Below are 57671 nucleotides of genomic sequence, written 5' to 3'. Positions count from 1 at the left end.
TGCGGAGAATCAGATAGTTGGTAAAGCTAAAATGAGAGTCTTGCCTACTCGTGACATGAAATATGGTTTTAGTTCTAAATCGTTCGATGAAGTTAATGAACATTGATTCAATGATGTATAAATCACATCTCTATTAACTTGTTTGTTAATTATGCTAAAATTTATTTGAGTAAACGTTAATATTAAAGAATAGAGGTAAGTTGATGGCTTTTAACATTGAGATTTTAGATGAAGAGAAAAATATAGATTTAATTACGATTTATGATGAGAACTCAGAAATTAAATTTACGAATTTTGGTATGAGAATTGTAGATTGGAAAGTTCATAATAGGTCTGTCATTCTAGGTCCTAATGAAAATGAAGACGTGATTCGATATTATGAAGAAAATCCATATTTCTTTGGCGCTACAGTTGGAAGATATGGCGGTAGAATTGAAAATGCAACGTTTGAATTGAATGGTCAAACTTATAAGTTAGAGCAAAATGATGCTCAACACAATTTACATGGTGGATCAAATGGATTAAATACAAGCGTGAGTGATTATGAAATAATAAATGAAGATGAAGTTGTCACGGTTATTTATACTGTAGATATGCAATCTGATGATGATTATTTCCCAGGTGATATCCAAATTAAAGTGGCTCACCGTTATGATTTAACTCAAATGATGTGGACGATTCATTATGAAGCTACGAGTACAGAAGATACGTTATTCAACCCAATGAATCATGTGTATTTTAATTTGAATCGTACAAATGAAACTATTGAAAATCATACTATTCATAATCAAATTGAATTTTATCCTTTAAAAGAAAATCAAATCGTCAAATCATTGAATACAGTTAATATTAATGATGAATTAAATAAAGATATACTCACTTTTAAAGATATATTTGATAGTGGTTTGGAACAAATAGAGCAATTCAATGGTATTGACCATCCAGTTAAATTAGAAAATACATCATTTAATATATCAAACGATGAACTAGAAATTGAAATGCAAACGGATCAAGATCACGTAGTTCTCTTTACTTTAAACGATGTAGATTGGAATGACGAAGCTAACACGATTCACGAACACGGTGGATTTACATTAGAAGCACAAGCCATACCAGATGACATACATTTGTTAGGTGATAAGGCACCTTCTATATTAAGAAGCGGTAAGACATATAGTAGTGAAACAAGTTATCAAATTAAGCGTAAAAAATAAGGAAAAGTTGGATGATATATCCAACTTTTCCTTATTTCAGATTGTGGACAAACCAAACGTGTATAACCGTTTGGTTTGTTTTTTTTGGTTCAGTACAGTTATGGCCTAAGTCGTGAGTTAAGTCCGAAGTTAATCCAAGAAAATGCCCAAGTCGTGAGTTAAGTCCGAAGTTAATCCAAGACATGGCCTAAGTCGTGAGTTAAGTCTGAAGTTAATCCAAGAAAATGCCCAAGTCGTGAGTTAAGTCCGAAGTTAATCCAAGAAAATGCCCAAGTCGTGAGTTAAGTCTGAAGTTAATCCAAGAAAATGCCTAAGTCGTGAGTTAAGTCCAAAGTTAATCCAAGACATAGCCTAAGTCGTGAGTTAAGTCCGAAGTTAATCCAAGAAAATGCCTAAGTCGTGAGTTAAGTCTGAAGTTAATCCAAGAAAATGCCCAAGTCGTGAGTTAATTCCGAAGTTAATCCAAGACATCGCCCAAGTCGTGAGTTAAGTCTGGAGTTAATCCAAGACATCGCCTAAGTCGTGAGTTAAGTCTGGAGTTAATCCAAGACATAGCCTAAGTCGTGAGTTAAGTCAGAAGTTAATCCAAGACATTTTTGTACATACTTAAACAGTCAAAAGTGTAGATTATTTAATTATCATTTCCAGTTAATCCAAGACATAGCCTAACGCATAGATTTATTTGAATTGCTTATTTTACCTTTATTCATAAATGATTTCTTTTAATTTTAATATTGCAGGTTCGATGTCTTCTAGTTCTATTTTCGCAAATCCAATAATCAGCGTTTTGACTTTTGAATTCGCAGGTTCATCGACCATAAATCTCCTTAATGTATAGAGTTCTATACTATTATCATGTGCTTTTTGTTCTATTTCTTGATAGGTGAGTGATGTTTTGATACTTAATAAAAAGTGTAATCCAGCTTCCATGTCGTATATAGAAATATCTTCTTTAAATTCTTTGTTTAATACTTTTAAAAATAGCTCTCTTTTTTCAGTATATATGTGGTGCATTTTTCTAATATATTTCTCGTAGTTTCCTGATTTTATAAATAGATGTAGTGTATAAGCGTTAATTAAGCTTAAATCTGTAATTGCTGTGTCTGTTGCTAAATCAAATTTATAAAGTAGAGGATATGGCAGCACCATATAGCTCACTCTTAAACTTGGCATTAACGTCTTTGAGAATGTCCCTAAGTATATGACGCGATCATTTTTATCTAAACTATATAAGGAAGGAATATTATCTGTTCCATATTTATATTCGCTATCATAATCATCTTCTATGATGTATTTATTGTGCTCTGTTACCCAATTCAATAATTCTATTCTTCGAGAAATCGGCATAATTGTCCCTGTTGGAAATTGGTGGGAAGGTGTCGTCACAACAAAATCTGGTTGCTCTGATTTTACACGATTAACAGATAGTCCTTTTTGATCGAGTGGAATGTTCACGACATCTTGTCCCATATCTATAAAAAGTTTTCTCATACGTGAATAACCTGGATTTTCCATGGCGATTTTTTGGTTGTTTGAAAATGTATTGAACAAGGCGCTTAATAAGTTTGCAGTGCCTGAACTGACAATGATTTGATCTGGATAACATGTCACGCCTCTTTTGTACGAGATGAGTTGTGCGATAGATTTCCTGAGTTCTATAGGTCCTTTATAAATTGGTATTTCTGACATTTCATTTTGGAAAAGTCGAAATGCTTCTTTAGTATGCTTAGACCATAAATCAATTGGAAACTGAGATATATCTGTTGTCATATGAGAAAAAGAGTAACGATATGAAGATTTAATTTTAGTCGGATTATTGTGTATAGGCTGTGGTATACGATGATCTTGAATGATTAGTTTATTTAAAGCTTCAACAAAATATCCCTGTCTTTCTTTTGTATATATGTAACCTTCTGCAAAAAGTTGTTCATACGCATTTTTTACAGTGTTTATGCTGACATTTTGGTCGTTTGCTAGTTGTCTTTTTGATGGTAACTTTTCATGACTATTATATTGTTGTGAGAGAATATCTTGTTTTGTTTTGAGATAAATCTCTCTATATTTGTAAGTTTGTGCCATACTTTTCACCCCTCTGGTACCATATAAAAATCAAAACTGGTACTTTTCATTATACCAATATTTTTTTAATATGTACTAAATAAACAATAGGAGGGATTTTAGATGGGTAAGACTCAAGAACAATTAGTATCTTTACGTAACGAATATGTAGCAAGAGGTGTCAGTAATGGTAATACACATATTGCTGATTTTGCTAAAGGGGCAACTGTTACAGATAATGAAGGTAAAGAATGGATCGACTTTGCAGGGGCAATTGGAACATTAAATGTTGGTCATTCACATCCGAAAATTACTGAACATCTAAAAAAAGAATTAGAACGATTTATATTACCTGGATTTAATGTCATTATGTATGAAAGCTATATTAAGCTAGCTGAAAAATTAGCTGAAATTACACCAGGTGATCATAAAAAGAAAACAGTACTCTTAAATTCAGGAGCTGAAGCAGTAGAAAATGCTGTGAAAATAGCCCGAAAATATACAGGTAGACAACAAGTTGTATCTTTCATTAGAGGTTTCCACGGAAGAACAAATTTAACGATGTCTATGACAAGTAAAGTAAAACCATATAAATTTGGATTTGGACCATTTGCACCAGAAGTATATCAAGCACCGTATCCATATTTAGCTGATAAACCAGAAGGATTGAGTGATGAGGCGTATATTGATAGCGTGATCAAAGATTTGAAGAACTTCTTTATCGCAACTGTAGATCCTTCAGAAGTTGCATGTGTCGTTATTGAACCAGTACAAGGTGAAGGTGGATTTATTATACCTGACAAAAAGTTTGTGCGTGCTTTAAAAGATATTTGTGAAGAACATGGTATTGTATTTATTGCAGATGAAATACAAACTGGATTTGCTCGAACTGGAAAGATGTTTGCGATTGAGCACTTTGATGTGATACCAGATTTAATGACGGTATCTAAATCGCTTGCAGCAGGTTTCCCATTGAGTGGTGTTGTAGGAAGAAGTGAAATTGTAGATAGTCCAAACCCAGGTGAAATTGGTGGTACATATGCAGGTAATCCACTAGCTTGTGAAGCGGCGCTTAAAGTAATCGAAATTATAGAAGAAGAAAATTTAAATGCTAAAGCTGAGCAACTTGGTGCGACTATAGAAGCAACGTTAGAATCATATAAACTAGAACATAATTTTGTTGGAGACATTCGTAGATTAGGTGCAATGGTCGCAATGGAAATTGTAGACCCAGAAACAAAAGCACCAGATAAACTCAAAACATCACAAATTGTGAAAACAGCTAATGATAATGGGTTATTATTATTATCAGCTGGTATTAACGGTAACGTGATTAGATTTCTAGCACCTTTAGTCATTACAGATCAAGAATTAAACAAAGGATTTACGATTTTAGAATCTAGTCTTTAAGATTTATGACTAATAAAAATGGGGTATGAATATGAGTTCTCAATTTAATAAAACAATGAATATGGCAGATATATTATTTCTCGCGATTGGCGCTATGCTTGGATGGGGCTGGGTTGTACTTTCGGGAGAATGGATTTCTGAAGCAGGATTTTTAGGAAGTATTATAGCTTTTGCAATAGGTGGCTTATTAGTTATTTTCATAGGATTGACTTATGCTGAATTAGCCTCTGCAATACCTGAAACAGGTGGAGGATTTGTCTTTGTTAAGAAAGCATTTAGTCCAGGAATAGCTTTTATTTCAGGTTGGTCAGTATTATTTGGCTATGTATCTGTTATCACTTTTGAAGCAGTAGCATTGCCGACAGTTATTGATTACGTTATACCATTTGAACATACAGGTTTTCTTTGGAATCTAGCAGGTTGGGATGTTTACTTAACTTGGGTTCTAATCGGTTCTATCGGTAGTGTAGTCTTAACGTCATTGAATTATTTTGGTGTAAAGCCTGCTGCGATTATGCAAACGGTGTTTACAATATTTATTGTAGGCGTAGGATTATTACTATTTTTTGGAGCGGGATTTAATGGTGAATTCACACAACTAAAACCATTGTTCAGTAATGGTGTAGGTGGGACGATGTCAGTACTCATCATGATTCCATTCCTATTTGTAGGATTTGATGTGATTCCTCAAATTGCAGAAGAAGTTAAAGCACCTGCTAAAATGATAGGTCGCATACTCGTTATTTCAATAATCGCTTCGGTTATTTTCTATTTACTTATTGTATTTGGTGTTGCAACAGGATTAACACCTAGCCAATTACAAACGAGTGAATTAGCTACTGCAGATGCTATGGTGAATTTATTTGGCTCTAGTGGATTTGGTATCTTACTTGTATTAGGTGGCGTTGCCGGTATTATAACAAGTTGGAATGCCTTTATTATTGGTGGTAGTCGTATTCTATATGCGATGTCTAAAAATAATATGATTCCTAAGTGGTTTGGATTTATTCACCCTAAATATAAGACACCGACACACGGCATTATATTCCTTGGTATATTAGCATTTGTTGCGCCTTTATTAGGACGTCCAGCACTCGTGTGGATCGTTGATGCAGGTGGTATAGGTGTCGTATTAGGTTACTTGCTCGTTGCTTTTTCTTTCTTGAAATTAAGAAAAAGTGAACCGGATTTAGAAAGACCATATCGTATTAAAGGTGGTAAATTTGTCGGTTGGGTAGCAGTTATTTTAAGTATTGGATTTATCGCTATTTATTTACCTGGAATGCCTTCATCACTTATTTGGCCACATGAATGGATTATCGTATTTGTTTGGTATGGCATTGCAGCAATTCTATATTTAACTAAACCTAAGGGGGATGAAGTATTTGAAAGAACTCAAAGTATACAATCCAGCAACGAATGAAGTCGTTAAGACAATCCAGTACACTTCTGAAGAAGAAGCAAATCAACAGATCAATAAAGCACAAGTAGCATTTGAATCTTGGCGTGAAAGAGATGCACATGATCGTTCTGCACTTTTATTGAAATGGTATCAACTCATTGAAGAACATAAAGAAGAATTAGCAGAACTGATTACGTTAGAAAATGGAAAGCCTTATAAAGAAGCGTTGGGTGAAGTTGCCTATGCTAATAGTTATATACAATGGTATCAAGAAGAAGCAAAGCGTATTTATGGCAAAACAATACCAGCGAATCAAAAAGGTAAAAAGATTATTACAGATCCGTTCCCAGTTGGCATTGTAGGTGCGATTACACCTTGGAACTTCCCAGCAGCCATGATTGCTAGAAAAATGGCACCAGCATTAGCTGCAGGTTGTACCATCGTATGTAAGCCAGCCTTGGAAACACCTTTAACAACGATTCGAATGGTTGAATTAGCACATGAAGCGGGTATACCTGAAGATGCTATACAATATGTCGTTTTAAGTGGTCGAGATGCTGGAAGAATTTTTACAGAAAGTCCAATCATTCAAAAAATTACTTTTACAGGGTCAACACCAGTTGGGAAACAATTGATTAAATCTTCAGCTGATAGTGTTAAAAATGTGACGATGGAATTAGGTGGATTAGCACCAGTAATCGTACATAAAGATGCAGATATCGAATTAGCTGTTAATCAAACAATTGCTACTAAATTTAGAAATTCTGGTCAAACGTGTATCAGTGCAAATAGAATTTTTGTACATAAAGATATTGAACAAGACTATACAGCATTACTAACTGAAAAAGTGAACGCTTTAAATGTAGGAAATGGTATAGAAAAAGATACAGATATGGGACCACTTATTAATCAACAAGCGGTAGAAAAAGTAATAGATCAAATAGAAGATGCAGTCGAACATGGTGGCGAACTGTCATTATCAATAGAACAACTGAAATTAGGAGGCAACTTCTTAAAACCAGTAGTGATTCGTCATGCTAATCTAGAAATGAAAGTGATGCATGAAGAAACTTTCGGACCAATTGCAGCTGTTATGACATATGATGATTTAGATGAAATCTTAAAAGTAGCAAATGATACTGAATATGGATTAGCAGCTTACTTCTTTACGAACGATTATAGAACAGGCTTCGATATTTATAAAAAGCTTGATTATGGCGTGATTGGGTGGAACGATGGCGCACCATCAGCAGCCCATGCACCATTCGGCGGATATAAAGAAAGTGGTTACGGTCGTGAAGGCGGTATAGAAGGTATAGAACCATATTTAGAAACGAAATATTTATCAATAGGTAATATGTAGTATATAAACAAAGGTTCGGGGACAAAGATATCCGATCTCAAAATAAATCTCTTCATTAGGTGATAGCCTAGTGAAGAGATTTATTTTTGTGTTTAGAGTGTTGCGATTTTGAAAGTGCATGCTTGCCTGGGGGTATGGCTCGAGCCTGTAGTCGCGCGCGGCATACTATTCCCCCGGGCGTCAGCACTTTGCAAAATCGTGGAGAAAGATTATAAAGAATTTTTGCTATTGTTTCGTTTGTTCTTTTAAGTACATGCTGTATGTTGCAAGACTCACCAAACAAGCAACATAGAAGGCTCGTATGTTGCAAGACTTACGAAACAAGCAACATAGAAGCTCCGAATGTTGCAAGACTTGCCAAACAAGCAACATAGAAGCTCCGAATGTTGCAAGACTTGCCAAACAAGCAACATAGCACGCCCGTATGTTGCAAGACTGACCAAACAAGCAACATAGAAGCTCCGAATGTTGCAAGACTTACTAAACAAGCAACATAGAAGCTCCGAATGTTGCAAGACTTACTAAACAAGCAACATAGAAATCCTGTATGTTGCAAGACTTACGAAACAAGCAACATAGCACGCCCGTATGTTGCAAGACTTACTAAACAAGCAACATAGCACGCCCGTATGTTGCAAGACTGACCAAACAAGCAACATAGAAGCAATGTATGTTTTAAAATCTTACGATTTTGAAAGTGCATGCTTGCCTGGGGGTATGGCTCGAGCCTGTAGTCTCTCGCGCATACTATTCCCCCGGGCGTCCGCACTTTGCAAAATCGTGGAGGAAGATTATAAAGATTGGTTGCTATTTATCAAGTGGGCCCTGACATGATAATATCAACGGCTCTATTTATCAAGTGAAGCCTGACATGATAAAATCAAAGGTTCTATTTATCAAGTGAAGCCTGACATGATAATATCAGGGTCTCTATTTATCATGTGAAGCCTGACTTGATAATATCAGGGTCTCTATTTATCATGTGGAGTCTGACATGATAAAATCACGGGTTCTATTTATCAAGTGGAGCCTGACATGATAAAATCACGGTCAAATCGCACCAAGACTTGGAAGATATCGTGCGATTTTGGTAAAATATGGATAAAACGCACGAAGACTCAAAAGATATTGTGCGATTCAAGTGAAATCTAGCCAAAACGCACGAAGACTCACTAAATAAAATAAAAGCGCGTAAATTCCTCGAGAATAGGAATTTACGCGCTCTCATATTTAAGAAAGGATGTCTATTTATCTAATGTCTTTTACGATTTTACCGTCTATTGATACGACTTTAATTTTTTGAGGGTCTCTTAAGACGGCAATGTCTTTTAATGGGTTTTGGTCTAGCAATATAAAGTCTGCTTTTTTACCTACTTCGATAGTACCGAGTTCGTCATCGTAACCTAAGCATTCTGCTGCTGTTTTAGTTGATGCAATGATGGCTTCCATTTCTGTCATACCGTGTTCAACCATGAGTTCTAATTCTCTTAAGTTAGTACCGTGTTTAAATACGCCGGCATCTGTACCCATTGCGATTTTTACGCCTGCTTGATGTGCTTTTTTGAAGCTTTCGATATGATCTTGCATGACTTGTTTTGATTTGTTTATAGAGTTCTCACTCATGCCTAATTCAGCAGCAAATTCTATCACTGAAAGGGGAGCGAGCAGTGTTGGTACTAAATACATTTCTTTTTCTTTCATTAATTTGACTGCTTCATCATCTAAATATATGCCGTGTTCGATTGAATGGATACCCGCTTCTATACACTGTTTGACGCCTTGTAAACCTTGTGCGTGTGCCATTACTTTACGATTGTTTCTAAACTGGGCTTCTTCTACAATGACTTTTAATTCTTCTAATGAAAATTGTGTGTAGTCTGGGTGATCAGTAGCACTTGTAACGCCGCCAGTTGCATGAACTTTTAATACATCTGCTCCGGCTCTTAACATTTCACGCGCTTTTTTACGTACTTCATTCACACCGTCACACAATCCATTCGGCATACCTGGATAATCATCTTGTAAAAGTGGTAAGTGTATACTTGATTTTGTGTAACTATCACCATGTCCGCCAGTGATCGTTAATGCATTCACACTGATTTGTAAACGTGGTCCTAATATGATGCCATCATTTACAGCTTCTTTTATACCTAAATCTGCACCTAAAGCATCTCTAACAGTTGTCACGCCAGCATCTACTGTTCTCTTTAAATGATCTATCGCTTTATAAAAATTATATGAAAATGGTGTAGATAAGCGATTTTCTAATGGCTCCATTTCCAACATGACATGTACATGGCTATCAATCATGCCAGGTAGTAAATATTGTCCATTTCCTTCTATAATATTGTCTCCTGTTAAATTTTTCCCGATTTCAGCAATAACGTTATGATCAATTTTAATATCTACGCCTTGTTGTACTTCTTTACCTGTTCCATCTATTAAGTTGATGTTTTTTAAAATCATGATAAATGCCTCCTAGTTATTAAAGAAAATTCATTAATATAGATGTTAAAATAACCGACGCTACTGTTACAGTTGTAAATCCGCCGATAATCATTGGACTGAGTAGCTCATTAAATACATCTTCTCTATCTTCATCATTGTCTGTGACAGAACGGCTAACTTCTTCACATAAAATAAAATCACCTGGAAAACCGTATAGTGCTGTTAGAGCAACTGGTAAAGCTTTTGTAGGTCTCCAACCAATTAATTTGGCACCGATCAATCCACCAATTAAAATGCCGATTGTACCGATAATGAGGATAGATAATATTGCTGGTAAGAATGCCCATAAATCATGAGGTTTAATGCCACCCATAGAACCGATAACGATAAGGATGATGATAACCATCATAATCGTAAACGATTGATTTCGTTCGAGTTCTTTTTGTTCGAATAAACCAATCTTTAGTCCAATTACACCAAATAGTAAACTGAGCAGTGTGTAGTGGATACCTGTAAATTCTCCGATTATAAAAGCAATACTTGCTAAGAAGAACATGATAAATAGTCTAATAACATTGTTCTGTAACAATGGATTTCTATTGAAAATTGTTTCTTTTTTGACTTTGTTTTTATTAGAAATGTTAGCAACATTTTTATCATGTTCTCTATTTGCAAGATAATACTTAGAATAACGTTTCATAAGTATTGAACTTAGTGGCATACCGATGACACCTTGTAATGCTTGAACAATAGCAGGTAATACAATTAAGTTAGCTAATCCTAAATCTTGAAGTTTCTCCACAGTGATGAGTAGTGCAACGATACCGCCTGCAATTGGACCAACTCCTGAAGCTGCTGTACGGAAATCAAAGAGGAGTGTAACGAAAATTAAAATTAAAGTAGTCGAACCAATAATTCCAAAGACTGAAATCACAACTGCTTTCCATTGAGACTTCAATATATGAAGGGGCATCATCGTCCCCATGTGCATAATAACAGGTGCAATAATAAGTGCGCCAAGCGATGGCAATATTGCGTGATCTAATATCTTTTCAGGTAGTACGCCTGCCCATGATAAAAGTAAATAACTGACCATAGCTGTTAATAACATTGGTACACGTGCTTTTGTAAGATAAGAAATCACTTCACCGAGAACAATTAATGAAAATAATATAGTGGCTGAAATAAGTGGTTCACTAACCATTAGCGTTCACTCCTTTTTAAGTTAATAAGCAAACTTTAGCACATAAAAATATATTAGTTAATAGTATTTTCTAAATATTTTGAAAATAAAGAAAATATTGCACGAATAATTTTTAATCATATATTTATTGAATATTAATATCACTTAATAATATAAAAAAGACTGTAAACATGTCGAATGACATAGTTTACAGTCTAAAGATATTAATGCTTATTGGCTTGTTTACGTTGATTGACGTAATAAACGACTAACAACATGATTATCCATAGAGGTGAATATAATAACGCTGTACGTGTATCTTCTGCAAAGAATAAAATAACGAGTACAAACGCGAAAAATAGTAATGAAAGGTAAGAACCAATCACACCAAATGGATTTTTGAATTTAGATTTTTCATGTAAATCTGCATCTTCTTTTCTAAATTTAATATAACAAATTAAAATAATTGACCAGATAAATATAAAAAATATTGTTGCCAGTGTTGTTACGAGTGTGAACACATCATCAGGTATGAAATAGTTTAATATTGCTGCTAAGAATAATACAACGCCTGAAAAAATTAAAGCTGGGTATGGTACACCGCGTCTGTTCGTTTTGCTCAAGGTTTTAGGTGCATGACCTGTTTGACCTAAACCATAAACCATTCGACTATTACTGAATAAGCCACTATTAGCAGCACTTGCAGCAGACGTTAATACAACAAAGTTTACGATGCCCGCAGCAGCAGGAATCCCTGCTAACACAAATAAACTAACGAATGGACTTTCATCTGGATCGATTTTATTCCAAGGTGTAATGCTCATGATAATTAATAAACTTAAAACATAAAATATGAGTATACGAATTCCGATAGAATTGACCGCTTTAGGTAAGTTCTTTTCAGGATTTTTCGTTTCACGAGCTGTTACGCCAACAAGTTCAATTCCGACAAAGCTAAATACCGCCATTTGGAAAGCGAGTAAGAAGCCCATCGCACCATTCGGGAACACACCACCATGTGAATATAAATTGTGGAAACCGGATTGAATGCCTGTACTTGATTTGAAACCATTTAAAATCATCCATAAACCAATCGCAATTAATAATACGATGGCGATAATTTTTATAAGTGCAAACCAAAATTCTACTTCACCAAATAGTTTCACTGTCATTAAATTTAAACCTAATAAAATAACAACGGTTGCTATGGCTGAAACGTAAGATGGAACATCTGGATACCAAAATTGAATATATTTTGCTACAGCTGTAATATCAGCTATTCCCGTTGCTACCCAACAAAACCAATATGTCCATCCTGTTAAAAACCCAAATAAAGGACCTAAATAATGTTCTGCAATATCAATAAAAGAGTTATAATCACTATTTGAAAGTAATAATTCTCCTAATGCTCTCATCATAATAAATAAGAAAAAACCGATAATAATATAAACTAATAAAATTGATGGGCCAGCTAATGAAATACTCTTACCAGCACCTAGAAAAAGACCGGTACCAATCGCGCCACCAATAGCAATTAATTGTATATGTCTATTGGACATACTCCGTTTTAATTCATGATCTTCCATTTTTTTCGCTCTCCTTAATCTCAATAACACATATGTTAAAAATATGCTTAAAAAAACAATATAAAAAGCATTATACTACTATTATTTGTATTATGCATAATAATAATTACCATATTTACATTCCACTAGTAGAGGAAAATGATTATATCGATATGTAAGCGCATTCAAAATATAATGTAAATATAGTCGAAAGGGGAAAATAATATGAAAAATATTTTGTTAGCATGCTCAGCGGGAATGTCTACGAGTTTATTAGTAACAAAAATGAAAGAAGCAGCAGAAACACAAGATATACAAGTTAATATAAAAGCGATGTCGAGTGACAATGCTTTTCAAGCTTTAGATGAGTATGATGTTCTATTAATCGGTCCACAAATGAGATTCATGAAGAAAAAATTTGTAAAGGCAGCCGAAGAACAAGGAATCGAAATGCCAATTGAAACAATAGATTCAGTAAGCTATGGAAGAATAGACGGGGATGGCGTACTAAAACAAGCTTTATCATTATTAGGGGAATAGGTGATAAAAATGCAAAGCACTTTTATGGATAAGTTAGAAGATGTATTACTGCCAATAGCGGATAAATTAAATAACAATAAATATTTAGCATCTTTACGTGACGGTTTTATGATTGCTTTACCATTGATTATATTTGGTTCTATCTTTGTCGTAATTGCAAACTTTCCATTTTTAGATAAGTTATTATCAGAAAGTCAGTTTACAGCATGGCAAAATGCAGTTGGACCAGCTTCAGCAGCAACACTCTCTATTATGGGACTATTTGTAATTATCGGGATTGGGTATAAATTGACCGAACGGAATGGTTTGGAAGGGATTTATGGAGCGGTAACAGCACTAAGTGCAGTTTTAATTTTAACGCCGCAAGTAGTAGGCAAGACTGAAGGAGTTATACCTACAGAAATACTAGGTGCAAAAGGGATGTTCCTTGGTATTATCGTTTCTATTATTACTTCAGAGTTATACAGTTTCTTTACGAAAAAAGATATTACGATAAAAATGCCTAAAGGTGTACCAGATCAAGTTTCTAAGTCATTTAGTGCCTTGCTTCCGGTAGCATTTACTTTAACGATATTTTTAATCATTAGAATCTTAATTGCGTTTACACCATTTAATACGTTACAAGATTTAATCTATACAATTGTACAAGAACCTTTAACGGCTTTAGGAAAAGGATTACCAGCTACTATTGTTGCTGTATTATTCATTCAAATATTTTGGTTCTTTGGATTGCATGGACAAATTATCGTCAATACAGTGTTTGACCCAATCTGGTATTCATTAAACAATGAAAACTTTGAAGCGTTTCAAAAAGGATTAGAGTTACCAAATATTATTACTAAACAATTTATAGATACATTTTTAGTTGGTATGGGCGGAACTGGTGGAACAATAGCAGTAGTTATTGGAATATATTTACTTTGTAGAAGTAAGCAAAATAAAGAAATAGCGAAACTTGGAACCCCAGCCTCCATATTTAATGTGAACGAACCTATCTTATTTGGATTGCCAATCATCATGAATCCATTGGTGGTTATACCGTGGATTGTTTCACCGGTAATCATTACAATTGTAAGTTATTCAGCTATGTACATTGGATTTGTACCGAAGCCTTCAGGTGTCATTGTGCCATGGACGACACCTATATTTATAAGTGGTTTTTTAGCGACAGGAAATGCATGGCAAGGCGCAGCGTTACAACTCGTCAATTTATGTATCACATTTGTCATTTGGTGGCCATTTTTAAAAGTATTAGACAAAAACTATTTAAAACAAGAATTAGAAAAGTAATATAGGATGGAGGAATTTACGATGGCAACCTCAATTAATGAGATAGCATTTCAAATTATATTATACGGTGGCAACGGCCGTTCAAGCGCTATGGAAGCTATACAATGTGCAAAAAAAAGAAACTTTGAAGAAGCTGAAGCGCTCATTAAAGAAGCGGAACAAGAAATCAATAAAGCACATAAATATCAAACTGAATTGTTACAAAATGAAGCACAAGGTGAGGAAAGTGAATTGAATTTATTGCTCATCCATTCTCAAGATCATTTAATGAATGCAATCACAGTTAAAGATTTAGCAAATGAAATGGTAGTTTTATATAAGGAGATGAAATCATGACTAAGTATGTATTTCCAGAAGGTTTCTGGTGGGGAAGTGCTGCCAGTGCCACACAAACGGAAGGTACAAAACTATTCAAGGATGAAACGATATGGGACAAGTGGTTTGAAGAAGAACCTAATCGATTTTTCGATGGTGTAGGACCTTATCAAACTTCAGACTTTTATCATAAATTTGAAGAAGATATTAAATTAATGAAGGAAACAGGTCATAATTCATTTAGATTATCTATCTCTTGGGCTAGATTAATGGATCAAGATACGAATGAAGTAAATGACGAAGCAGTCCAATTTTATAATCGTGTTATCAATGGCTTGAAAGAAAATCATATTGAACCTTTCGTGAATTTATATCATTTTGATATGCCGTTTAAAAAGCAACAACAAGGTGGTTTTGAGTCTTTAGAAGTTGTTGATCGATATGTGGATTATGCAATGACATGTTTCGAATTATTTGGTGACCGTGTTAAATATTGGTTTACATTTAATGAACCAATTGTACCGGTTGAAGGCGGCTATTTATATGACTTCCATTACCCAAATATAATTGATGCGAAAAGAGGCTTCCAGGTAGCGTTTAATACTGTACTTGCGAACGCTCAAGTGATCAAAGCTTATAAAGAAAATGGTTATGATGGAAAAATTGGTATTATATTAAATTTATCACCATCTTATCCACGTAGTGAAAATGAAGCGGATGTTAAAGCTGCAGAAATCGCGGATTTATTCTTTAATAGAAGTTTCTTAGATCCTGTAACAAAAGGTCAATATCCGCAAGATTTAGTAGATATTTTGAAGAAGCATGAATTGGTACCGACTTATACAGAAGAACATTTAAACACCATTAATCAATATACAGTAGATTTATTAGGTGTTAACTACTATCAACCTAGACGTGTTAAAGCGAGAGATACTGTTCCTAATCCAAATTCACCATTCTTCCCTGAGTATTATTTTGATAACTATGAAATGCCAGGTAGAAAAATGAATCCATATCGTGGTTGGGAAATTTATCCTAAAGGGATATACGATATTATGATTAATTTAAAAGAAAATTATCACAACATAGAAAGTTTCATTTCTGAAAATGGTATGGGCGTTGAAAATGAAGCACGATTCATCGAAGACGGCCAAATTAATGATACTTACAGAATAGATTTTGTAAAATCACACTTAATATGGTTGAATAAAGCTATAGAAGAAGGTGCGAATTGTACAGGGTATCATATGTGGACGTTTATGGATAACTGGTCATGGATGAATGCATATAAGAATCGATATGGTTTTGTTTCGGTGGATATTGATACAATGAAAAGAACAATCAAACAAAGTAGAAAATGGTTTAAAGAAGTTTCTGCAAGCAACAGTTTAAATGACTAATATGAAATACAAAGAGAAATATTAGGAGAGAGCGTGATGGAAACCAGAGACCTTAACATTGTTAAAATATTATACCAGCATCAACACGAATATATGAACAGTGATGCAATTGCCAAATTATTGGGACTATCTTCAAAAACGATTCGCTCACATATAAAAATTATTAATGAAGCGAGCAATGAATATGGTTTCACTATTTTAATCAAAAAGTCAAAAGGTTATCAGCTCCAAATAATGGATGAAGGTTTATTTAATTACTTTTTGAATGAACGGTTTTTAAAAGATGAAAATTTAAATTTCAACAATCAAGATAGTAGAATTCGTTATATTATGAAAAAATTATTGCTGGATAACCATTATACAAAACTAGAATCTTTGAGTGAAAGTATGTTTGTAAGTGTAGGTACTTTAAAAAACGACATGAATGAAATGAGAAAAATACTCTCTCAATATGAAATTGAAATCGTAAGCCGTCCAAATTACGGCATGAAAATAATTGGCAATGAATTTCAAATTAGGTATGCCATTGCTCAATTTTTATTAAATAATCAACATGTTAATATAGGTTTTACAGAAGATGATATTAAAAGCGTTAAATCATATCTGATTAAACTGTTAAGCAAGTATAAAATTGAAATTCCTGAAGTGAAACTTGATAATCTTGTAACACATATTAATATTGAGATCGTTAGAATGAGAAATCAACTTATGATAGAACAACAATTTCAAATTGAAGAGCAACCGTTACCTAAAGAATTAAAGGCATTCTTTCAAGAAATGATTCAATTTATAGAGCGTCGTTTTGCTTTGAATTTACCTAAAAAAGAAATGGATTATTTGTATATTCATTTTGTGACGACAGGTATTATGAATGAAGTCACAAATGTACCTAGAAATAATATGATTGAGACGATGATTAAACATATGTTAGATCATATTAAACGCATTTTTTATTTAGATTTAACGACAGACAATGCACTTAAGAAAAACTTATATTTACATTTATGTACATCCATTCATCGATATAAATATAAAATGAATATTAGAAATCCAATGTTAAATGAAATTAAACAAAACTACCCATTTGCTTTTGATATTGCTTTAGTGGCGAGTAAAATGATTGAAAAAGATTTAAAAGTACAAATATCGGAAAGTGAAATAGGGTATTTAGCGCTTCACTTTGAGATGGCATTAAACCGAATAGAGACAGATAAAGGAAAGTTGAACGTCATACTTGTCTGCAATTCAGGATTAACAAGCTCTCAATTAATAAAGTATAAATTGATGTAGAACTTTGGAAATCAAATTCAAATTTCTGAAATTATAGAGTTATATAATATTCATAAAGCAAACCTCGAACAGTCAGATTTGATTATTTCAACAGTACCGATTAATGATACTGTAGATTTACCTGTGTTATATGTTAATCCAATTATGTCGCAGCAAGATTTAGATAAGATACAAAGGTATATTGATTTAAAGGATTCTCATCATTAAGAAGCATTAATAGAAATAATCGAACTAAAAACAAAGTTGAACAATAAAGATGATTTATTAAAATTTTTAAATACTCAATTGAAAAAGCGAGATTTAATTCATAGTGGATTTATAGACAGCGTAGAAGAAAGGGAACAACATGCTTCTACAGCTTATGGAAATTTAGTAGCGATACCACATCCAGTAATGCCTTTAGCAAAGCAAACATTCATATATATGATAACGATGGAAAAACCAATCGCATGGGATGATAAAGAAGTACAAATTGTATTTTGTCTCGGTTTAAAAAAGAATACAACAATCAATCTAGAAAAATGTATCAAAACTTAACCGATATTATTAATGATTACACTAAAGTCTTAAAGTTAATAGAAGCGGATACCGAAGAACAATTTCATAAAGTCTTTTCACCTTAGTAGAGTCTGGGACATAAATACCTAAACTCAAAATAAAAGATCTCTTCATTAGGCTATTGCCTAGTGAAGAGATCTTTATATTTTACGATTTTGAAAGTACATGCTTGCTTCTTACTTTATATATCGATCAATTCTATCTATCCCAATATCTTGCTCTTTCAAATGCTTTGACTATTGTGTCTGGTTCGTCTGAAATGAAGACACCAGACCCGTATAAGTCTAGTTTGGCATTTTTAAGTTTTTCAGCTGCGTGTTGATTAAAGACTAACGGTTTGTTGTGTTTATAAGAAAGTTCTGCAAATTCTTCTATTGATGGGTTAATATCGCTATCGTCTGATAATACGATGAGACTATCAAATAATGTTGGATGTGCTGTATTAAATGTTTCTGTTATACCGTAGTCTTCTGATATGCTTTTTGGATGTTTTCCTACGAATGCATAATTTAATTTGTTTGCTGTAAATACTTTGGCGTATGATTTTAAAGTTTCAGCGCTAATATCACCGTTTATTAATACGGCTACTGAATGTCCTGGTAATGGGATGTTGAATTTTTCCATTGTGAGTTGACTATCTTTAGATTCTGATTGCACTTCCTCATTTGTTTCAGGTACTGTAACACCTATGTTTTGTGCCACTTCTTCAGCTAATTTACGATCAACTTTGTTTAGTTGATTTACTGCATTTTGTTTCACCATAATAGATTTGCACATACCAATCTCGAAAGAAAAGCCTTGTACCATATGATTGTATTCGTCTTCATTAAGACTATTTAAATACAATTTTGGTTGGCTATAATAATCTTTAAAGCTTTCACTTCTTTTTTGAATTTTATGGCCATCTACTTTTTCCTGGTAATGTTCATAGCCACCTTCTTCTTTAGGTGTTGTATGTGGGTCATTATTGTTGAGTGCGTTCTTATGATAAGCGACTTGCCCTTTATGAACATTCATTTGATGCATGGCATCTCTTTGGTTATTGTGAACTTCATTTACCGGTCGATTGATTGGTATTTGATTGAAGTTTGGTCCGCCTAATCTGGAGATTTGTGTGTCGGTATATGAGAACAGTCGTCCTTGCAATAAAGGATCATTTGTAAAATCTATACCCGGTACGATATGTCCAGGGTGAAATGTAGCTTGTTCAGTTTCATCAAATACGTTGCTTACATTTCTGTTCAGCGTCATTTTACCTACTTTTTGGACGGGTACTTGATCTTCCGGCCAAATTTTTGTTGGATCTAATATGTCGAAATCAAAATCGAATTCTTGTTCTGGTCGAATAATTTGCAGAGCTAACTCCCATTCTGGGAAATCACCTTTTTCAATAGATTCATATAAATCTTTGCGGTGGAAATCGATATCTTTACCAGATAAAATTTGTGCTTCATCCCAAACGAGTGATTCTAATCCTTGCACTGGTTTCCAATGAAATTTTACAAAGTGAGCCTGACCTTCACGATTAACAAGTCGGAATGTATGAACACCAAACCCTTCGACTTGTCTAAAGTTCTTAGGAATACCACGATCACTCATTACCCACATTGTCGTATGAGTCGATTCAGGATTTTGTGCAAAGAAGTCCCAAAATGTGTCGTGTGCCGAACCACCTTGAGGCATTTCGTTGTGAGGTTCAGGTTTAACTGCATGAATTAAGTCTGGGAATTTAATCGCATCTTGTATGAAGAATACGGGAATGTCATTTCCAACTAAGTCAAAGATACCTTCGTCTGTATAGAATTTCGTCGCAAACCCTCGAACATCTCTCACAGTGTCAGGAGAACCTTTAGAACCTTGTACAGTTGAAAATCTTACGAATACGGGGGTCGTTTTATTGGGTTGAGTTAAAAAGTCAGCAGATGTATATTCTGATAAATCTTCATAAACTTGAAATTCACCGTGTGCACCAAAACCTCTTGCATGCACAATACGTTCAGGTATACGCTCATGATCAAAATGCATGATTTTTTCTCTGAAATGGAAATCTTCTAATAAGCTCGGTCCGCGTTCTCCAACAGTTAAAGTATTTTCATCTTCACTTACTTTAACGCCATTATTCGTCGTTAATGCTTTACCGTCATTATCCTTTTTCATGTCATTTAATTGATCTTGCTTTTTATTACTCAATTTCATCCCTCCAATTATAGTGTACGTTTTCCCTTTAAAGATAATTAGAAACGTCATTTTGGAAAAAGATTGAAATAGACTAATCATTTTGGGTATAAGTATATTAATGAGCTTTAAATGTAAAGACATTTCATAAAAGGAGGTGTACCAATATGACGCATTTACCGAAAATTGGACAGCCTGCTACGAACGCGTTAAACAACATCAACGTGACAACTTTAGAGCAAGTATCGAAACTAGATGAACACAATTTGTCGAAATTACATGGTCTAGGACCAAAAGCGATAAGTATTTTGAAAAAGTCTTTGGAAGATGAAGGATTGTCATTTAGTAAATTGGATGATGATTTACGTCATTTAAAGTTTACCGTACTCGGTGATTTAAAATGTGATAATGCACCTAAAAGAAGGATAGTACGAGATTTTGTAATTGCATCAACTATAGGAGATGAAAAATATCTTAGTAATTGGTTAACGGATGATTTTGTATGGAATGTCCCAGGAGAATTTGAATTGAACGGTAAAGAGGCCTTTATAGATGAAGTTAAAGAACACTTACAAAAAGTATCGAGTCTTGAAATAAAATCTATGCTCACACATGGCAAAGAAGCTTCTACACATGGAACAATCATCAGTCATTCAGGCGAAGAAATACATTTTGCTGAGATGTATGAATTTGAAAATCATAAAAAAGACGCCAAAATTAAAAAAGCCACTTCTTATATTGTGATGAGACCTTAATATTATTTGAAATATAATGGTAGAAACATTATCTATATTAGTGAAATTATGGTAAATTATATAGATTATTATAAACTCTCGGAGGTTGAAAAATGGAAGCTACATTACCAAATTGCCCTAAATGTGATTCAGAATACACTTATGAAGATGGTGTATCATACATTTGTCCAATGTGTAACTACGAATGGACAGCTAATGGAGAAGAAACAGCAAATGCCGATAATACAGTAATTAAAGATGTAAACGGTGTTGAATTAAATGATGGAGATACTGTTACAGTAGTCAAAGATTTAAAAGTAAAAGGATCTTCTAATGCAATCAAACAAGGTACTAAAGTAAAAGGTATTAAATTAGTAGACCCTGAAGACGGTCACGATATCGATTGTAAAATACCAGGATTTGGTCAAATTGGATTGAAATCATCTGTAGTTAAAAAAATAAATAAATAAGGCATATAACCTGACAAACCGTTGGATAGCATCCAATGGTTTGTTTTTTTATGGATTTTTCAACATGTAAAATGTTCAAAATAATAATAAAAGATTGAGTTTTTAAATTTTTTGGAAAATTAATATATTATGTACATATAATGAATTTTGTGGTAAACATGGTATAGAGATTCCGTTTTTAACAACTATATAAGGGGAGAAAAATATGAAGGCTTATATGCAAAAATTTGCACAGTCTCTAATGCTACCGATTTCAATTTTACCGGTTGCAGGGTTATTGTTAGGTATTGCGTCTTTTATCGATTCTGGCGCAATTAACGGGGAAGGAAACAGTGTTGCTAACTTCTTAGCAAATGGTGGATTAGCAGTTATTAATAATTTACCAATTCTGTTCGCAGTCGGGTTAGCTTTTGGTATGTCTAAAGATAAAAATGGTGCAGCTGCACTTAGTGGACTTGTATCATTTTTAGTTGTCACAGAAGTTTTAAAGCCAGAATCAATGGCGAAAGTTCTACACGTTGCTGAAGATAAAGTAGATTTGGCATTCACAGGTATAAGTAATGTGTTTATCGGGATTATTTGTGGATTAGTAACAGCAGCAATTTACAATAGATTTAAAGATACGAAATTACCAACAGCGTTTGCTTTCTTTAGTGGTAAACGTTTAGTACCAATATTATCAGCTGCGGCTATGTTGGTTATTTCAATCGCACTTATGTTTATATGGCCACCGGTCTATAATGGATTAGTTACATTTGGTGAAATGATTTCTAAACTTGGTCCATTAGGTGCAGGTTTATACGGTTTCTTTAACCGTTTATTATTACCATTCGGCTTACATCATGCATTAAACCAAGTATTCTGGTTTGATATCGCGGGCATTAATGATATTGCTAACTTCTGGTCTAGCAATGGGGAAAAAGGTATAACAGGTCGTTATCAAGCTGGTTTATTCCCAATTATGATGTTCGGTTTACCAGCAGCAGCATTAGCAATTTGGAAAAATGCTGAAAAACGCAATAAAAAAGTCGTAGGTTCTTTAATGGTAACAGCGGCTATCGCTTCATTCGTTACGGGTATTACTGAACCATTAGAATTTTCATTCTTAGTAGCAGCACCAATGTTATTTGGTATACACGCTGTACTTACAGGTGTGTCACTGTTCATAGCAGCAACATTCCAATGGACAGCAGGGTTTACATTTAGTGCCGGTTTAATTGATTACTTACTAAGCTTAAGTATTCCAATTGCCAATAAACCATTCATGTTATTGCTGCTTGGTCTCGTAATGGCTGTTGTGTACTTCGTAATATTTGATTTTGCTATACGTAAATTCAACTTAAAGACACCAGGTAGAGATGGATTGATGGAAGAAGCAGTTAAACAAGATCCTAGCCTTGAAGAAGACAGTGATGGTCAAACAACGGGTAATAGTGACGCAAAAGTTTCTTATAAGACAAAACTTATTTACGAAGCTATTGGCGGTAATGACAATATCGAAGTGATTGATCATTGTGCTACGAGATTGCGTTTAACTTTAAAAGATACAGGTATAGTTGATCAAGAAAAAATTAAACAATCAGGCGCATTAGGAAATAAAGTAATCAGTGATAAAAACATCCAAATCATTATAGGAACAGACGTCCAATTTACAGCTGATGAACTCATGCAAATGCAACAAAATAAATAGATTGTGCTTTCTAATATGAAACGATTGAATGATAAAGGGGAACGATTCAATTGTTATCAAAGAAGCTCAGCCCGAAAGAAAAGGGGCTGAGCTTCTTTTATGTTGCTTATGCATTCACTACAAAGTCTGGTTGATCTCCTTGTAGTTTTTTAATGGTATTGTGTGCTACGATTCTTGCCATTTCATCTCTAGCTTCAAATGTTGCGTTACCGATATGTGGTGTAAGTACAACGTTATCCATTGATTTGAGTGCTTCTGTTATTTTCGGCTCGAATTCAAATACGTCTAATGCTGCGCCTTCGATAGTGTTTGCTTTTAATGCTTCTACTAATGCATTTTCGTCTACGATTGGTCCGCGTGATGCATTGATAATATATGCAGTTTCTTTCATTTTTTCAAAAGCGTCTTTATCGAATAAATGGTGTAACGCATCTGAGTATGCAGCATTGATTGTAATGAAATCTGCTTGTGCTAACATCTCATCTAGACTGACATAAGTAGCCCCTAAAGAAGCTTCTTGTTCTGGCTTTCTGTTTGGCCCTGTGTATAGGATGTTCATATCAAATCCTTTGGCACGTCTCGCTACTGCTGAACCTATTTCACCTAGACCAACTATGCCGACAGTCTTACCGGAGACTTCCCTACCTCTAAAGAATAACGGTGCCCATCCATTGAAACCAGTCGTTCTACATAGTTTATCTCCTTCTGCGATTCTTCTAGAAGCAGCGAGCAATATGCCAATTGTTAAATCTGCTGTTGCGTTAGTTGATGCTTTTGGCGTATTTGTCACATCAATACCTTTTTCTCTAGCATATTTAATATCTATATTATTAAATCCAGCGCCATAGTTCGCGATAATTTTTAAGTTAGGGGCTTGATCGATAATTTCTTTATCTATATTTGTAGATAGTGGACTGATGATAGCATCTACATCGTTTACTTTTTGAAGTAATATTTCTTTCGTGATTAACTTCTCCCCTTCAAAGACATCAACTTCAAAATGTTCCTTTAATAAATTTAAGCCTTCAGTTGGTATTTCTCCTGTTATGAATACTTTTTTCATAATGTAACCTCCTATAATTCTTAATAAAAATATATTTATTGTAGCTTTACCTAGTGTGAAAGTTTCCATTCACTGAATTTGCGCACGATGACTTCGAAAGCAATGTGATAAGGTAAAAAACTTGAATATGATATTTGGTTGAACAGTTCTATAGGTGAACTGTTTACGTATATATTATAACGTGCATTTTGAGCTAAGTAGTTATCTTTTAACGTTGTAATTGAAATATAACTTATGTTGCGAGTATGCATAATTTCAATATTTTCTTTAAGATGAGGTGTTTCTCCTGATAAAGAAATGATGAAGATTAAATCGTCTTCTTTCATTTGATTCATTGAAATTTTAAGTTCACTTTCATCGTTTATGACCATTACTCTTTTATTTATAGAAAGGAAGTGTCGTTGTGCATCTCTCGCGACGTTTAATTGTGCAACGCCGGTTCCATATATATAAATGTATGGAGAGTTATCTATTTGTTCACTTATATAATCATAATCAATCATTTTTAAGTGTTTCAATGTTTGTTGTAAATCTTGTTCTAAACTTTCAATAATATCAGTAGAAGGCTTAGAAACTTGTCTGTTTAATTTAATGTAAGCTTTAAAGTCACTATAACCATCAAATCCGAGCTTGCGGGCTAGACGGTGGATAGAAGAGATAGAAGTGTGTGAAATATCAGCTATTTCTTGAATTTTTAAGCGATGAATCAGATGAATATTTTGATTAATCATTTGTATTATATGTATATCATTATCGTTAAGTCGTTGATAATGCTCATTAATCAGTTTATCCAATATCATTATAACCCTCCATTATTCATAGTGAAAAGATTTTCATGTTATGAAAATATAATCTAAGTTTACTATGTCATTTCTATTTATGTCAAACCTATTGGATAATGTAAGCGTTTCCTTTAAAGTGGAGTTAAATCGATGTTGAAAAGGGGTTAGAATATGAATGCAATTAAACGATTTGGTAGTGCCATGATTGTTCCAGTTCTGCTGTTCGCATTTTTTGGTATTGTTGTAGGTTTTGCAACGTTATTTAAAAATCCGAATATAATGGGCGACATAGCAAATGAAGGCACAATGTGGTTTAAAATTTGGAGCTTAATTGAAGCTGGTGGTTGGACGATATTCGACCATATGGAATTAGCGTTTGTTATTGGCTTACCAATTTCTCTTGCTAAAAAAGCACAAGGTAGAGCAACGTTAGCTGCCTTAATGATTTATTTAGTATTTAACAATTTTATCAATGCTATATTGACACTTTGGCCAAAAACTTTTGGCGTAGATTTATCAAAAGGTATCGAGAACTTAACGGGTGTTAAAGAAATAGCTGGAATTGAAACGTTAGATACAAGTATTATCGGTGCGATTTTCATATCAGCTATTGTTATTTGGATACATAACCGTTTCTATGATAAAAAGCTTCCTGAAATGGTTGGTATTTTCCAAGGGTTACCATACGTAGTGATCATCGGATTCTTTGTGATGATCCCAATTGCATTTATCGTTTGCGCGGTTTGGCCAACAATTCAAACTGGCATTGCATCGTTACAAGGTGTGATGTTGCATTCAGGGTTTGTAGGGGTTTGGTTATTCCATTTCTTAGAACGAATTCTTATACCAACTGGTTTACATCATTTCATTTATACACCGTTTGAATATGGACCAGCTGTTGTAAATGGCGGTTTAAAACCATACTGGATTGAGCATTTAACGGATTTCTCGAATTCTACTAAATCACTTAAAGAATTGTACCCTTATGGATTCTTGTTACAAGGTAACATTAAAATGTTCGGTTGTTTAGGTATCGCATTAGCAATGTATGCTTCAACACCTAAAGAAAATAAGAAAAAAGTATTAGCACTTGTATTACCAGCAGGTTTAACAGCAGTTTTTGCTGGCATTACTGAACCATTAGAATTCACGTTCTTATTCATAGCACCATATTTATTCTTAATTCATGCTTTATTAGGCGCAACGATGGTAACAATCATGTATCTCTTTGGCGTAGTAGGTATTCAAGGAGGCGGTGCAATAGAACTCGCAGCAATCAACTGGATTCCATTGTTCTCTAATCATGGAAGTACGTATATAGCTCAGTTCATTATTGGAATCATCTTTGTCGGCATTTACTTCTTCGTCTTCAAAATTATTATAGAGAAGTTCAATGTGCCATTACCAGGACGCATTCCAGATAATGGTGATGCCAAACTTTATACAAAAGAAGATTATAAATCTAAAGATCATGCAGATACGCAACTTGATGCCAATGCATCTGAATATGATACGAAAGCGATTTATTACTTAGAAGGTTTAGGTGGTAAAGACAACATTAAAGATGTGACAAACTGTGCGACTAGATTAAGAGTAACAGTCTATGATGCAAACTTAGTAAAAGATAATGATTACTTTACACATAATCAAATGGCACACGGTGTAGCGAAAAGTGGTACGAATGTACAAGTTATCGTTGGACTTAGTGTTCCACAAGTAAGAGATTCTTTTGAAACAATGATTTAAACAAATATATGGAGGTTATGAATAATGAAGAAATTTAATATTACAATAGCAGGTGGTGGAAGTACGTTTACACCAGGGATTATATTAATGTTATTAGATCATTTAGAAGATTTTCCAATTGGTACCATTAAATTATATGATAATGATAAAGAGCGACAACAAACTATAGCAGATGCTTGTGAAATACTTTTAAATGAAAGAGCGCCAGGCGTTAAATTACAAGCAAGTACAGATCCAAAAACAGCTTTTGAAAATGTAGATTTTGTAATGGCACATATCCGTGTCGGTAAATATGCAATGCGAGAACAAGATGAAAAGATTCCTTTAAAACATGGTGTTGTTGGTCAAGAAACGTGTGGGCCAGGCGGTTTGTCATATGGTATGCGCTCAATAACAGGTGTACTTGAAATCGTTGATTATATGGAAAAATATTCTCCTCAAGCATGGATGTTAAACTATTCAAATCCAGCTGCAATAGTAGCAGAAGCAACTAGAAAGTTAAGACCAAATTCAAGAATATTAAATATTTGTGATATGCCAATAGGAATAGAAGAACTAATGGCTACAAATATTGGCTTAAAATCTAGAAAAGAAATGGTCGTTAAATATTACGGATTAAATCATTTTGGTTGGTGGACAGATATTAGAGACAAATCAGGTAAAGATTTAATGCCAAGCATCATTCAACACGTAGAGAAATTTGGATATTCAACGGATACAGGTAGTGATATGGAACAAGAAGCAAGCTGGAACGATACATTTAAAAAAGCGCGCGACGTCCAAGCATTAGATAAACATACATTGCCTAACACATATTTAAAATACTACTTCTTCCCAGACTATGTAGTAGAACATTCAAACAAAGATTACACAAGAGCAAATGAAGTCATGGCAGGAAGAGAAAAGTTCGTATTTGGAGAATGCCAAAACATTATCGATAAAGGCACTGCAGAAGGAACTGAGCTCACAATAGATGAGCACGCTTCTTATATCGTAGACTTAGCAAGAGCAATCGCATTCAATACGAAAGAAAGAATGTTAATGATCGTTGAAAATAAAGGCGCAATTTCAAACTTTGAACCAACAGCAATGGTTGAAATACCATGTTTAGTCGGTAGTGAAGGACAGGAGCCATTATCAGTAGGAGAAATACCAAGATTCCAAAAAAGCTTAATGGAACAACAAGTAGGCGTAGAAAAATTAACCGTCGAAGCTTATGAAGAACAATCTTACCAGAAATTATGGCAAGCACTTACACTATCTCGAACAGTACCAAGCGCATCCGTCGCAAAAAACATACTAGATGATCTAATAGAAGCTAATAAAGACTATTGGCCAGAGCTGAAGTAGTAGGAAAAGGAACCTGACAAAGATCAGGTTCCTTTTTTGATGAGTTTGAGTAAGATGGCATGGAATAATTGAGGAGATGAGATTAAATTAGATGAAATTAGGACGTTTTATAAAAAATGAGTGAAGTCGTGAGTTAAGTCAGGAGTTAATCCAAGATATTGCCGAAGTCGTGAGTTAAGTCCGAAGTTAATCCAAGACAAAGCCAAAGTCGTGAGTTAAGTCCGAAGTTAATCCAAGAATTACTTCAAATTCGATGTCCAATACCATCACCCATCCCAACCAATCCTGCCCCCGACACCTCTCCTACACCATATATATTAAATCAATCGAATTCTAATTTTCTCTCTTTCATAAAATTATAAAATGCTCTAACGACGTTATTTGATAAGTATTGTTCTTTTAATATCATATCGGTATTTCTGATCATGGCATTTCCATTTTGATCTAGGCAAGGTATTTTATGTAAGTCTTGATTATTTTTGAGTAATATATCTGGCAAAATAGAAAATCCTAAGCCGTGTTGTACGAATTCTTTACTTGTTTCCATATTGTCTACTTTTATTGCAATTGATGATGGTTCTACAAATCTTCCTATCCACCAATCGTCGATCAATTTATTTAGTGAAGTGTCAGTATTATAATAAATTCTTGGTAAATGTGGTAAGTCATCTATCGATATTGGATGTTTAGATACGATATAAATTTTTTCTGTCATAAGTCTTATTTTTTCTGATGAAAAGCTATAATCACCTCTTAAAATGCCGACTTGCGAGTAATCGTTATGGACTGACTTAAATACTTCTTCACTCCAACCGGTGTTGACATCAAATTCTACTAAAGGATATTTTTGACTGAATTCTGATAATATTTTAGGTAATTGATATCTTGAAAAAATACTAGACGCGCTTAATCTCAATGTACCTTGTACTTTGTTTTCTTGGTTGATTAATTCTTCTTTTAGTTTTTGACTATCTTTTATCATTGAGAGCGCATATTTTACAATGATTTCTCCTGGTGAAGTAAAGACTACGCCTTTTTGATTTCTATTAATAATATCCACGTTAAATTCTTCTTCAAGCTTATTGATTCTATAAGTTACTGCTGGTTGTGATATTCTCAAAATTTTACTTGTTTGCGTAATGTTTTTATATTTAAATAATGCTCTTAATATCTCCCAATCCATGCTATCCATATGAATTTCTCCTCATTCTTTTAAATTTGCCATAAAATTTTTTTATGCTCAAACATAAAAAAGTAATATTTTATTTATCGACTATCCACTTATATACTTTAAATAAGTTAACTGAATATTTCAATAAATTTTAGGGGGGTCATAACGTGGATATAAAAAGTTTAAGAGTTCCTTGCGTGTTAATGAGAGGGGGAACAAGTAGGGGTCTAGTTTTTAAAGATAGTGATTTACCCCTAGATCATGAAGCGAGAGAAAGAGTTATTTTAAAAATTTATGGCAGCTCTCCAAATGGCCAAATTGATGGTATAGGTGGCGGAACTTCTGTTACGAGCAAAGTCGCAATCGTGGGGATATCAAGTACAAATGAAAGTGATATTTACTATACGTTTGGACAAGTTGGTGTAAATAAGAAGAGCATTGATTACAATGTGACATGTGGAAACATGGCATCAGCAGTAGGACTATATGCAGTTGAAGAAGGTTTAGTCCCAAGAGTCGAAGGTGAAACAAAAGTTAAAATATTAAATACGAATACGAACAAAATAATGGAAGTCTTGATTCCTATAAAAGATGGAAACGTTGAAAACAAAGGTGATTTTTCTATATCAGGTGTAGAAGGCACTGGAGCAAAAATAACAGTGAGTTTTATGAATCCAGCAGGTGCATTTACGGGTAGACTTTTTCCGACGGGCAATGTAATAGATGAAATTCATGTTGATGAAAAAACATTTGAAGTAAGTATTTTAGATACTGGTAACATAGTCGCTTTTGTACAAGCAAGTGATTTTTCACTCGAAGGCTATGAGTTGTCACAAACGATTGATAAACCGGATGTTTCTAAAGAAATTGAAAAATTACGCGTTGAAGTTGGTATTTTATTAGGTATATTTAACAAGTATGAAAAAATCAATCCAGAATTAGAAGCATTACCTAAAATAACATTAGTGAGTCCGCCTAAAGATTATAAGACGGAACTAGGTATAATCAATAAAAAAGAAAATAACAATATTATAGGCAGATACATTTCTATGGGTAAGTTACATCCAGCATTTGCTGTGAGTGGTTCGATCTGTTTAGCAACTGCATGCCAAATACCTGGTACAATCCCACATTTAGTTTGTGAAAGTACCACTGGTAATAGCATCAATATTGGACATCCAAATGGAACAATTTCAGCAGAAGTTTTTTTACAGAAAAATGAAAGCGATTACAAGTTATTAAAAGGTGGCACAGGACGTACAGCTAGAAGAATTATGGAAGGCACTGCTGTCGTTCCTAAATATTTAATAGATAAGGAGGGAGAACATGGGTAAAAAGAAGTCGATAATCTTAATTGTATTAACGTTATTATTAGCAAGTTGTAGTGCTAAAGGTGATACGAAAAGCAAAGACGAAAAGAATGAAGTCGATAATTTCCCTAAAAAAACGATTAATATTGTCATACCATTTGGAGAGGGAAGTGCAAGTGATTCTTTTGTAAGACAATATTCTCAAGTGTTAAATAAAAATTCAAATGCTAATTTTCAGCCAGTTAATAAAGATGGTAGCGGCGGCTTAATAGGCATGTTACACACGTATCAACAAAATAATGATGGGTACAACATTTTAGAAATTACACCGTCACAAGTCATTTCTGATAACTTAAATAAAAGTAAAGAAGTGAAACTTTTAGATGATTTTGAACCGCTCGCACAAATTCAAAGTGATATTTATGTATTGTCAGTTTCGCAAGACAGCCCTATAAAAAATTATGATGATTTAATTGAAAAAGGTAAAAAAGATAAAATCACAGTCGGTGGAGCAGGTTCAACAGGATTAGATGACTTTGCAACAAACGACTTTTCAAAAAAAGCAGGTATAGATATGAGGTTTACACCGTATACTTCAGGATCAGAAGTCAAAGCTGCCGCACTTGGTGGTGAAGTAGATGTATACCTGGACAAAGTAGTAAATGTTGTAGATTATGCTAAATCTAAAAAAGTGAGACCGCTCGTTATTTTTAATGATGAAAGAATTGATGAGATACCTGAATTTGAAAGTGTACCGACAACAAAAGAAAAAGGGTTAGATGTTGATATAGGATCTTGGAGAGGATTCGTTGTTAAAAAGGGCGTGCCAGAAGATGTTAAGAAGGACTTAAACAAAAAAATAAAAGACGCATATGAAACTGAAGAGTATAAAAAGTATGCATCTGATAATTTAGTAGACATAGGTGAAGGATACCTTGGACCAGATGAATTTGGTAAAAAATTAAATAAAGAATATGAAAAGTTTGATGAAATTGCAGAAGATTTAGATATCAAATAATTGAGAACAGAGGGGGATATTCATGGGGAGTATCATATTTAGCTTCATATTATTTATTGTATTTTTGTACTTTCTAATTAATTCAATAAACATGGAAAATTTAAGAGAGGTTGATCCGATAGGTCCTTCTGGAATACCGACTTTCGCTTTATTTTTCCTTGTGTTACTGCTTTTCTATACATTAGTTAAAGAAATCGTTAAATATAAGCAAAATAAAAAGGAAATTAAACAGACATCACTATTTAATAAATCTTTATTAATTATCATGTGTTTAATAATTTCCATAACTATATTTATTTTAGTTATCAATAAAATAGGGTTTTTCTTATCTTGTTTATTTTTGACACCATTATTATTAATACTTTTAGGAGCAAAAAACAAAGTTTCAATCATCAGTTTTTCCATCGGTATACCAATACTGTTTACAGTGCTTTTTGGAAATGTATTGAATATACCTTTGCCAAGAGGATTTGGCTTCTTTTCTGAAATTAGTAGTTTCCTATATTAAATAACGGAGGTGTGAAAAATGAACATAACAATCTTAAAAGATTCTTTTTTAACTATATTAGAACCTACAACGTTAATGTTGATTATTTTAGGGCTAGTAGTAGGTATATTTTTAGGGGCATTACCAGGTATAGGCTCTTCAATGGCAATCGTATTAGTACTACCATTCACATATTTTTTAGATGTCATACCAGCAATTGCGTTACTATCAACAATTTATGTAGGATCTGCTTATGGCGGTTCGATAACAGCCATTTTATTTAACACACCAGGAACGCCAGAAGCAGTCGCGACGACTTTTGACGGTTATCCAATGTCACAAAAAGGGGAATCTAAAAAGGCATTAGGATTAGCAATAAGTAGTTCGGCATTTGGTGGCGTATTCGCTGTATTTTTAATGATTTTTCTATCACCATTACTATCACAGCTTGCATTTAAAATACATTCCTCAGAATATTTTGCTTTAGCCGTTTTAGGGATGACCGTTATTTCATCTCTCGGTACTAATAATATGGTTAAAGCGATTATATCTGGTCTGATTGGAATTTTTATTTCAACAATAGGAATCGATCCTTTAACAGCAACGGATAGGTTCACATTTAATAAGATAGAATTAATGAACGGAATTGATTATATACCTATTATGATCGGCGCATTTGCTTTAGGAGAGGTATTTTCACAAATTACAAATCAGAATACCAATACTTTAGATTCATCATCAAATGCTTCTCAAGGCACATTTAAATTTAAAGACTTTTTTGTATATAAATGGGCTGCTTTAAAATCAGCTGTTATCGGTAGTGTGATTGGCATATTACCAGGTACAGGCGGTTCGATAGCATCATTTGTAAGTTATGGTGTTGCTATGAAAACAGATAAAAATCCAGAACAATTTGGTAAAGGTAAAGAAGAAGGTGTAGTAGCACCAGAAACAGCTAACAATGCAGCAGCTGGTGGTTCAATGATACCGACACTTATATTAGGTATACCTGGTAGTCCAACAACTGCCGTTATATTAGCGGCACTTATTCTACATGGTGTGCAACCAGGACCACAATTAATTTCAGATCAACCAATCTTATTATATTCGATATTTCTAGCGATGCTATTTGCGAGTGTGATGACTTTAATAGCAGGAAGAGCAGGTATACAAGTATTTACATTATTACTAACAGCACCTTATAGTATCATCGCAACATTTATTATCATTCTTTCACTACTAGGCGCTTATGCGACAAATAATGATTTATTAAATGTTTGGATAATGCTTCTATTTGGAGTAGTAGGCTACTTAATGAAAGTATTTAATTTCTCAATAGCTTCATTAATATTAGGTATTGTATTAGGACCATTAATGGAAACATCATTAAGAAGACATCTATTACTTAATAACGGAGATTATTTCTCACTATTACATTCACCAATCACAGCAATCCTTTTAACAATTAGTGTGTTGATCATCGTATTACCAATATTTATGAAGAAAAGAAAGGCTTAATTGAGTAGATTTTAGTGTGTAAATAGTTACTATACCATCTTTCTTTAATAGAAAACTTCTAAATGATATACTTAATAGCGGAGAATATATATTTTTATTTAAAAATATAAGGGAGAATATCTATGTATATAGAAAGAAAACCAACTATCAATTTAGAGGAATTAAAGAAGGAATTTACGAATAATTTAGGTGAAATTGAATATGTTCAGTCATCGGAACAAGCTTTAGAAGAGTTGTTTAACTTTGTAGAGTTACAACATAATTATGCTGCTGCTCTGGAAGAAATAGGTACCAAATTGAAAATCTTAGATGATGAATTTCAAGTTGCTTATAAACATAATCCTATCCATCATATGGAAAAGCGTGTTAAAGAATTTCCAAGTTTAATTAAAAAGCTAAAACGTAAAGGATTTCCATTAAATGCTGAATCAGCAAAAGAAAATATTCAAGATATTGCTGGTATAAGAGTGGTTTGTAACTATATTGAAGATGTTTATACTATCGAAAAGTTATTGCTTAGACAAGCTGATGTGAAGTTATTAAAAAGAAAAAATTATATAGAGTACCCGAAATCAAATGGGTATAAAAGTCTGCATATAGTTGTATCTATTCCGGTATTTTTAGCTGAACGTGTGAAAGTAATACCAGTCGAAATTCAGATTCGTACAATTGGTATGGATATGTGGGCAAGTTTAGAGCATAAATTAAGATATAAAAATCCACGTGTATCAACTGAACAATATCAAGAAAAATTAAAAGAATGTTCTATTGAAATTACCAATGTGGAACAAAAAATGCAAGAAATGAATGATGAAATATATCGTGATGAGATGGGTAGCATGTCATGATAAAAATAGATAAATATAAATGATAGTAAGCGTTTAGGACATAAATGTCCTACACTATAATGATTTTAAAAGTGCTGTCGACAAAGTCACTTAAAGTGAACTTGTTGGCAGTTTTTTTGCGCACGCTTTCCTAGGGGAAGGTCTGAGCCTCGGTCTCAGCCACTTCCTTCTTCCCGCAGGAGTCGGCGCAAAAATTCTGCCACATTTTAGGAGAATATTTTGTAATATAAGTTAAATTAAGCAATTCTTTTAAAATACTGAAAAATCAATTAAATTAAACCTTTCTAAGATACATTTTTAAAAGAGCGTGATATTATAAAAGTGTTGAATATATATAAGGGGGATTTAAAGTGGCGGATTCAGTAAAATTACTAAAAACACTTACAGACATTAATGGTATCTCGGGATTTGAATACAATGTTAAATCTAAAATGAGAGAATATCTAGAGCCTATAAGTGATGAAATTATAGAAGATAATTTAGGAGGCATTTTCGGGAAAAAGAATGCTAAAAATGCTTCTAAAACAATTTTAATAGCAGGACATTTAGACGAAATCGGATTTATGGTGACGCGTATCGATGATGACGGTTACCTTAAATTCACGCCAATTGGTGGCTGGTGGAACCAAGTCATGCTTTCTCAAAAAGTGACTGTTACGACAGATGATGGTAAAGAATTAAGAGGTATTATTGGTTCTAAACCACCACACGTATTAAGTCCAGAAGAGCGTCAAAAGCCTGTAGACATTAAAAGTATGTTTATCGACTTAGGTGTTGATAATAAAGAAGCGGTTGAAAAATTAGGCGTTGAAATAGGTAACATGGTTACACCTTACTCTGAATTTGAAGAACTTGGAGATGGTAACTACTTGACGGCAAAAGCATTTGATAACCGCTTTGGTTGTGCGTTAAGTGTAGACGTATTAAATGAACTTAATAATGACGAACTTGGCATTAATTTAGTTTCAGGTGCGACTGTACAAGAAGAAGTCGGTTTACGTGGTGCGAAAGTAGCAGCAAACAAAATTAAACCAGACTTATCAATCGCAGTAGACGTAGGTATCGCATATGATACACCAGGCATGAAAGGTCAAGATCATGAAACTAAATTAGGTGAAGGTCCACTTGTTTTACTTATGGATGGAACAAATATTGGTCATGTAGGATTTAGAAAATTCATTAAAAACGTAGCAAAAGAAAAAGGCATAGATGTACAATGGGATAACATTACCGGTGGCGGTACAGATGCAGGTAGTATCCACGTAGCAAACGAAGGTACACCAACAATCTCAATAGGCGTGCCATTACGTTACATGCACTCAAACGTATCTATCCTGCACAAAGATGACTATTTAAATGCAGTAAAATTAGTAGCTGAAATCGTAAAAGCCTTAAACGACGACACTGTAAAAGATATTATGTGGTAAGTTTAAAATAAAGTTCGAAGGAATTCTTGCAGAAGAATTCCTTTTTTTTATAAAAAAGAATAAGCGCTCTAAGAACGACAATTCAGAGATGAATGATTATGAGTTGGAATACAATCATTAAAAAGTAATAAATTCCCAAAATATTAGTGTAAATTTCGCATGAAATCCTTTTGTAACAAGGTTTTCATCAAGTATTATGACCAAGTAACAAATTGTTATTAAAATAAAATAAAATTTTGTGATTAAATTTCACTTTTATTTGATGGATATCGTTTGTAAAGTGTATCATTATGCTATATTATAAGTAATAGAGATGGAAGAATTTGATTCGTTCAGGTGCTTCCTTTTTCTATATTTATTGAATAAAGGGAAGTGAAAAATCATCGAAAAAGAAAAGAAAAAGTTGCTTCGGAAAATGGTGAAACCATTTGAAAATAACAATCTAAAGAAAAGTACAATTCAAATTATAAATACATTAATTCCGTTAGTTGCACTTGTAGTCGCTGGATTTTTAAGCTATCAAATACATTGGTCATTATCATTGTTATGTGGTGTGTTAGCTTCGGGATTTTTAATTAGAACATTTATTATTTTCCATGATTGTTGCCATGGATCATTTTTAAGCAAGAAAAAGAACAACGATTTGTTAGGTAATATAACTGGTCTTATGACATTTTTCCCTTATGAAAAATGGCGTAGAGAACACATCATTCACCATACGAGTAGTGGTAATTTAGAAAAACGTGGTATTGGAGATATTTGGGTTATGACGATTGAAGAATATCGTGATGCTTCTAAATTTACTCAGTTCAAATATCGTATGTATAGACACCCATTTGTGATGTTTATACTAGGTCCTATATTCTTGATGTTTATTTCAAATAGAACGAACGCTAAAGATGCTAAGCCGAAAGAAAAACGTAATACGTGGATTCATAATATTGTATTACTATTATTCTATGTCGGCATGTTCTTCTTAGTAGGCGCAACGCCATTTATGCTTGTATTCCTTCCAATGCTATTTATAGCAGGTATGTTAGGTATATGGTTGTTTTACATTCAACATACATTTGAAGATGCATATTTTGAAGAAGCATCTGAATGGGATTATGTAAAAGCAGCTATAGAAGGTAGTTCTTATTATAAATTACCTAAAGTCATTCAATGGATGACTGGTAATATTGGTTATCACCATGTGCATCATTTAAGCCCAAGAATTCCAAACTATCAATTAGAACAAGCACATGAAAAGACACCACCATTACACCATGCAACGACAATTACGCTTAAAGATAGTCTAGAATCTTTAAAATATAAACTTTATGATGAAAAAAATAAATGCTTTATCACTTTTAAAGAATATACACGTCGCTTTAATAAAAATCATGCATAAATTAAATGGTACTAAAAAAGCATCACTTCGTTGAGTAACGAAGTGATGCTTTTTCTTTATATTTTTTCGTTTGTTCTTTTAAGTATATGCTGAATGTTGCAAGACTGGCTGGAAACGAAAATTTAATAATGTACAATTTTGATTGTTTAAGTATGTACAAAGATGTCTTGGATTAACTTGGGAATAAACTCACGACATGGGTAATGTCTTGGATTAACTGTGGAATAAACTCACGACATGGACAATGTCTTGGATTAACTCCTGAATAAACTCACGACTTGGACAATGTCTTGGATTAACTTCAGACTTAACTCACGACATGGGCAATGTCTTGGATTAACTGTGGAATAAACTCACGACATGGGCGATGTCTTGGATTAACTGTGGAATAAACTCACGACATGGGCTTTTTCTTGGATTAATTCCAGACTTAACTCACGACATGGGCAATGTCTTGGATTAACTGTGGAATAAACTCACTCCTGACCCCATCCACCAACTCCTCATTTCCTCCAGTCCACCCCTGAAATCATGAGTTCCATCCGCGTCCAATATGCTTAAAGTTCTAATTATTTGCATTGATGTGAAATGTTTCGGATTATAAAACGAAGTAGATTACACATCTACAACTATGAGCAAACGCTTACAATAGATTTAGGGAGGTTATTTGATTGCTTAGTAAACGACAGAGAAACATATTGTCTTATTTATCATCTGAGAAAGGCTTCGTAACCATTTCCGAATTGGCATCTTTATTTCAAGTTACTGAACGGACGATTCAATATGATTTGGAGTTTATTGAATCTTTTAAAAGTGAATTGAATATTGATGTTGAGAGAAATAAGAGTTTAGGCGTCAAATTATCACAAAAAGAAAATGATAATGAAGTGTCGAATGTTGAGTTGGACATTCATTATTCTAAAAATGAAAGAAAAGAACAGATTATTTTAAGGTTGTTTGAATCTTCAAGTCCTATTAGTTCTCAAAGTTTAGCTGACATTCTGAATGTATCACGCCGTACGGTTGTTGATGATTTGAAGTCTGTGCAGCATTGGTTAGAGGAATATACGCTTGTTCTAGAGTATAAAAAGAACAAAGGATTTGTCATTGAAGGTAATGAAAAATATTTAAGAGAAGCTTATGCCAATGTGGTTAATGAGTATTTCCGTAAATCTACAGCTCAAATTGGGATTGAAATTTTTTCTGAAGATGAACTTGAAAAAATAAGACGTGCTGTTATTACAACTATAAATGATCAAGATTTCCAACTGGTTCAAGTCGGTATTGATGGTTTAATATATCACATTATTATTGCGATTCATCGCGCGAAGAAGCAATTTGTTTTTGATATTCCCGATGAAGAGTATGAAAGATTGAGCAAGACAGATGCTTTTAATATAGCCATTCAAATTACTGCCGAATTAGAAAAAGTATTTAATATAGCTTTTCCTAAAAGTGAAGCTGCTTTTATCACATTGCATTTATTAGGGGCTAGGGTCAATAAATTTCATCAAGAACAAACTCAACAAAATCTATCCAATTTAGCAAGTTTATTCATTCAAAAAGTAAGTGCTCAAATAGGCATGCCACTTATACATGATCATAAACTGCTTACAGGTCTTGTTACACATTTACAGCCGGCCATCCATAGAATGTCTTTTGATATGACGCATTCCAATCCATTGAAAGAAGAAATTCTAAAGGAGTATTCCGAACTTGTATTAGCGATTAAACAACAAGTTGGGATATTGGAAGAAGCTTATCAAGTCACTTTTAATGAAGATGAAGTTGCATATTTAGCGTTACATTTTGCGTCTTCAATAGAACGATTGTCTAATGAGGAACCGACTCAAATTAAAGTTATCTTGTTATGTGGTTCGGGTGTTGGGACTTCTCAGTTATTAAAAAGTCGCATCGAAAATATTTATCCTGAATTAGAAATTTTAGATGCTTTTTCAATTTATGATATTTCGGAAAGTTTTCTAAAATCTCATGGAGTCGATTATATTATTTCTACTGTGCCGGTCGATGGCTTTTCAGTACCGACCATAGAAGTTTCACCATTTTTAATGAAGGAAGATAGAAGTAAAATCAATCAAATGATTAATGATTATAGAGAAAGATATATCTCAAGCTTTAAAACGGTTGGTCCGAGTTTAGAAAATGTCATACCTGAAAACCATATTCAAACGCATGTAAAAGTTTCAAGCAGAGATGAAGCTATCAAAACGAGTGTTCAAACTTTAGTGGATGTTGGACATGTTAATGAACAATATGGTGATGAAATTATCGATCATTTAGATAAATTTGGTCCTTATATGGTTATCGGACCTCATATTGCATTACTTCATTCTAATTTTGAAAATGTAAATGTCCCTGTAAGTATGTCTATCGCACACTTTGAAAATGGCGTTGAATTTGGACATGATCGGTTTGATCCTGTGAAAGTTGTGGTCATACTTGCGACAAGCCAACCTCAAATTCATTTGAATGCGCTTGGTCAGTTAAGTCGAATAATTATGAATGAAGAATATAGAAATGAATTAATTGCAGGTCAGAAAGAAACAATATTGCAACTCATAAAAACCGTAAGTCAAAATGAGGAGGGTGTCTAAATTTGACCCAAATTATAAAGGAAGAACATATACAGTTAAGAGAAAAAGTTGCTAATTGGGAAGAAAGTATTCAAGTGGCAGCAGCACCATTATTGCAAGAAGGTTATTTTAATGATGATTATGTCAAATCAATGATCAAAAGTGTGCATGATATGGGACCTTACATTGTCATTGCACCAGAAATTGCCATTGCGCATGCGAGACCGAATGACAATGTTCATAAAGTAGGATTAAGCTTATTGAAGCTAGAAGAGCATATTAACTTTTCGGATAACAGTCATTACGCATCATTAGTATTCGTATTAAGTGCGATCGATAATGAAGCGCATCTCGAAATTTTAAAAAAACTGGCAACGATATTAAGCGATAAAGAAACAGTTGCGTCACTTATTTTGGCAAATAGTAAATCAGAAATTATAAATATATTTAAGGAGAATGATTAATATGAAAATTTTAGTAGTTTGTGGACATGGTTTAGGAAGTAGTTTCATGGTAGAAATGAATGCACAAGAAGCGTTGAAAAATTTACAAGCGCCATCCGATGTTAAAGTTGAACATAGCGACATTATGTCAGCAAGCCCTGATATGGCAGATATCTTTATTTGTGGGAGAGATTTAGAAGAAAATGCTCAAAGATTAGGTGAAGTAATCGTTTTAGATAACATTTTAGACAAAGAAGAATTGCAAAATAAACTTGAAGAAAAATTAAAAGCACTGAACATTTTATAAACGAAGGAGAGACACCATCATGAATTCAATACTAGGATTTTTTGTAGATGTTTTTAGTCAACCTGCTATACTAGTAGCACTTATTGCATTAATTGGTTTAATTGTACAGAAAAAATCAGCAGCAGATATTACATCAGGTACCATTAAAACAATATTAGGCTTTCTTGTATTAAGTGCTGGAGCAGGCGTTGTTACAGATTCATTAGAACCATTCGGAAAAATGTTTCAAGAAGCATTTGGTGTTCAAGGGGTCGTTCCGAATAACGAAGCCATTATTTCAATTGCTTTAAAAGATTATGGAACTACAGCAGCTTTAATTATGATGTTCGGGATGTTAGTTAATATATTGATCGCAAGATTTACAAATTTAAAATATATCTTCTTAACAGGTCATCACACATTTTATATGGCGGCTTTTCTAGCAATACTGTTAACAGTAGGTAATATAACAGGTACAATGACAGTCGTTGTAGGTTCAATTATTTTAGGACTTATTATGGCAGTTTTACCAGCACTTGGACAATCAACAATGAAAAAAATCACTGGCTCTGATCAAGTAGCAATCGGTCATTTTGGAACAGTAAGTTACTGGGCAGCAGGTGAAATAGGTAAATTATTTTCTGGGAAATCAAAATCAACAGAAGATATTAAGTTTCCTAAAGGTTTAAGCTTTTTAAGAGAAAGTACAATAAGTATTTCATTAACAATGATCGTACTTTATGTGATTGCTGCATTATTTGCGGGACCAACCTTTGTACATACAGAATTAAGTGACGGTACAAACTTTATCGTGTTCTCCGTTATTCAAGGTGTCACATTCGCAGCAGGTGTATTTATTATTTTAACAGGTGTAAGACTGATTTTAGCTGAAATCGTACCAGCATTTAAAGGTATATCAGAGAAACTTGTACCAAATACGAAACCAGCATTAGACTGCCCAATCGTATTCCCATACGCACAAAACGCAGTATTAATAGGCTTTTTCGTAAGTTTCGTAACAGGTGTTATCGGAATGTTGATCATGTTCTTAATAGGAGGCGTCGTTATTTTACCAGGCGTCGTACCACACTTTTTCTTAGGAGCAACAGCAGGTGTATTCGGTAACGCAAGAGGCGGTATAAAAGGTGCAATAGCAGGATCAGCCTTAAATGGTATTTTAGTGACATTCTTGCCACTATTATTACTGGCATTTATGGGAGATTTAGGCGCAGCATCCACTACATTCTCAGATACAGACTTCTTAGCAGTAGGAATCGTTATAGGATATATAGCGAAATTCTTAGGACTTGCAGGCGTCATTGCAATCATCATCATTATCGGCGTGTTGGGCGTGTTATTACAAAGACGTTCAAACCAAAAAGTAGCAGAAGAAAAATAAATGAAACAAAGCACTTCGAAATCAGTCGAAGTGCTTTTTGTATGGAGGGATTCTATTTCTTACTAAAAGTATAAGCATTTAATTGGCAAGTTAAATTCTTATGGTGGTATAGTGTTACTTCATAAGGAGGATTTATTAAAATGAATGAAAAATACGAACCTTTATTTAAGTCTTTAAAATTACCTAATGGTGTAGAAGTTAGAAACAGATTTGTCTTAGCACCTTTAACGCATGTATCTTCAAATGAAGATGGTACAATTTCTGACATTGAAATACCATATATAGAAAAACGTTCTAAAGATGTAGGAATATCTATTTCTGCAGCAAGTTATGTTGAACCTCTTGGACAAGCTTTTCCAGGGCAACCTTCAGTATCTAAAGAAGAAGATCTTCCAGGATTAACGAAACAAGCTGAAGTGATGAAGAAAAATGGTGCGAAAGCTTTAATCCAAATTCATCACGGTGGTGCAATGTCATTACCAGGTTTAACGCCTACTGGTGAAGTGGCTGCTCCAAGTGAAGTTGAAGTAAGAGGCTTCGGTCAAAAAGAACCACATGTAGCCCGTGCATTAACTGTTGAAGAAATAGAACATTCAATTGAATCATTTGCTAATGCTACTAAAATAGCAATTGAAGCAGGTTTCGATGGTGTTGAAATTCATGGTGCTAACCATTACTTAATTCACCAATTCTTCTCCCCTTATTACAATCGAAGAGAAGATGCATGGGGAGACCATTTGAAATATCCATTAGCAGTTATTGATGCTGTTACTAAAGTTGTGCGTGAACATGCTTCACCAGACTTTATTGTAGGATATCGTTTTTCTCCTGAAGAAGTAGAATCTCCAGGTATCTCTATGGAATTAACTGAAAAACTCGTTAAAACATTGTCAGAACAACCAATCGATTATTTACATGTATCATTAATGGATATCCACTCAACAACAAGAGAAGGACAGTACAAAGGTGAACAACGTGTGAAATTATTATTAGATTGGATTAACGGACGTGTGCCTTTAATTGGTATCGGATCAATCTTTACAGCAGACGATGCATTAGCAGCTTATGAAACAGGTTCACCGCTAATTGCATTAGGAAGAGAATTATTACTTGATCATCAATTTGTTTCAAAAATTGAACAAGGTAAAGAAGATGAAATCATTTCAGTATTCGATCCAGAAAGAACAGATAAACATGATTTACCAGAACCATTATGGAAACAGTTCAACGCAGGATTTTATCCATTACCAAGAACTGACGAAAAAGCATCAAACACTAAGTAAGAATTGAAAATAAGAATACAGCTAAAAGTTACCATAAAGTCGAATCGACTTTATGGTAGCTTTTTTATTATGAACGTAAGTCGTGAGTTAAGTATGGAGTTAATCCAAGACATTGCTCATGTCGTGAGTTAAGTCCGAAGTTAAACCAAGAAAAAGCCGAAGTCGTGAGTTAAGTCCAAAGTTAATCCAAGAAAATGTCCAAGTCGTGAGTTAAGTCTGAAGTTAATCCAAGAAAATGTCCAAGTCGTGAGTTAAGTCCAAAGTTAATCCAAGAAAAAGCCGAAGTCGTGAGTTAAGTCCGAAATTAATCCAAGACTTTGCCGAAGTCGTGAGTTAAGTCCGGAGTTAATCAAAGAAAAAGTCGAAGTCGTGAGTTAAGTCCGAAGTTAATCCAAGACAAAGGCGAAGTCGTGAGTTAAGTCCGAAGTTAATCCAAGAAAATGCTCATGTCGTGAGTTAAGTCCGAAGTTAATCCAAGACATAGCTCATGTCGTGAGTTAAGTCCGAAGTTAATCCAAGAAAATGTCCAAGTCGTGAGTTAAGTCCGGAGTTAATCCAAGACTGATGTGCACCCCAAAAGTTGAACCTCAAATCTAGCTTATAGGGGTGCATTATTTATGAGAAAAAAATATGATTTTAACTTTAAATTAAAATTAGTAAAAGAGTACTTAGATGGTCAATCAGGTTATAAAGCACTTACCTTAAAACATGACATTTCCAGTTCATCTGTCATTCAAATATGGGTCAATCAATATAAAGAGTTTGGAGAAGATGGCTTACAAGAAAAAAGAAGAAACACTGTTTATACTAGCGAATTTAAATTATCTGTTATAAAATTTAGACAAGAAAATATGTTGTCTTATCGAGAAACAGCTAATCATTTTAAGATTATTAATCCTATAATGGTTGCCAATTGGCAACATCAATTTGATGAAAAGTGTCGTCTTGATCTAGCTAATAAACAAAAGGGACGGTCTATCAATATGGATAAAAAATATTCGGAAACTGATAATAAAAATTCATCTCTAAATGAAAATGAACGTGAAGAACTCGAAAGACTTCGCAATGAAGTTGAAACGTTAAAGGCAGGTATTGCTTATCAAAAAAAGTTACAAGCCTTGACCGACATATACGGAAGCAAAAATCAGAAATAGTAAAGATCATTACGGAACTACACGAAACACTTAATATAAAATTGAGTATTTTATTCAAAGTCGCTAAATTAGCTAAATCTGTATATTATTATTGGATAAATCAGTTCAATAAACCTAATAAAGATGATGAACTGATTAAAGTAATAAAAGAAATATGTAAGGAATCTAATTATACCTATGGTTATCGAAGAGTTACACAAGATTTAAGTAATAGAGGTATCAAAGTAAATCATAAAAAAGTAAGAAGATTAATGAAAGAATTAGGGTTATCTTGTTCGAAATTTACGCATAGAGGGCGTAAATTTCGATCATTCAAAGGTAAAGTTGGTAAGGTCGCTAAAAATATAATAAATCGTAGATTTAAAACACATGTCCCTTTTCAAAAAATAGTGACAGATATTACAGAATTCAAGTTGAAGAATGGCCAAAAATTATATTTATCTCCTTTTATGGACTTATATAGTTCGGAGATTATTAGTTTTGAAATTTCAAAACGTCCTTCGTTAGAGATTGTCATCAATCCACTAAAAGAAATGATAGCTATGCGTCCAGATTTAAGCTATCGTTTAACGATACACTCAGATCAAGGTTGGCATTATCAACATTCGCAATACACTAAATTATTAAAAGCAAATAAAGTATTTCAAAGTATGTCTAGAAAAGGTAATTGTTTAGATAACTCAGTTATGGAAAACTTTTTCGGACTACTTAAACAAGAGATGTATTATGGTCAAGAATTCGAAGATTTTCAGCAACTAGAACAAGCTATACATCGTTATATTCATTTTTATAATAATGAAAGAATCAAATCAAAATTAAAAGGCTTATCTCCTAAAAAATTCAGGAAACAAACCTTTCAAATATCATACTAAAAAAGTTCAACTTTTTGGGTTCAGTACAGACATTGCCGAAGTCGTGAGTTAAGTCCAAAGTTAATCCAAGACTCCAATCCTCCTTCAATCCAAAGACCATCCTTCTGTATACCCAATCATCCCTTCAATCCAAGACTCCAACTCATTGCCATATTTAACTGAGTCAAACACCATATAACTACACATATTTCACATTATGTTAAACTGAATTTTATATAGCTTTTATTTTAAATGAGGTGTTAAGCGTGAATCAAGATAAGCTTAAAGAACAGGTTGCGCATGAAGCGGTTAATGATATTCAAGATAATATGATAGTTGGATTAGGTACTGGTTCGACGATGTATTATGCGATTCAAAGGCTAGGTGAACGTGTTAAAGATGGCTTAAATATAAAAGGGATTCCTACTTCTGAACAGACGGCTAAATGGGCTCAGCAGTATGGTATTCCACTTACTGATTTTTCTGAAGTGAGTCATTTAGATATTGTGATTGACGGTGCTGATGAAATTGATGGTAACTTCCAATTGATTAAAGGTGGGGGCGGCGCGCTTTTACGTGAGAAAATTGTAGCTAATGCCACTGATCAATTTATCGTTATTGTTGATGAATCTAAATATGTTAAGACGCTAGGTAAGTTTAAATTACCTGTTGAAGTGATTCCTTTTGGATGGGAAGTGGCGGCTCGTGAAATTGAAGCGCTAGGTTGTGAGGCTACTTTAAGAGTAGGTAAAGATGGTACATTCTTATCCGACAACGGTCATTATATTTTAGATTGTGATTTTAAAGAGATTCATAACCCTGAAAAGTTAAATCAAGATTTAATTTCTATTATTGGTGTAGTAGAGACAGGTTTATTTATTAACATGGTTCAAAAAGTACTTATCAGTTATTCAAATCCTGAAAAAATTATAGCATTAAATAATTAATAATGAGTTCATAGTAGTTAATAAACAGCTAATGGTTTAATGACCACATAGCACATACACTTAAGTTATCAACTAAAGAGGAGATGTGTGATATGAATTTAACGAAAACTACATTTGGAGCATTCGCGTTAACTACAACGTTATTATTAGGTGCTTGTGGAGATGGCGACATGAACAAAGATGAAAAGATGGACAATAAAAGTGAAATGAAAGATAAAGACATGAATAAAGACAACATGAAAGATCAAGATATGATGAAGTCTGGCATGTTTAAATCTATGAATGATGAAATGGTAGAAGGTAAGGCAACTATTAAAGATCATAAATTGATGCTTACAGATTTTAAATCATCTAAAGGACCTGACTTACATGTTTACTTAACGAAAGATGGGGACGTTGAAAAAGGCATGGAAATCGATAAAGTCGATTATAACAAGATGGAACAGACTTTTGATTTAAAAGATATGGATACATCTAAATATAATGAAGTTACGATTTATTGTAAAAAGGCACATGTCGTATTTGGAAGTGCTAAATTAAAATAAAATCAATTGCTAAGGGGAATTCAGAAAGTCTGGGTTTCCCTTAAACTTTATTTAAAGGAGTATGCCATGAAGAAAATATTTCAAATCTTATGTTTAATTGTTCGCTTTATAAGTGGCTTTATCATTTTAATGCAAGGTTATGAAAAAATAACTGGAGGATTTAGTTTAGAAGGATTAACAAAAGTCATTGCTCAAAACGAAGACTCACCGACATGGTATAAGCAGTTTTTTGAGCATATCATTGCACCATATACGACATTATGGGAATGGGTGATTCCGCTCGGAGAAATCATGATTGGACTAGCGCTAATCCTTGGTTTCTTACAGTATTATGCAGCACTTTTTGGTATATTTATAATGATAAATTATATTTTAGCTGATATGATTTTTACGTATCCTATGCAGCTTATAGGTTTTATCATAATTGCGTTAAATGTGGAGCGTTTACGTAATGTGTCAGCGCACGCATTTTATAAAATGTTTATGAAAAAGGAAGCAGGATAGATAACATGGCGAATATTTTAATAGTAGATGACGAACAAGATATTTTAGATATTTGTAAGACATACTTCGAATACGAAGGACATCAAGTCGTAACAGCATCGAATGGACAACAAGCTATCGATCGCATGAAGGATAATATCGATTTGATCATTTTAGATATTATGATGCCGGAGAAAAATGGCTATGATGTGGTTAAAGAAATGAAAGCTCAACAATTAGATATTCCGTTTATATATTTAACAGCTAAAACGCAAGAACACGACACGATATATGCGTTGACCTTAGGAGCTGACGATTATATTAAGAAACCATTTAGCCCACGTGAACTCGTGTTAAGAGCGCATAACTTATTAAATCGTACTCAAAAATATAACAAACAAGCATATTTAACTTTTGGTTCATTACAATTATGCAAACAAGAAAAGAGCATTCAGATTGATGGGCAAGATATTGCGTTAAGAGTGAAAGAATTTGATTTGCTTTGGTATTTGGCAGAACATGAAAAAATGGTCATATCCAAATCAGAACTTTTAGAAAAAGTATGGGGTTATGACTATTATGAAGATGCGAATACTGTAAACGTACATATTCGTCGCATAAGAGAAAAGTTAGAACAACAAAATTATAATGAGTATGTCATTAAGACGGTATGGGGGCTTGGATATAAATTTGAAAGGGCGAAGTAGATGTTAACAATTAGAACGCAAATCATGACTGCTTTTATAAGTAGTATCGTATTAACGACACTTATTTTAGCATTTGCATATAAGTGGATGTGGTTCGATGCAAACACGACATTGTTGCTCACAGTAAGCGCGATTATCTCAAGTTGCCTTACGACATTTATATGTATTTTGTTTATTAATCCGTTAGTTAAACGTATAAGGCTCATGAATAAACAAACTAAATTGATTGCTAAAGGAAATTATAATGAAAAGAAATTAAAAATAGATAGTCCGAAAGAGATGAAAGAACTAAGTGATTCATTTAATACGATGGCACACAATATAGAAGCGCAAATTGAACAAGTGAAACATGAACAATTGGAAAAAAGTGAAATGGTACAAAATTTAACACATGATTTAAAAACACCTTTAGCAAGTATCACTTCTTATGCAGAAGGTTTGAAAGAAGGTATTATTACTAACTCCGATGAACAACAAAAAGCTTATGATGTCTTAATTAAGCAAGCACAACGCATATCATTTATGTTTGATGAATTAACAAGTGTAATGGAACTCAATACAAATCAATCTGAAACATATAAACTAGAAACGATTTATTTAGACAAACTTTTTGTGACGATTTTACAATCTTACGAACGACAATTATCAAATGAAAATCGAACAATAGATGTACAACTGTGCGAAGAAATCACGTCGATCAAACAATATAGAATACCACTGGAACGAATTTTAATAAATATTATCGACAATGCATTCAAGTTTACACAGTTAGGTTCAAGAATAGAAATTAAAGTAAGGAAAGAAGCGGATGATTATGTTTGTATCGCTGTTTCAGATGATGGACCAGGTATAGCTGACAAACATTTAAAACGTATCTTTGATAGAACGTATCGTGTAGAAGCATCAAGAAATAAAGATACAGGAGGCTCTGGTTTAGGGCTTTATATAGCTAAAAATCTCGCACATCAAATGGATGGACAGTTAGAAGTTGAGAGTAAAGTAGATGTAGGTACAACATTTTATTTGAAAGTACCAATGAAATAATGACGAGTAGAAATCTTCATCAGAAACGCACGATATCTTTTGAGTCTTCGTGCGCTTTATCCATATTTTGCCAAAAACGCACGATATCTTCTGAGTCTTCGTGCGCTTTACCCAGAATTTACCAGAAACGCACGATATCTTTTGAGTCTTCGTGCGCTTTGGCCGTAACAATCATTCAAAATCGTAATATTTAATATGAAAAGAACTCTTCACTAGGCGATAACCTAATGAAGAGTTCTTTAATATTCTATCAACCAAGACGGTAAATTCTCTACACCTCATATTTACAAATAATTTATGATTTTATGACGTTAAATAAGTTATGCCATTTTTTGATTACTTCATCTTGTGAATATTTTTGTGCTTCAATGATGCTGGCAGATCTGAATGATTTTTGAAGTTCTGGATTATTTAAGAAAGTCTTAACAGTTTCGTATAGTTTATCTTCGTCATTTTTAGGCACGAGATAGCCATTTTTATCATTTATAATGAGTTCGCTCGGTCCATATGCAATGTCGTAACTAATAGCAGGCAGACCATTTGAAAGGGATTCGAGTAAAGCTAATGAAAATCCTTCCATATTACTTGTGATGAGGCTGACATGTGACGAATGCATTTCGCTTGTTAAATCAGGAATAAATCCTCGGAATTTTACGTTATCTTCTAAATTTAATGTTTTAACTAGGTCTTCTAGTTTCTTTTGCTCTTTGCCAAAACCAAATAAATGTAATTCAATTTGGTCGAAGTCTTCTTTTAATTTACTCACGAGTCGAATTTGATGATCGAGTTGTTTTTCTGGTGAATATCTTGCAATAGACATTAACTTTATAGGTCCTTCTGGTAACGTTTGAACATTGGGTAATGTTGAATGCTCAGTATATCCAACAGGGATATTAAATACTGGTATTGATGAATGAATAAGGCGTTCAATATCCATTTTTTGTTGTTTTGTAGATACGATGATACCTGAAAATCGATTTAAATTTGAAAATACGGATTTATAAATATTTTTAGTGTCTGACCCTTCAATATCATCATTATTTTTAACATGCGTACTATGCAAAACAGAGATGACAGGTATTTTAGAATCTGTTAATAAAAACGGTGGGGACGTGAATCCCGTTTTGTCACTAAAAAATAAATCGCCATCTTTATATAAATTTTCATAGAAAAAGGCCGTTAATTCGTTTTTATTATCGAAAGTGTAATCTCTATTATGAAAGTTATTAAGTATAATTCTCGTGATGCGCTCTTTTTCAGCTTCAGGATCATAATAAACTTCCAATTTAACGTCACCTTTTGGCGTTAAATAAGATTCATGAACAGTCTTTTCTTTCGTCGTTAAATATTTGATGCGACTTAGGAATCCTCGTGAATCATAATGTTCTCTTTTAATTTTTCTCCCTTTAGAATCGAAATAATTTACGTAGTTTAAATATTTGTATTCGGAATCATGAAAACTGGCATATATAATTCTAGTGCCATTCGAAAATACACGAACATCATGTGTATTGGGTATATATTTAATTTCATATTGTTGTTCGCATTTCCAATATTCAATCCAGTCTTTAATCGTATTAATGTGAATATGTCTTGCTTCTTGGAAGAAGTCGAACATAGAAAATATATTATTGTTAATGCCAAAGATTTTTGAGTGTTTATGTAAATGAGGGTTCCAAGAAAGTGTTATAATGTGTGAATCAATTTTATTTGAATGAAATAATTTAAATCTGTTTATAACTGATTTTTCAATGCTTGTTAGTTTGTTGCCAAGATTATTAACTAAAAAATAATTCATGAATATACCACCCATCTAGTAAAGTCTTATATATATAATATAGCTTATTTTAAAAGAAAATGTTAGACAGTCATGCCTAAGTTATAAAATCTATATCTCATAAATTATAGTCGTCAATATAGTTAAATTCTTGCTATAATACATATATTGTTATAAATAATATCAAGAATTATTTAAATGGGGAAAATCAATGAATATCAATAAATTTTGGGAAGATTATGATCCAATATCAAAGCAACAATATAAACACGTATTATGGCAATCAATACTGCTCACTGTTATATGCATGGGAACATATACATCAATAGGGTTAGCGAGTAATTGGTTTGTACTTGTTCTTGGCATAGTACTACTATTTTTGCTGATGTATTTAATGTTAAAGTTTCAATTTAACTTGATTAAGCATAAGTCTATTGAAAAAAAGTATCTCTTATATGCACTAATAGCTGCATCCATATCCCTTGCAATATACTGGTCGATTTCAGCGATCATAGGCCAACCACATAACCAAATGGATGTGTATGATGATTTAAATACTTATCCACTTTATGTATCTATCATCATATTTGTGATTTTAGGACCAATTTTTGAAGAATTGATATTTAGAGGATTTATATTAAAAGGAATGTTCAAAGGCCATTTGTTGTTAGGTTTAATTGTATCCAGTATTTTGTTTGGACTTATTCACGGACCAGCAAGCTTTGGAGAATTTACGATATATCTTGCGTTAGGCTTAATATTTGGAGGGTTATATTTAATCACCAATCGAATCGAAATAGCGATGATTTGTCACGGTTTAAATAATTTAGTACATATCGTAATATTTTTGGCTTTTTATAATTAAAGGAATACGAAAAAAGGTCTGGGACATAAATGTCCTAAACTATAATGATATTGTAAAGTGCATGCTTGCCTGGGGTATGGCTCGAGCCTGTAGTCTCTCACTCATACTATTCCCCCGGGCGTCAGCACTTTACAAAATCAGAAATATAAAATCACCCAATCCGAAAATGATTCTAACGGATTGGGTGATTTATTTTAAGTTGGGATTTATGTCCCAAACCTTTTTTCTACTTAGCCATTTTCATTGCTAAGTCTTTTACTGTTGTTGTATTGAGTTCTTCTATGATTTTTAAATCTACGTTAGTATAAATTTCATCTAATGCAGTTTGTATATTTTTACCGATTACGCAATCTGGGTTTGTATCTTGGTGTATTTTAGCGAAATGATCTTCTTCTTGTATAAGACGGTATACGTCTCCTAAAGCGATTTGATCGGCTGCCTTGGATAGTTTATAACCTGATTTACCTTGTTGGCTTTCTATTAAATTGCCATTTCTTAAATATTTACATATTTTTCTTACGAGTGTAGGATTGCTGTTTATGCTACCTGCTATAAATTTACTTGAAATTGGTTCTTCGTTGATTGATAGCAATGAAAGTATATGAATTGCAACCGATATTTGTGTGTTCACGCTTTATCACCTCTTGGATTCATTATTTATTATAACTTTGAGAGATGATAATTGCGATAGGAAATAGGAATTATTTTGAAACGACTGAAATTCTTTCTTGTATGTGTGTACCTTCAGTTGCTTCATCTATTAATGCAATCGCATAATCGGCATAGCTGATTTTACTTTCGCCTTTACTATTTAAAGTGAATTGTTCGCCAGCTAAAATATAGTCTCCAGTTCTTTTGCCGTCAGCTATAAATTCAGCTGCTGGGCTTATAAACGTCCAACGTACATCATCTCTCTTACGAAGTTCTTCAAGCGCTTTACCTTGGCTTGTTGCAAGTGGTTTAAATGCTTCAGGGAAGTCAGCTGTGTTATACAGTTGTGTTTCTAATTGATCATCAACATATAAACTACCAGCGCCGCCAACAACAATCAATCTTGTGTTTGTGTGAGCTAAAATATCACTTAAATGTTGTATTGTGTCTTGATGTAAATGAAGTTTATCTTCTCTAAATTCACCAAAAGCATCAACAACGATATCAAATGGTGTTAAATCTTCAGTTGTTAAGTCAAAAATATCTTTAATAATTGATTGGGGTGCAACTGTCTTATTTTCTTTACGTACAATTGCTGTAACATCTAAGCCTCTATTTACAGCTTCTTCTGTAATGAGTTTACCTGATTTACCATTTGCTGCGATTACGCCTATTTTCATTTTAAAAAGACCTCACTTGTATTTAATTTGGATACAAGTAAAGTATAATATGCTTGTGTCAGTTTGTCAAAAAATATTTGCTCATAAAAAAATGCTATGTGGGGAATCCACATAGCATAAGAGAGCGTATATTAAATTTTACCACCAATTGTTAGCTTGACGGAATTCAATTGCAGCTTCAACAGAACCATAGCGTTCTTTAGCATAGTTAATCATGCCTTTAGTTTGTTCTGCAACGCTACCAGTACCCCAAGCTTCTTTAGTTTGACCAAGACCTCTATAGCCTAGTTCATTAACCGCATTTGGGTTACCACTTGATTCAGGCATTACGATATTATCCCATAATGCTTTTGTTCCACCAGCAGCGATAAATTCTTTGTACACTTCGCTAGTATTTGATGTATCAGTTGATTCAGCTGTTTGAGTTGGTTGTGCTGTTTGTGTAGTTGTATAGTTATAGTTTGTATTTTGATTTGTATATTCACTTGCATCTGCTTGAGCTCCAAAACCAGAAGCGATAATTCCTGCTGCAGCTGTTGTTGCAAATAATAATTTTTTCATAATTAAATTTCCTCCATATGCAATAAATAGCATTTATATATTTTCTTTCTTGATTACTTTATACACTTTAACATCAATTTTGATATCATAGGTTACAGTAGAATAAAAAAGAAATGTCTTTTATGACAATCATATTAAAAAGATAATAGACTTATGACAACTTGAAATTTAAAGCGTTTTAAGTAGCTTTTTTAAAATAAATAAAAATCGAGGTACGATTTATGGAAAAAATTAAATTAAAAATGTTAAGAAATAACTTAGACAATATTCCTCAGTTTGATTTACCATATGGATACGCTATTAGAATGTTTAAAGAAGGCGATGAACTCAACTGGGCTAAAATTGAAACAGCAGCCGAAGAATTTAAAACAATTGATGAGGCACTAGAAAGATTTGATCGAGAATTCGGTATTAATATAGAAGAAATGAAATTCAGATGCCTTTTTATAGAGAATGAAAAAGGAGAAGCAATAGGTACAACAACAGCATGGTTTGGTGATTTAGATAACGGTAGACAACAATTAGGAAGAATACATTTTGTTGCAATTAAACCAGCATACCAAGGAAAGAAACTATCGAAGCCATTATTAAGTGCTGCATTGAACAAAATGGTCGAGATCGGACATGAACAAGTATATTTAACAACGCAAACTACAAGCTATCCAGCCATAAATATGTATTTAAATTATGGATTTGTACCATATGATATAGACGGCAAAGATCAAAGAGGCTGGATGATGATGGCAGAACTATTAGACCGGAAACTAGGGGAGAAATAGGGAGAATAGTGTGAGTGAGGGTGTAGATGATAAATAGGGGCGATGATAAATAGAGCCGTTGAATTTATCAAGTCAGGCTCCACATGATAAATAGAGCCCGTGAATTTATCAAGTCAGGCTCCACATGATAAATAGAGCCCGTGAATTTATCAAGTCAGGTCCCACATGATAAATAGAGCCCGTGAATTTATCAAGTCAGGCTCCACATGATAAATAGAGCCGTTGAATTTATCAAGTCAAGCTCCACATGATAAATAGAGCCCGTGAATTTATCAAGTCAGGCTCCACATGATAAATAGAGCCGTTGAATTTATCAAGTCAAGCTCCACATGATAAATAGAGCTCCAATAAATAAAAAAAAGCCTATACCTTTGTTCCCGAGGTATAGGCTGCTCTATTATAAATCAGTATTATTTATCTGATTTAGATTTTTTAGTCCATTCTTTTACTTTATCTTGGTTATCATCTACCCATTTTTCTGCTGCTTTCTTAGGTGATGTACCATCTTGGATATCTAACATAACAGATTCCATATCTTTTGTAGTCCAGTTGAAGTTATCTAAAGTTTCATATGCTTTTGGACTATCTTTTTTCAAGTCTTTACGTGCCATTGTATTAATATGTTCTGCTTTACCGAATGAGCCTTTAGGGTCTTTCAAGTATTTTAAATCATATTTTTGGAATTTCCAGTGTGGAGACCAACCAGTCACAACAATGTCGTCACCTTTTTTCATTGATTGGCCTAATGTTGTAGCCATAGCGCCTGATGAAGATGTTTCAACTTTCCATCCGTCTAATTTGTAATCTTTTACTGCTTTTTCAGATGCTTTAACAACACCAGCACCTGGTTCGATACCGATGATTTTCTTGCCAGCTTGATCTTTTAAGTCAGCAATTGAATCGCCATCGAAGTCTTTGTTTACAACTAGACCAATTTTAGCACCTTCAAGGTTTGGACCTAAATCATCAAGTTTTTTCTTATGTTTTTTATATAAATCTCCGTGAGTTCCTGGTAACCAAGCACTAACCATTGCGTCTGTTTCACCAGATGAAACGGATTCCCACATTACTGCGTTATCTAAAGGTGTAATTTCAACGTTATAACCTTCATCTTCTAATACTTTTTGCATTACATGAGTTGAAGCAATTTCTGAATCCCATTCAACGTATGATAAGTTTATATCTTTTTTACCTAAGTCTCCATCTTCACTTGAGCCGCCATTCCCACAAGCTGCTAATACTAAAGCTAAAGAAAGAGCTAGTACGAGTACACGCCATTTGTTCTTCATTATAATTCCTCCTAGATTATTTGTTTTTTGATGATTGAGTAAAGCGGTCGATAATGATTGCAAGAATAACGATACTTAAACCTGCTACGAAACCTGAACCTACTTCTGCACGTTGTAGAGAACTTAAGACATCTCTACCTAAACCTGGTGCGCCAATCATTGATGCTATTACAACCATTGATAAAGCTAACATGACAGTTTGGTTTACACCGGCCATGATAGAGGCTTTAGCAAGAGGGAGTTGTACTTTAATTAATTTTTGCATGGAAGTAGTACCAAATGCATCACTAGCTTCTATTAATTCTGCAGAAATTTGTCTTATACCTAAGTTCGTTAAACGAATAGTAGGTGGTGTAGCAAATATAATAGATGCGAATACACCTGGAACCATGCCTATACCGAAAAATGCTACGGCAGGAATTAAATATACGAATGCAGGCATTGTCTGCATAAAGTCTAAAATCGGTTTCATAACGGCTTGGAAACGATCACTTTTAGACATCAATATTCCAAGCGGGATACCGATGATAACGGATAATAAACTACTGATGATTACAAGCGTCATCGTATTAAGTAGTTGATCCCATAAATCTTGATTATAAATAAAGAATAAACCGACACCAACTAAAATCGGTGCAATAATCTTCCTATTCATTACAAAGAAAGCTAGTACCATGATGATAATGATAAATACGAAAGGATGTAGCAATTCTAATAAAGATATGATGAATTGCATTATGCTACCTAGGTACGTCTTAATTGGATCGAAAATAAAGCTGAATGTATTTGTTAACCATTCTACAAATGAGTTAGCCCAATCTGACAAAGGTAATATTGGTAACATATTAAGCATGACCCATCACCTCATTCCCTTGTGCTAATACATCGAACACATCTTGGAAGTTAAGTTTTCCGACCACTTTGTCGTCTTTTTTAATCCAAAGTTCGTGAATACCGGATTTGAAGTGTGGGAATGTTTTATAGAGTAATGATTCAGCCTCTATAAATGACATGCCTTCTACTAATTCTACATTTTCAACAGTATCCATAACATGTTTTACTTTTAACACTTTAGAACGATCGATGTCTTTAACGAAATCTTTAACATAGTCGTCAGCAGGATTAATGACAATCTGTTCAGGTGTGCCAACTTGTGCGATTTCTCCATCTTTCATTAAGGCAATTCTATCACCAATATGAAGCGCTTCATCTAAATCATGTGTAATGAAAATAATCGTTTTTTGCATATTATGTTGTAATTGCAAAAGTTCGTTTTGCATTTCTTTACGAATAAGTGGATCTAATGCTGAGAAGGCTTCATCCATTAACAAAATATCTGTATTGTTAGCTAGCGCTCTTGCTAAACCAACACGTTGTTGCATCCCGCCAGATAATTGTTTAGGAAGTTGATCTTTATAACCATCAAGTCCTACTAACTTTAATGATTCTTCTGCCTTTTTCAAACGTTCCTTTTTCGGTACGTTCTTTACTTCTAATCCAAAAGCTACATTTTCAACAACAGTTTTGAAGGGGAATAAAGCGAAACTTTGGAAAACCATGCTTAAGTTTTCACGTCTAAAGTTACGTAAATCTTCAGTGTTTAATGATGAAATGTTTTTTGAATTAATTAAGATATCGCCATCAGTGGGGTCTATTAAACGGTTAATCAAACGGATAAGTGTTGATTTACCACTCCCGGAAAGACCCATGACTACAAATATCTCGCCATCTTCAATCGTGAAGTTAGCATTTTTGACAGCTACTGTTGAACCAGTCTCTTTAAGGATTTCGTCTTTAGATTTATTATCCTTTAAAAGCGTTTTAACTTGGTCATTGTAATTGCCAAAAACTTTTGAAACGTCTTTGATTTCTATTTTGCTCAAAATAACCAGTCCCTATTTGTTTATTGACTTATATTACGCTATCATAACAAAATTTAATAGTCAAATTAGTATTGTGCAATCTTTTGCTTTAAAAGTATAATTCTTATGATTGAATTTTGAGTATAAGCAATTAATTTTCGTAAATATAGGGTGTGATTTGTTACCGTCATTAACATAAAGAAAGCGCTTATTCCAATGAAAAATGTCGAGCTTCTTCATATTTAAAATAAGC

General features: G+C 33.5%; 52 protein-coding genes (1 of these 52 only partly in view). 37 read left to right on the top strand and 15 right to left on the bottom strand.

The window, feature by feature from the left end:
• Together lepB and PYW35_RS11785 are read left to right on the top strand one after the other, a co-directional pair.
• Positions 1-106, top strand: partial view of a signal peptidase I gene (gene lepB, locus PYW35_RS11790; protein ID WP_103323019.1) — the final stretch only. The gene continues 482 nt to the left of window position 1, outside the view; only the last 106 of its 588 coding nucleotides appear in the window; its start codon lies off the left edge, out of view; the stop codon is at positions 104-106.
• Between the two features lie 97 nt (positions 107-203).
• Entirely contained in the window at positions 204-1214 is a 1011-nt protein-coding gene (locus PYW35_RS11785) for an aldose epimerase family protein (RefSeq protein WP_103323018.1), read from the top strand.
• Positions 1215-1916: 702 nt separating this feature from the next.
• Here PYW35_RS11785 and gabR read toward each other — a convergent pair.
• Complete coding sequence (gene gabR / locus PYW35_RS11780; RefSeq protein WP_103323017.1) at positions 1917-3293, bottom strand: MocR-like transcriptional regulator GabR; 1377 nt, start codon at positions 3291-3293, stop codon at positions 1917-1919.
• 102 nt (positions 3294-3395) lie between these two features.
• On the opposite strand from gabR, the gene gabT reads away from it, so the two are divergent.
• The 3 genes from gabT to PYW35_RS11765 are packed head-to-tail and all read left to right on the top strand — an operon-like array spanning position 3396 to position 7447.
• Positions 3396-4682 carry a 4-aminobutyrate--2-oxoglutarate transaminase gene (gene gabT, locus PYW35_RS11775; RefSeq protein ID WP_016912987.1) on the top strand — a complete coding sequence of 429 codons (1287 nt, stop codon included), beginning with the start codon at positions 3396-3398 and terminating at the stop codon, positions 4680-4682.
• 31 nt (positions 4683-4713) lie between these two features.
• Positions 4714-6105, top strand: a complete 1392-nt coding sequence (locus PYW35_RS11770; RefSeq protein ID WP_103323016.1) for an APC family permease — start codon at positions 4714-4716, stop codon at positions 6103-6105.
• Positions 6068-7447: an NAD-dependent succinate-semialdehyde dehydrogenase gene (locus PYW35_RS11765; protein WP_103323015.1), complete on the top strand. Its 1380-nt coding sequence runs from the start codon at positions 6068-6070 to the stop codon at positions 7445-7447. Before PYW35_RS11770 ends, PYW35_RS11765 begins: the two co-directional genes overlap by 38 nt.
• 1248 nt (positions 7448-8695) lie before the next feature.
• Here the strand turns inward: PYW35_RS11765 and PYW35_RS11760 are convergent.
• The 3 genes from PYW35_RS11760 to PYW35_RS11750 all read right to left on the bottom strand — a co-directional run bounded on the left by PYW35_RS11760 (position 8696) and on the right by PYW35_RS11750 (position 12664).
• A complete protein-coding gene (locus PYW35_RS11760) occupies positions 8696-9913 on the bottom strand; it encodes a metal-dependent hydrolase family protein (protein ID WP_103322845.1) in 1218 nt (405 codons plus the stop codon).
• A gap of 19 nt (positions 9914-9932) precedes the next feature.
• On the bottom strand, positions 9933-11099 hold the full coding sequence (locus PYW35_RS11755) for a hypothetical protein (protein ID WP_016912612.1): 1167 nt from the start codon (positions 11097-11099) through the stop codon (positions 9933-9935).
• Positions 11100-11302: 203 nt separating this feature from the next.
• Complete coding sequence (locus tag PYW35_RS11750; RefSeq protein ID WP_016912613.1) at positions 11303-12664, bottom strand: amino acid permease; 1362 nt, start codon at positions 12662-12664, stop codon at positions 11303-11305.
• Between the two features lie 204 nt (positions 12665-12868).
• On the opposite strand from PYW35_RS11750, the gene PYW35_RS11745 reads away from it, so the two are divergent.
• The 6 genes from PYW35_RS11745 (at position 12869) to PYW35_RS11720 (ending at position 18015) form a co-directional block, all read left to right on the top strand.
• A complete protein-coding gene (locus PYW35_RS11745) occupies positions 12869-13183 on the top strand; it encodes a PTS sugar transporter subunit IIB (protein WP_103322844.1) in 315 nt (104 codons plus the stop codon).
• 9 nt (positions 13184-13192) lie between these two features.
• A complete protein-coding gene (gene celB, locus PYW35_RS11740) occupies positions 13193-14473 on the top strand; it encodes a PTS cellobiose transporter subunit IIC (protein WP_016912615.1) in 1281 nt (426 codons plus the stop codon).
• Positions 14474-14494: 21 nt separating this feature from the next.
• Entirely contained in the window at positions 14495-14809 is a 315-nt protein-coding gene (locus PYW35_RS11735) for a PTS sugar transporter subunit IIA (protein WP_103322843.1), read from the top strand.
• Positions 14806-16188, top strand: coding sequence for a glycoside hydrolase family 1 protein (locus tag PYW35_RS11730; protein ID WP_103322842.1), 1383 nt, complete (start codon positions 14806-14808; stop codon positions 16186-16188). The genes PYW35_RS11735 and PYW35_RS11730 overlap by 4 nt, the downstream gene beginning before the upstream one ends.
• Positions 16189-16224: 36 nt before the next feature.
• Positions 16225-17478, top strand: a complete 1254-nt coding sequence (locus PYW35_RS11725) for a BglG family transcription antiterminator (RefSeq protein WP_239102446.1) — start codon at positions 16225-16227, stop codon at positions 17476-17478.
• Between the two features lie 243 nt (positions 17479-17721).
• Positions 17722-18015 (top strand): PTS sugar transporter subunit IIA, encoded by a 294-nt coding sequence (locus tag PYW35_RS11720; protein WP_239102444.1) that lies wholly within the window; start codon positions 17722-17724, stop codon positions 18013-18015.
• A 219-nt stretch (positions 18016-18234) separates the two neighbouring features.
• On the opposite strand, the gene PYW35_RS11715 is transcribed toward PYW35_RS11720, so the two are convergent.
• The gene (locus PYW35_RS11715; protein ID WP_103322841.1) at positions 18235-20226 is read right to left on the bottom strand and encodes a catalase; all 1992 of its coding nucleotides are present in this window, start codon (positions 20224-20226) and stop codon (positions 18235-18237) included.
• Positions 20227-20378: 152 nt separating this feature from the next.
• On the opposite strand from PYW35_RS11715, the gene PYW35_RS11710 reads away from it, so the two are divergent.
• The 3 genes from PYW35_RS11710 (at position 20379) to nagE (ending at position 23105) form a co-directional block, all read left to right on the top strand.
• A complete protein-coding gene (locus PYW35_RS11710) occupies positions 20379-20966 on the top strand; it encodes a nuclear transport factor 2 family protein (RefSeq protein WP_103322840.1) in 588 nt (195 codons plus the stop codon).
• Positions 20967-21058: 92 nt separating this feature from the next.
• The gene (locus PYW35_RS11705) at positions 21059-21415 is read left to right on the top strand and encodes a zinc ribbon domain-containing protein YjdM (RefSeq protein ID WP_016912549.1); all 357 of its coding nucleotides are present in this window, start codon (positions 21059-21061) and stop codon (positions 21413-21415) included.
• A gap of 205 nt (positions 21416-21620) precedes the next feature.
• Complete coding sequence (gene nagE / locus PYW35_RS11700) at positions 21621-23105, top strand: N-acetylglucosamine-specific PTS transporter subunit IIBC (protein WP_103323401.1); 1485 nt, start codon at positions 21621-21623, stop codon at positions 23103-23105.
• Positions 23106-23211: 106 nt separating this feature from the next.
• Here the strand turns inward: nagE and PYW35_RS11695 are convergent, their stop codons facing one another.
• Together PYW35_RS11695 and PYW35_RS11690 are read right to left on the bottom strand one after the other, a co-directional pair.
• Entirely contained in the window at positions 23212-24168 is a 957-nt protein-coding gene (locus tag PYW35_RS11695; protein ID WP_103323400.1) for a 2-hydroxyacid dehydrogenase family protein, read from the bottom strand.
• A gap of 50 nt (positions 24169-24218) precedes the next feature.
• Complete coding sequence (locus PYW35_RS11690) at positions 24219-24968, bottom strand: MurR/RpiR family transcriptional regulator (protein WP_016912552.1); 750 nt, start codon at positions 24966-24968, stop codon at positions 24219-24221.
• A 153-nt stretch (positions 24969-25121) separates the two neighbouring features.
• Between PYW35_RS11690 and PYW35_RS11685 the strand changes: the two genes are divergently transcribed.
• Both PYW35_RS11685 and PYW35_RS11680 read left to right on the top strand, forming a co-directional pair.
• Positions 25122-26696, top strand: a complete 1575-nt coding sequence (locus PYW35_RS11685; protein ID WP_103323399.1) for an alpha-glucoside-specific PTS transporter subunit IIBC — start codon at positions 25122-25124, stop codon at positions 26694-26696.
• Positions 26697-26720: 24 nt separating this feature from the next.
• The gene (locus PYW35_RS11680) at positions 26721-28046 is read left to right on the top strand and encodes a 6-phospho-alpha-glucosidase (protein WP_103323398.1); all 1326 of its coding nucleotides are present in this window, start codon (positions 26721-26723) and stop codon (positions 28044-28046) included.
• A gap of 322 nt (positions 28047-28368) precedes the next feature.
• Here the strand turns inward: PYW35_RS11680 and PYW35_RS11675 are convergent, their stop codons facing one another.
• Positions 28369-29238 carry a LysR family transcriptional regulator gene (locus PYW35_RS11675; RefSeq protein WP_103323397.1) on the bottom strand — a complete coding sequence of 290 codons (870 nt, stop codon included), beginning with the start codon at positions 29236-29238 and terminating at the stop codon, positions 28369-28371.
• A gap of 146 nt (positions 29239-29384) precedes the next feature.
• Here PYW35_RS11675 and PYW35_RS11670 point away from each other — a divergent pair, with 146 nt between their 5' ends.
• The 19 genes from PYW35_RS11670 (at position 29385) to PYW35_RS11580 (ending at position 48954) form a co-directional block, all read left to right on the top strand.
• A complete protein-coding gene (locus PYW35_RS11670; RefSeq protein WP_103322881.1) occupies positions 29385-30551 on the top strand; it encodes a 2-methylaconitate cis-trans isomerase PrpF family protein in 1167 nt (388 codons plus the stop codon).
• Positions 30544-31545 carry a Bug family tripartite tricarboxylate transporter substrate binding protein gene (locus tag PYW35_RS11665; protein WP_103322880.1) on the top strand — a complete coding sequence of 334 codons (1002 nt, stop codon included), beginning with the start codon at positions 30544-30546 and terminating at the stop codon, positions 31543-31545. The genes PYW35_RS11670 and PYW35_RS11665 overlap by 8 nt, the downstream gene beginning before the upstream one ends.
• 22 nt (positions 31546-31567) lie before the next feature.
• A complete protein-coding gene (locus PYW35_RS11660) occupies positions 31568-32053 on the top strand; it encodes a tripartite tricarboxylate transporter TctB family protein (protein WP_103322879.1) in 486 nt (161 codons plus the stop codon).
• An 18-nt stretch (positions 32054-32071) separates the two neighbouring features.
• A complete protein-coding gene (locus PYW35_RS11655; protein WP_103322878.1) occupies positions 32072-33550 on the top strand; it encodes a tripartite tricarboxylate transporter permease in 1479 nt (492 codons plus the stop codon).
• Positions 33551-33672: 122 nt separating this feature from the next.
• A complete protein-coding gene (locus PYW35_RS11650; protein ID WP_103322877.1) occupies positions 33673-34398 on the top strand; it encodes a GTP pyrophosphokinase in 726 nt (241 codons plus the stop codon).
• Positions 34399-34748: 350 nt separating this feature from the next.
• Complete coding sequence (locus PYW35_RS11645) at positions 34749-35825, top strand: M42 family metallopeptidase (protein WP_103322876.1); 1077 nt, start codon at positions 34749-34751, stop codon at positions 35823-35825.
• Positions 35826-36240: 415 nt separating this feature from the next.
• A complete protein-coding gene (gene desA / locus PYW35_RS11640) occupies positions 36241-37218 on the top strand; it encodes a Delta(5) desaturase DesA (protein WP_213017707.1) in 978 nt (325 codons plus the stop codon).
• A 671-nt stretch (positions 37219-37889) separates the two neighbouring features.
• Positions 37890-39833, top strand: coding sequence for a BglG family transcription antiterminator (locus PYW35_RS11635; protein ID WP_103322874.1), 1944 nt, complete (start codon positions 37890-37892; stop codon positions 39831-39833).
• A gap of 2 nt (positions 39834-39835) precedes the next feature.
• Entirely contained in the window at positions 39836-40276 is a 441-nt protein-coding gene (locus PYW35_RS11630) for a PTS sugar transporter subunit IIA (protein ID WP_103322873.1), read from the top strand.
• A 1-nt stretch (position 40277) separates the two neighbouring features.
• Entirely contained in the window at positions 40278-40562 is a 285-nt protein-coding gene (locus tag PYW35_RS11625; protein ID WP_103322872.1) for a PTS sugar transporter subunit IIB, read from the top strand.
• A 19-nt stretch (positions 40563-40581) separates the two neighbouring features.
• Entirely contained in the window at positions 40582-41940 is a 1359-nt protein-coding gene (locus tag PYW35_RS11620; RefSeq protein ID WP_103322871.1) for a PTS ascorbate transporter subunit IIC, read from the top strand.
• Between the two features lie 140 nt (positions 41941-42080).
• The gene (locus tag PYW35_RS11615) at positions 42081-43223 is read left to right on the top strand and encodes an NADH-dependent flavin oxidoreductase (RefSeq protein ID WP_103322870.1); all 1143 of its coding nucleotides are present in this window, start codon (positions 42081-42083) and stop codon (positions 43221-43223) included.
• A 617-nt stretch (positions 43224-43840) separates the two neighbouring features.
• Positions 43841-44377, top strand: coding sequence for a helix-turn-helix domain-containing protein (locus tag PYW35_RS11610; RefSeq protein WP_103323507.1), 537 nt, complete (start codon positions 43841-43843; stop codon positions 44375-44377).
• Positions 44353-45249, top strand: coding sequence for an IS3 family transposase (locus PYW35_RS11605; RefSeq protein WP_204107879.1), 897 nt, complete (start codon positions 44353-44355; stop codon positions 45247-45249). Before PYW35_RS11610 ends, PYW35_RS11605 begins: the two co-directional genes overlap by 25 nt.
• Positions 45250-45494: 245 nt before the next feature.
• Complete coding sequence (rpiA, locus tag PYW35_RS11600) at positions 45495-46175, top strand: ribose-5-phosphate isomerase RpiA (protein WP_103323199.1); 681 nt, start codon at positions 45495-45497, stop codon at positions 46173-46175.
• Between the two features lie 92 nt (positions 46176-46267).
• Entirely contained in the window at positions 46268-46720 is a 453-nt protein-coding gene (locus PYW35_RS11595) for a DM13 domain-containing protein (protein ID WP_103323198.1), read from the top strand.
• 66 nt (positions 46721-46786) lie between these two features.
• Positions 46787-47224: a DoxX family protein gene (locus tag PYW35_RS11590; RefSeq protein WP_103323197.1), complete on the top strand. Its 438-nt coding sequence runs from the start codon at positions 46787-46789 to the stop codon at positions 47222-47224.
• 5 nt (positions 47225-47229) lie between these two features.
• Positions 47230-47910 carry a response regulator transcription factor gene (locus tag PYW35_RS11585; RefSeq protein WP_103323196.1) on the top strand — a complete coding sequence of 227 codons (681 nt, stop codon included), beginning with the start codon at positions 47230-47232 and terminating at the stop codon, positions 47908-47910.
• Positions 47911-48954 carry a HAMP domain-containing sensor histidine kinase gene (locus PYW35_RS11580; protein ID WP_103323195.1) on the top strand — a complete coding sequence of 348 codons (1044 nt, stop codon included), beginning with the start codon at positions 47911-47913 and terminating at the stop codon, positions 48952-48954.
• Between the two features lie 295 nt (positions 48955-49249).
• On the opposite strand, the gene PYW35_RS11575 is transcribed toward PYW35_RS11580, so the two are convergent.
• A complete protein-coding gene (locus tag PYW35_RS11575) occupies positions 49250-50752 on the bottom strand; it encodes a glycosyltransferase (RefSeq protein WP_103323194.1) in 1503 nt (500 codons plus the stop codon).
• Between the two features lie 190 nt (positions 50753-50942).
• Here PYW35_RS11575 and PYW35_RS11570 point away from each other — a divergent pair, with 190 nt between their 5' ends.
• Positions 50943-51596, top strand: a complete 654-nt coding sequence (locus PYW35_RS11570; protein WP_103323193.1) for a CPBP family intramembrane glutamic endopeptidase — start codon at positions 50943-50945, stop codon at positions 51594-51596.
• A gap of 226 nt (positions 51597-51822) precedes the next feature.
• Here PYW35_RS11570 and PYW35_RS11565 read toward each other — a convergent pair whose 3' ends face one another.
• From PYW35_RS11565 to PYW35_RS11555, 3 genes are all read right to left on the bottom strand, one after another.
• Positions 51823-52227 (bottom strand): Rrf2 family transcriptional regulator, encoded by a 405-nt coding sequence (locus PYW35_RS11565; protein WP_103323192.1) that lies wholly within the window; start codon positions 52225-52227, stop codon positions 51823-51825.
• 70 nt (positions 52228-52297) lie between these two features.
• Positions 52298-52927: an NAD(P)-dependent oxidoreductase gene (locus tag PYW35_RS11560; protein WP_103323191.1), complete on the bottom strand. Its 630-nt coding sequence runs from the start codon at positions 52925-52927 to the stop codon at positions 52298-52300.
• Positions 52928-53065: 138 nt separating this feature from the next.
• Complete coding sequence (locus tag PYW35_RS11555) at positions 53066-53488, bottom strand: aggregation-promoting factor C-terminal-like domain-containing protein (protein ID WP_103323190.1); 423 nt, start codon at positions 53486-53488, stop codon at positions 53066-53068.
• A 221-nt stretch (positions 53489-53709) separates the two neighbouring features.
• On the opposite strand from PYW35_RS11555, the gene PYW35_RS11550 reads away from it, so the two are divergent.
• A complete protein-coding gene (locus PYW35_RS11550; RefSeq protein WP_103323189.1) occupies positions 53710-54267 on the top strand; it encodes a GNAT family N-acetyltransferase in 558 nt (185 codons plus the stop codon).
• Between the two features lie 410 nt (positions 54268-54677).
• Here the strand turns inward: PYW35_RS11550 and PYW35_RS11545 are convergent, their stop codons facing one another.
• From PYW35_RS11545 to PYW35_RS11535, 3 genes are read right to left on the bottom strand one after another with little or no spacing between them, the layout of a single operon-like run.
• On the bottom strand, positions 54678-55556 hold the full coding sequence (locus tag PYW35_RS11545; protein WP_103323188.1) for a glycine betaine ABC transporter substrate-binding protein: 879 nt from the start codon (positions 55554-55556) through the stop codon (positions 54678-54680).
• Positions 55557-55572: 16 nt separating this feature from the next.
• A complete protein-coding gene (locus tag PYW35_RS11540) occupies positions 55573-56409 on the bottom strand; it encodes an ABC transporter permease (RefSeq protein ID WP_016911258.1) in 837 nt (278 codons plus the stop codon).
• Positions 56402-57439, bottom strand: coding sequence for a quaternary amine ABC transporter ATP-binding protein (locus PYW35_RS11535; RefSeq protein ID WP_016911257.1), 1038 nt, complete (start codon positions 57437-57439; stop codon positions 56402-56404). The genes PYW35_RS11540 and PYW35_RS11535 overlap by 8 nt, the downstream gene beginning before the upstream one ends.
• Positions 57440-57671 lie beyond the last annotated feature (232 nt).

Origin of the sequence: Mammaliicoccus vitulinus (assembly GCF_029024305.1) — a bacterium.
Lineage (GTDB): Bacteria > Bacillota > Bacilli > Staphylococcales > Staphylococcaceae > Mammaliicoccus > Mammaliicoccus vitulinus.
This window is presented reverse-complemented; position numbering and strand designations above follow the sequence as displayed.

Coding starts and splice junctions, on each gene's coding strand:
- PYW35_RS11785 (WP_103323018.1), top strand. CDS start 204: ATGGCTTTTAACATTGAGATTTTAGATGAAGAGAAAAATATAGATTTA.
- gabR (WP_103323017.1), bottom strand. CDS start 3,293: ATGGCACAAACTTACAAATATAGAGAGATTTATCTCAAAACAAAACAA.
- gabT (WP_016912987.1), top strand. CDS start 3,396: ATGGGTAAGACTCAAGAACAATTAGTATCTTTACGTAACGAATATGTA.
- PYW35_RS11770 (WP_103323016.1), top strand. CDS start 4,714: ATGAGTTCTCAATTTAATAAAACAATGAATATGGCAGATATATTATTT.
- PYW35_RS11760 (WP_103322845.1), bottom strand. CDS start 9,913: ATGATTTTAAAAAACATCAACTTAATAGATGGAACAGGTAAAGAAGTA.
- PYW35_RS11755 (WP_016912612.1), bottom strand. CDS start 11,099: ATGGTTAGTGAACCACTTATTTCAGCCACTATATTATTTTCATTAATT.
- PYW35_RS11750 (WP_016912613.1), bottom strand. CDS start 12,664: ATGGAAGATCATGAATTAAAACGGAGTATGTCCAATAGACATATACAA.
- PYW35_RS11745 (WP_103322844.1), top strand. CDS start 12,869: ATGAAAAATATTTTGTTAGCATGCTCAGCGGGAATGTCTACGAGTTTA.
- celB (WP_016912615.1), top strand. CDS start 13,193: ATGCAAAGCACTTTTATGGATAAGTTAGAAGATGTATTACTGCCAATA.
- PYW35_RS11735 (WP_103322843.1), top strand. CDS start 14,495: ATGGCAACCTCAATTAATGAGATAGCATTTCAAATTATATTATACGGT.
- PYW35_RS11730 (WP_103322842.1), top strand. CDS start 14,806: ATGACTAAGTATGTATTTCCAGAAGGTTTCTGGTGGGGAAGTGCTGCC.
- PYW35_RS11725 (WP_239102446.1), top strand. CDS start 16,225: ATGGAAACCAGAGACCTTAACATTGTTAAAATATTATACCAGCATCAA.
- PYW35_RS11710 (WP_103322840.1), top strand. CDS start 20,379: ATGACGCATTTACCGAAAATTGGACAGCCTGCTACGAACGCGTTAAAC.
- PYW35_RS11705 (WP_016912549.1), top strand. CDS start 21,059: ATGGAAGCTACATTACCAAATTGCCCTAAATGTGATTCAGAATACACT.
- nagE (WP_103323401.1), top strand. CDS start 21,621: ATGAAGGCTTATATGCAAAAATTTGCACAGTCTCTAATGCTACCGATT.
- PYW35_RS11695 (WP_103323400.1), bottom strand. CDS start 24,168: ATGAAAAAAGTATTCATAACAGGAGAAATACCAACTGAAGGCTTAAAT.
- PYW35_RS11690 (WP_016912552.1), bottom strand. CDS start 24,968: ATGATATTGGATAAACTGATTAATGAGCATTATCAACGACTTAACGAT.
- PYW35_RS11685 (WP_103323399.1), top strand. CDS start 25,122: ATGAATGCAATTAAACGATTTGGTAGTGCCATGATTGTTCCAGTTCTG.
- PYW35_RS11680 (WP_103323398.1), top strand. CDS start 26,721: ATGAAGAAATTTAATATTACAATAGCAGGTGGTGGAAGTACGTTTACA.
- PYW35_RS11675 (WP_103323397.1), bottom strand. CDS start 29,238: ATGGATAGCATGGATTGGGAGATATTAAGAGCATTATTTAAATATAAA.
- PYW35_RS11665 (WP_103322880.1), top strand. CDS start 30,544: ATGGGTAAAAAGAAGTCGATAATCTTAATTGTATTAACGTTATTATTA.
- PYW35_RS11660 (WP_103322879.1), top strand. CDS start 31,568: ATGGGGAGTATCATATTTAGCTTCATATTATTTATTGTATTTTTGTAC.
- PYW35_RS11655 (WP_103322878.1), top strand. CDS start 32,072: ATGAACATAACAATCTTAAAAGATTCTTTTTTAACTATATTAGAACCT.
- PYW35_RS11650 (WP_103322877.1), top strand. CDS start 33,673: ATGTATATAGAAAGAAAACCAACTATCAATTTAGAGGAATTAAAGAAG.
- desA (WP_213017707.1), top strand. CDS start 36,241: ATGGTGAAACCATTTGAAAATAACAATCTAAAGAAAAGTACAATTCAA.
- PYW35_RS11625 (WP_103322872.1), top strand. CDS start 40,278: ATGAAAATTTTAGTAGTTTGTGGACATGGTTTAGGAAGTAGTTTCATG.
- PYW35_RS11620 (WP_103322871.1), top strand. CDS start 40,582: ATGAATTCAATACTAGGATTTTTTGTAGATGTTTTTAGTCAACCTGCT.
- PYW35_RS11615 (WP_103322870.1), top strand. CDS start 42,081: ATGAATGAAAAATACGAACCTTTATTTAAGTCTTTAAAATTACCTAAT.
- PYW35_RS11610 (WP_103323507.1), top strand. CDS start 43,841: ATGAGAAAAAAATATGATTTTAACTTTAAATTAAAATTAGTAAAAGAG.
- PYW35_RS11595 (WP_103323198.1), top strand. CDS start 46,268: ATGAATTTAACGAAAACTACATTTGGAGCATTCGCGTTAACTACAACG.
- PYW35_RS11590 (WP_103323197.1), top strand. CDS start 46,787: ATGAAGAAAATATTTCAAATCTTATGTTTAATTGTTCGCTTTATAAGT.
- PYW35_RS11585 (WP_103323196.1), top strand. CDS start 47,230: ATGGCGAATATTTTAATAGTAGATGACGAACAAGATATTTTAGATATT.
- PYW35_RS11580 (WP_103323195.1), top strand. CDS start 47,911: ATGTTAACAATTAGAACGCAAATCATGACTGCTTTTATAAGTAGTATC.
- PYW35_RS11575 (WP_103323194.1), bottom strand. CDS start 50,752: ATGAATTATTTTTTAGTTAATAATCTTGGCAACAAACTAACAAGCATT.
- PYW35_RS11570 (WP_103323193.1), top strand. CDS start 50,943: ATGAATATCAATAAATTTTGGGAAGATTATGATCCAATATCAAAGCAA.
- PYW35_RS11560 (WP_103323191.1), bottom strand. CDS start 52,927: ATGAAAATAGGCGTAATCGCAGCAAATGGTAAATCAGGTAAACTCATT.
- PYW35_RS11555 (WP_103323190.1), bottom strand. CDS start 53,488: ATGAAAAAATTATTATTTGCAACAACAGCTGCAGCAGGAATTATCGCT.
- PYW35_RS11550 (WP_103323189.1), top strand. CDS start 53,710: ATGGAAAAAATTAAATTAAAAATGTTAAGAAATAACTTAGACAATATT.
- PYW35_RS11545 (WP_103323188.1), bottom strand. CDS start 55,556: ATGAAGAACAAATGGCGTGTACTCGTACTAGCTCTTTCTTTAGCTTTA.
- PYW35_RS11540 (WP_016911258.1), bottom strand. CDS start 56,409: ATGCTTAATATGTTACCAATATTACCTTTGTCAGATTGGGCTAACTCA.